Below are 55,394 nucleotides of genomic sequence, written 5' to 3' on the forward strand. Positions count from 1 at the left end.
CCATTATAGCAGAACCGATGGGAAATTTCAAAAAGCGGTATCTTCACTCAATAATCTATGCTATAATTAAGACATTCGATGAATCATTGTTAATCTGTTTAGGGGGTAATCACATGCCACTCGTCGGAACAAAAGAAATGTTTAAGAAAGCCTACGACGGCGGATATGCCATCGGCGCTTTCAACGTCAACAACATGGAGATTGTCCAGGGGATTACGGATGCCGCCGGAGAGTTAAAGTCTCCGCTGATTCTGCAGGTCTCCGCAGGTGCACGCAAGTATGCCCGTCATGAGTACCTTGTCCATCTCGTCAAGGCAGCACTCGAAATCAACGATATTCCCATTGCGCTTCACCTCGATCACGGCGCAGATTTTGACATCTGCAAGGCGTGCATCGATGGCGGTTTCACCTCCGTCATGATCGACGGCTCGCATCTCCCCTACACAGAAAACGTGGCACTTGCTAAGCGCGTTGCCGAGTATGCACATGCGCACGGCGTTGTTGTCGAGGCGGAGCTTGGTCAGCTGGCAGGGATCGAAGACGATGTCAACGTCTCGGCAGAAAATGCGTCCTACACGAAGCCGGAGGAAGTCCAGGACTTCGTCGAGAAGACGGGCGTTGACTCCCTCGCCATCGCGATCGGCACCTCGCACGGCGCATTTAAGTTCACGCCGGATCAGTGCACGCGCAATGCGGATGGCGTTCTTGTCCCGCCGCCGCTCCGTTTCGACATCCTTGCGGATATCGAGACGCGCATCCCCGGGTTCCCCATCGTGCTCCATGGTGCATCCTCTGTTATTCCGAAGTACGTCAAGATCATCAACGAGAACGGTGGCCACATGCCGGATGCGGTCGGCATTCCCGAGGATCAGCTCCGCCGTGCCGCAAAGTCGGCTGTCTGCAAGATCAACATCGATTCTGATCTGCGTCTTGCGATGACGGCAGGCATCCGCGAGCACTTCAAGAAGGAGCCGTCACACTTTGACCCGCGTCAGTACCTGTCCGATGGTCGTAACTACATCAAGGAGCTCGTTGCTCACAAGATCAAGGAAGTCCTCGGCTCGGATGGAAAGGCACCCGAAGTTCAGGCTCTCATCGACCAGAATAAGTAATTTCGCGACTTAAGCAGAAATAAATATCCACCCGCATAGCGGGTGGTTTTTCATTTTCGGGCATAGCCCTTATGTAATTGGCGGCGTACAAGTACGCCTTTTATTGGCCTGCCAGCCATGCACAGATTACTTGCCACCCATAAATGGGTCTCTTGGGTCAAACAAGCTCAGTTGATCCTGCTCCCGATCCTTCTTCAGCTGGTCAGCTATGTACTCCTTAATCGCCTTGGTGTTCTTTCCTACGGTATCGACATAATACCCTTTGCACCAAAATTCTCGATTTCTGTATGCAAACTTCATGTTTCCATACTTTGGGAATATCATTAAGCTACTCTTGCCCTTTAGGTATCCCATAAAGCTCGCTATGCTGATCTTCGGCGGGATACTTAACAGCAGGTGGATATGATCCGGACAGATCTCCCCTTCAATGATCTCTACCCCCTTCCACGCGCACAGCTTTCTTAGGATCTCCCGGATTTCCAGCCGTTTCCCTTCGTAGAATACTTTTCGCCGATACTTCGGTGCAAACACAACGTGATACTTACAATTCCACTTTGTGTGTGCTAAACTATGCGTATCGGCATTTTGTTGTTTCGACATAATGCTGTTTCCTCCCTAGTGCCTTCACTATTTTTAGGCTGGCAGGCTTACGCATAGTTTAGCACACTGGGGATTTTCTGTTCACCGCTTAAGCTCTTTCCAACCACGCGACTATCGCGTGGTTTTCTTTATACAACAAAATAGCTCATCCGTATGGATGAGCTATTTTTATGTTGTTTCATCAGGAATCACAGATGAATTATGTTCAAATCATCCGCGCACGGCTTTTACAACAACGGAAAGCAATTTATCCTCGGATGAAACTTCAGTAAATGACAGACCCGCAGCATCCTTTGGCATGGCTCGATCACGGCGATTGAACCAAACAGCACTCCAGCCTGCCTCTATCGCACCTTTCACATCCATCTCAAATGCATCGCCGACATAGAGAAGCCCTGCCTTGTCCAGATCCATGCGTTCCTCTATCAGTTGGAAAATACGAGGATCTGGTTTACGAAACTTGTAGTCACCTGATACGATCGTTGTCTCTTCCGGCATCCATTTTGACAGACCAAGAGAATCTATCTTTTTTCTCTGGTGTGCAGATTCGCCGTTGGTAATCACACCGAGTTTGGCTCGCGAACGGAGCTCGTTGAACATGCGAATCATCATTGGCGAGAGCCGAATCTGATATTGGAGCCCCATATAGACGCGCTGAAACGCCAACGCCTGCGCATCCGTCGTCTGAACGTCAGCTTCTTCCAACGTTTTTTGGATGCGATAAATATAGAATTGCTCCATACTGATTTTCCCTGTTTGCGACTCCTCAAACCGCTCATCGCTATGGCGGCGAAAGGATAGAAAGAGAGATGGCAAGTCGAACTCACTGCGCTCTCCATAGAGCCTTCGTAATGCAGCATAGAATGGCTGAGCCATATCATACAGCGTGTCATCAACGTCAAACACTACGCCCTGTATTCTCATAGCATCCTCATTTCATATAACTCTTATGACTCTTATTCCTATTATAAGGGAAAAAGGAATATCGCGCAATCTAGGAAAGCACGGATAAAACAAAAGATGTTCTCCAATGAAAGAGAACATCTTCTGCATGGATATTATTTTTCCGCCAGCGTGCGTGCCGCCTCGGCAATATGGTCTGCAGTCAGACCAAACTCCTTCAGGAGCTCGGCCGCAGGGCCAGAGTATCCGAACGCATCATTGACACCGACACGGCGGACAGGAACGGGGCATCCTTCCGCAAGCGTAGCGCAGACCGCTTCGCCAAGTCCGCCGATGATGTTATGCTCCTCTACCGTGACAATCTTCCCGCACTCACGCGCTGCACGGAGAACGATCTCTGTATCGAGTGGCTTGATCGTCGCCATATTGATCACACGCGTGCTGATGCCCTCGGCCGCAAGACGTTTTCCTGCCTCGATCGCCTCCGGCACGAGAATCCCCGTGGCAATGACCGCGACATCCGTGCCATCCTGCAGCACCTCTCCTTTGCCAATGACAAAAGGAAAATCCTCTGCATGGTAGACCGGCGTTGCTGCACGGCCGAAACGGATGTAGACAGGACCGTCCATCTCGTAGGCAGCATGCAGCATTTTGCGCGCCTCCACATCATCCGAAGGGCACATGACCGTCATGCCGGGGATCGTACGCATGAGAGCAAAGTCCTCACAGCACTGATGCGATGCACCGTCTTCACCGACGGAGATGCCGCCGTGCGTGGCACAGATCTTTACGTTCAGATGCGGGTATCCGATCGTATTGCGCACCTGCTCATAGGCACGCCCCGCCGCAAACATGGCAAACGTCGAGACAAACGGCACGAGTCCCATGGTCGACAGACCCGCGCCGACATCTACCAGATTGCACTCTGCAATACCGCAGTTGAAGTGACGGTCGGGGAATGCCTTCTTAAAGATAGCCGTCTTGGTTGCACCAGCAAGATCCGCATCCAGCACGACGACGTTATCGTGTTCTTTTCCTAATTCCACCAATCCGTTGCCGTAGCTCTCACGAGTTGCAATTTTCTTTACCTCTGCCATGCTCATGCCTCCTCGATGCTCTTCCGAACCGCAGCCAAGTCCTCCAGCCCCTGGGCAAGCTCGGCATCGTTTGGAGCTTTTCCATGCCAGCCCGCCTGATTCTCCATAAAGGAGACATCCTTGCCCTTGACTGTCTTCATCAGAATCACCGTCGGTTGCTTGCTGCCATGATTCGCATGGAAGGTGTGGAATGCCGACGCAAGAGCAGTGAAATCATGCCCGTCAATCCACTGAACGGCACAGCCGAATGCCTCGAATTTCTTGTCCACGGGGGCGCTGTTCATGACATCTGCTGTTTTGCCGTCGATCTGAAGCCCGTTGACGTCCACGGCGATGCAGAGATTGTCAAGCCCATAGTGCGCGGCGAACATCGTCGCCTCCCAGATCTGTCCTTCGGCAAGCTCGCCGTCGCCGAGCAGCGTGTAGACGTTGATATCCTTGCCAAGATACTTCGCGCCCTTGGCCATGCCCGCAGCCGTCGAAAGTCCCTGACCAAGAGAGCCTGTAGACATATCGATGCCGGGCGTGAGGTTCATATTCGGATGTCCCTGCAGGCGCGAGCCGATATGACGGAGGGTCAGCAGTTCCTCCACGGGGAAAAATCCACAGTTCGCCAGTGTCGCATAGAGCCCCGGTGCAACGTGTCCCTTGGAAAGAACGAAGCGGTCGCGGTTTGGATCATGCGGATTTTTCGGATCGACACGAATTTCCTTCTTGTAGAGATAGGTGAAATAATCCGCTGACGAAAGTGATCCACCCGGATGTCCACTTTTCGCCGCATGCGTGCCGCGCAGAATCCCCTCGCGCACCTTCACCGCAAAGAGCCGCAGCTCTTTCTGTTCAGCCGCCGTCATAAAACTCCTCCTCATCCACATCAAAAAGACGATAAACCACTATTATTCTATCTCATTTTGTGAACAACTGCAAGCTGCCAATACAGCAATATCATCAAAATATTAGGGTTCATTGTAAAATGAAATCGGACACATAAAAAAGTAGAACATACAGAATCAATCTGGTAAAATATCTTTGCACAAACACTACCAGGAGGTTCTGTATGTCCCACACTCATTCTACCACAAAACGCCGCACATTCAAGCACTTAAACGCCTATCAGCGCGGGCAGATCGAAGCGATGCTGCGTCTCGGTGTCCCCAAGGTGAAAATCGCCAAAGGCCTTGGCATCGCCCGCTCCACCTTGTACGAGGAAATAAAGCGCGGCACGGTAGCGCAGAAGCGTTCCGATTGGACGTACTATGAGCAGTATTTTGCACAGTCCGGTCAAATGCGCTATGAGCGCAATCGTGAGAACTCCGGAAAACCGTCCAAATTTAATGCTGCACAGGACTTCATCCGGTATGTAGAAAACGCCATTCTCAAAGACAAACACTCTCCTGATGCAATCTGCGGGCGTGCCAAGCGTATGAATCTGTTCGAGGTGTCTGTCTGCACAAAGACCATCTACAACTACATTGCGATGGGGCTGCTCAAGGTCAAAAACATCGACCTGCGACAGAAGGTACGCCGTCGTAAGCGCAAAGAGAAAAAGAACCATGACGACGGCAGGACGCTCGGTGAGAGTATTGACCGCCGTGACCCTCTTGTTGACGAACGCTCCACCTTTGGAAATTGGGAACTTGACACCATCGTCGGGAAAAAGGGAACGGATCCTGTTCTGCTTGCCGCAGATGAACGTAAGAAGCGAAAGAGACACCTTATAAAGATTCGTGCAAAGACCGCAGAGGCAGCTGCCGAGGGGATTGCCAAACTAAGAGAGCTCTATGGGGCACAATTTTCACAGGTATTTCGTACGATCACCTGCGACAATGGGAGCGAGTTCGCTCGTCTGCAAGAAGCTGTTCCAGAGGCGAAGGTGTACTATGCTCATCCTTACGCACCTTGGGAACGTGGAACGAACGAGAAGCAGAATGCCCTCGTTCGGTATTTCATTCCGAAGGGCATGGATATGACGAACTTGAGCGAGGAAGAAGTGCAGCGCGTAGAGGATTGGATCAATTCACTGCCACGTAAAATTCTAGGTTATGAGACGCCACAAGAGCGCTTCGATGCCGCGCTAAAAAATCTTCACCCATAATTTTTGATTCTGTTATGCTCTACTGTCCGATTTGATATTGCAATTTGGGAAAATATTAGCGAATGAAATCTCTATTACACACGATACCAATCACAGCTCAGACATGAGGGGGTGTTGAAAGAAATACGCAAATGGGGCCGTTATACGAAGTTCGCTTCTTCGCATAACGACCCCGTATAATAGATATTAAACATCCATAATGATCGGGAGGATCATCGGACGGCGGCGCGTCTTATCAAAGAGATAACGGCTGAGCGCATCGCGTACATTCGACTTGATCGCCGACCACTCACGCACATTCTCGTCCTCACAGCGGTCAAGCGCCTGCTGAACACGAGCTCGTGCCTCATCCATCAGGGCTTCCGACTCGCGTACGTAGACAAAGCCACGCGAGACGATGTCAGGCCCCGAAACAACACGATTGCTCTGACGGTTCATTGCCACAACAACGATGAGGATGCCATCCTGTGAGAGCTGACGGCGATCCCGCAGAACAATGTTGCCGACATCGCCGACGCCAAGGCCATCGACCATAACCATGCCAGACTGCACGCGCCCGACGACCTGGCCTTTCTCCTTCGTAAACTCGAGCACCTGCCCGTTCTCACTGATGAAGATATTTTCCTTCGGCATTCCGAGCTCGCGGGCAAGACCTGCATGCTGAACGAGATGATGATACTCACCGTGTACGGGCATGAAGAACTTCGGCCGTACGAGGTTGTGCATCAGCTTCAGTTCCTCACGGCTGCCATGCCCTGAGACATGGATCCCTTTATCGCGCCCATAGATGACGTTTGCACCGAGCTTCATCAGATTATCCACCGTCTTGGAGACCAGCTTCTCATTCCCCGGGATCGGCGTTGCCGAGATAATGACTGTATCGCCCGGTACAATCGTGATTTTACGATGATCGGATGCAGCCATGCGTGAGAGTGCAGACATCGGCTCACCCTGACTGCCCGTTGTCACGATGACGATCTGTTCCGGACGGTAGTTATTGACCTCATCGATACCGATGATCGTCCCCTCAGGAGCAGTCAGATAGCCAAGCTCAAGTGAGATACCGACGACGTTTTCCATACTGCGTCCGAGAACGGCAACGCGCCGCTTGTACTTGACCGCCGTATCAATGACCTGCTGAATGCGGTGCACATTCGAGGAAAATGTGGCGACAATAATACGCCCACGCACATTGTGGAACGCCTTATCAAACGCGGCTCCCACCGTACGTTCACTTGCCGTATGTCCCTCGCGCTCGGCGTTCGTACTGTCGGCGAGCAGAAGGAGTACACCCTTATTGCCAAGATCGGAGAAACGGCGGAAATCCGTCATCTGCCCATCCACCGGTGTATAGTCGAGCTTGAAGTCACCCGTATGGACAATCATCCCCACGGGCGTCTTGATGGAGAGTCCGACCGCATCGGGAATGGAGTGGTTCACGCGGATAAATCCGACGCTGAAACAGCCAATATTGATGATGTCCCCCGCCATGACGGAGTGCAGATTGGTCGAGTCTACCCCATTCTCCTTCAGGCGTCCCTCCAGTATGCCGAGCGTCAGACGTGTACCATACACGGGGCATGGGATCTGCTTCATCACATACGGGAGAGCACCAATATGATCCTCATGCCCATGCGTCAGCACGATCGCCTTGACCATGTCACGATTCTCAAGAAGGTAGGTAATATCGGGAATGACAAGATCAATCCCCAGCATATCTTCCTCCGGGAACATTAGCCCGGAATCCACCACGAGGATCTCATCATCCACGCGGATGGCCGTCATATTCTTTCCGATCTCACCCAATCCGCCCAACGGGATAACCTGTACCTTTTGTCCGCCTTTTCCATGGTTGCCATTACGATTGAACGACAAAAAAACACACCTCCATAAATCCTTCGGGAAAAATCCCCTTCCTATATTTTTCTCAGTCTTTCGATCATGAAATCAGAATTCATCCGCACGAAAACACAGCGACCACACGTCCTATACGCCTGTCGCTATACGGAAAAGAGCCATTTTCGATGTCATTGCCGTGAAAATACGTCCGCACAGCAAATACGAAAATCGCAAAAAAATAATCCGATCCAGTCACTTGGTGCTATTGTACCATCTGTACAGTGACAATGCAAATAAAATTTAAGGACTTGCTGATAAAAAACCAATCAGCAAGTCCTTCTCATTGAAATTACGACAATATATTCTGTTTTTCCGTCAGTACGGAGACGATGCTCTTCTCCTCCGTCATGAGGTTTTTCGCAGCCTCAAGCTGCATTTCTGCCTGCTCGTACGATGTACCGCCGTAAGAGTTGCGGCAGGAAACGCAAGTCTCAGGAGAAATGGCATCATAGATATCCTCCGCAAAGAGCGGTGAGAGCTGCTGATAGTCCGCGATCGGCAGATCCGCGAGATAGATCCCGCGTGCGATGCACTGTGCTACTGCCTGCCCCGCGACGGCGTGTGCCTTACGGAACGGCAATCCCTTGCGCACAAGGTAGTCCGCGAGATCCGTGGCATTCGAGTAGTCCGCTTCGACCGCATGACGCATGACGTCCTCACGCAGTTTCATGCCCCGTATCAACTGTGCATATACCGCAAGGCTGAATTTCATCGTGTCGATGGTGTCAAACAGCCCCTCCTTATCCTCCTGCAAGTCCTTGTTATAGGCAAGAGGAAGCCCCTTGACCGCCATGAGCATCGCCATGAGATGTCCGACAACGCGGCCGGTCTTTCCACGCACAAGCTCGGAGACATCAGGATTTTTCTTCTGCGGCATCATCGACGATCCCGTACAGTGCGCGTCGTCCAACTCGACAAACGAGAACTCTCGTGAGCACCAGAGGATGATCTCCTCTGAGAGGCGCGAGAGATGCACCATGAGAATTGATGCGGCAGAGAGGAACTCGATGATATAGTCACGGTCGCTGACAGCATCCAGACTATTTGTGTAGATGCGTTCGAAGTGCAGCCGCTGTGCCACGAACTGTCGATCGATCGGCAGTGTCGTCCCCGCAAGTGCTCCGGCACCGAGCGGCATGATATCCGTACGCGCATAGACGCCCTGAAACCGCTCAAAGTCGCGTGCGAGCATTCCAAAATACGCCATGAGATGGTGGGAAAAGAGGATGGGCTGCGCACGCTGGAGATGCGTATAGCCTGGCATAATCACATCCCGATACTGTGCGGCGGACTCCGTGAGGGCCTGCTGCAGCGCGCGAATATGTGCCATCACGTCCACGACAGCATGGCGTACAAAGAGATGCGTATCGAGTGCCACCTGATCGTTGCGGCTGCGTGCCGTGTGCAGGCGGCTGCCCGCATCGCCGATTGCGTCCGTGAGACGCTTTTCGATATTCATGTGAATATCTTCAAGTGCTACACTGAAATCAAAATCTCCGTGCTCGATCTGAGCAAGGATGTCCTTCAGCCCCTTCTCGATTGCCGCGTGATCCTCCTCTGAGAGAATGCCGACCTTGGCGAGCATGGCAGCATGGGCAAGAGATCCCGCAATATCCTCGCGGTACATACGGCGGTCAAATCCGATGGATGCCTGAAACTCATTGATCATCTCATCGGTCGTCTTGGAGAAGCGGCCGCCCCAGAGCTTTTCGCTCATTATTTCTGCCCCTCCTGCATGAGTGCACGCACCTTGAGCGGCAGGCCGAAGAGGTTGATAAAGCCCGTTGCATCCGCCTGATCGTAAACGTCATCATGTTCGAAGGTAACGAACTCCTGACTATAGAGGGAGTATGGAGACTTCGCACCGGCAGAGATGATGTTGCCCTTGTAGAGCTTCAGGCGTACCTCACCCGTCACGGTCTCCTGCGTGCTGTCCACGAAGGCGGCGAGTGCCTCGCGCAACTGACAGAACCACATGCCGTCATAGACCAGCTCACCATAATGGATGGCAAGTCCCTCCTTGTAGTGGAAGGTAAAGCGGTCGAGGCAGAGGTATTCCAGCTCACGATGCGCATAGTAGAGGATCGATCCCCCGGGTTCTCATAGACACCGCGCGACTTCATGCCGACGAGGCGGTTCTCGCAGATATCGACAATGCCGACACCATTGCGTGCACCGACCTCATTGAGTTTCGTCAGCAATTCGACTGCCCCCATCTTCTCACCGTTGACAGCGACGGGGATCCCTTTCTCAAAGGAAATGGAGACATACTCCGGCGCATCCGGTGCATCCTCAGGCGCACAGGAGATGAGGAACATGGAGTTCTTCGGTTCGTTCGCAGGATCCTCGAGGTCTGAGCCCTCATGCGAGAGATGCCAGATGTTGCGGTCCATGCTGTACGTCTTATTCTCCGTCGCGACAGGGATTCCGTGTTTCTTCGCATAGGCGATCTCTGCCGTACGCGAGTCAAGATCCCATTCACGCCACGGTGCAATGATCTGGAGATTGGGAGCAAGTGCCTTGACCGTCAGCTCAAAGCGCACCTGATCGTTGCCCTTGCCTGTCGCGCCGTGAGCAATGGCATCCGCCCCCTCGCGCTTCGCGATGTCAACGAGCGCCTTGGCAATCACAGGGCGGGCAAAGGAGGTGCCGAGCAGATACTTGCCCTCATAGACCGCACCTGCCTTCAGTGTTGGCCAGACATACTCCTCAAGGAACTCCTTCGTAAGATCGACGATGAACACCTTCGATGCACCAGAGGCAAGTGCTTTGTCGTGAACGACACTCAGCTCATCACCCTGTCCGACATCAGCACAGGCAGCGATAACCTCGCAGCCATCGTAGTGCTCTTTCAGCCAAGGAATGATCACCGACGTATCAAGACCGCCGGAATAGGCAAGAACGACTTTTTTGATCTGTTTAGCCATAATAAAACAACTCCTTAATTTCCCATGGTGAGTGCCATGATTGCCTTCTGAACATGGAGACGGTTCTCCGCCTCGTCAAAGATCACATCGGCAAATTCTTCAAAGACATCCTCCGCGATCTCCTCTCCTCGGTAGGCGGGCAGACAGTGCATGACGATGCAGCGCGCATCGCCCGACTCGGCAACGAGCTCCCAATTCACCTGATAGGGCCGGAAGACCGCTGTGCGTGCGTCGTGCTCCGCCTCCTGCCCCATGCTCGCCCACGTGTCCGTAACGATGACATCTGCGCCCACAACCGCTTCCATCGGATTGTGCGTGATCGTAACAGTCGCACCCGTCGCTGCCGCATCAGCCTTGGCGTTTGCCACAACTTCGGCATTCGGCTCATATCCCTCGGGGGTCGCTGCCGCGAAGTTCATGCCGACCTTTGCCGCCGCATACATAAGCGAGTGCGTCATATTATTGCCGTCGCCAACGTATGCCATCTTCAGCCCCGTGAGATTCTTGCCCTTATACTCACGGATCGTGAGGAGATCGGTAAGCGCCTGGCACGGATGCAGGAGGTCACTGAGCGCGTTGATCACGGGAACATCCGCCCACTCCGCAAGTTCCTCGATACGGTCATGTCCATACGTACGGATCATAATGCCGTCAAGGTAGCGTGAGAGCACGCGCGCCGTATCCTTGATCGGCTCACCGCGCCCGAGCTGCAGATCGCGGCTGCTGAGGAACAGTGCCTGGCCGCCAAGCTGATACATCCCCACCTCGAAGGACACGCGCGTCCGCGTTGAGGACTTCTCAAAGATCATGCCGAGCGACTTGCCCTCCAGAAGGCGGTGCGGTATCCCCGCCTTCTGCTTTTCCTTGAGCTCTTGTGCGAGGGACAGAATCTCCTCGACCTCATCTCGACTGAGTTCATGAATGGACAATAAGTCCTTCCCTTTCAGCATATAACCCCTCCCATTTCTGTATTATATCGTATTACAGCATCGCCGTAAAGAAAACAGCACATCACGCATAGTGCGAGATCACATCATCAAGAACGCTGACGACCTCGTCGATCTGCGGCTCGGTGATGATGAGCGGCGGCAGGAAACGCAGCACCTTCCCCACCGTACAATTGATAATGATTCTCTTTTCAAGACACACATTCACAATATCACGTCCATGTGCATCCGATGCGAGTTCCGCGCCAAGTATCAGCCCCGTGCCGCGCACGTCGACGATGAAAGCCGGATACTTCTTCTGCAGCTCTACGAGCTTCTGCTTGAAGTACGCGCCGAGTACCGCGACACGTGCCAAGAACTCCTTTTTCGGGACTGTATCGAGGACAACGTTCGCCGCCGCACAGGCAAGGGGGTTGCCGCCAAATGTCGTGCCGTGATCCCCTGCATGGAACGCAGCTGCGACTTCATTCGTGACAGCAAAGGCACCGATCGGCACGCCGCCGGCAAGACCTTTTGCAAGCGTCACAATATCGGGCTTTATGCCGTATTTCTCATAGGCGAAGAACGTCCCCGCGCGCCCGATGCCCGCCTGAATCTCATCGAGGATGAGGAGCGCACCATGCTGGTCGCAGAGGGCACGAACTTTTTTCAAATAGTTGTCCTCTGGCGGATAGACGCCACCCTCCCCCTGAATCGTCTCGAGCATGACCGCTGCCGTCTTATCGCTGATCTTCGTCTTGAGATCTGCAATATCATTGTAGCGGATATAGTCAAAGCCTGCCGGTAGTGGCCCAAGACCCTCGTGATACTTCGGCTGCCCCGTCGCGGTCAGCGTCGCAAGCGTACGCCCGTGAAAGCTATCCCACGCCGTAAGGATCTGCGATTTCTCCGGATGGATGCGGCAGGCGTACTTACGTGCAATTTTTATTGCTCCCTCGTTTGCCTCTGCGCCCGAGTTGCAGAAGAATACTTTGCCGAGCCCGCTAAGTGCTGCAAGTTTTGCCGCTGCGTCCGCCTGCGGCTTCGTGTAGTAAAGGTTCGAGGCATGGATGATCTTTGCCGCCTGCGATGCAATTGCCTCGACAAGCGGCGGATAATGATGCCCGAGAACATTGACAGCGATGCCGCCGAGAAAGTCAAGATACTTTCTGCCCGCAACATCCCAAACATAAACGCCCTCACCATGATCGAGCACGATTTTATAGCGATTGAATACGGGGAGATAGTCTTTCTCATCGGTGTCAAAAATTTTCTTCTCTGCTTCGCTCATATATACTCCCTATCGTACAACCTGTGTACCAACACCAGTCGACGTAAAAATCTCGAGGATAATGGCGTGCGGCAAACGTCCATCGATAATGTGCGTCTTTGCCGCGCCGCGCTCCAGTGCCGTCAGACACGCCTCTACCTTGGGAATCATCCCGCCCGAGATGATGCCGTCGCGGATGTAGTCGCGTGCCTCCTGCAGATGGATGGTCGAGAGAAACGAACTCTTGTCGTTAAAATCTTTATAGATGCCCTCGATGTCCGTCAGGAGAAGCAGTTTCTCCGCCGCAAGGGCCCCTGCGATCTCCGCCGCAACGTAGTCGGCGTTGATGTTGTAGCTCTCGCCGTCCATCCCTACGCCGATTGGCGCAATAACCGGCACATAGCCGTGATCCAGCAGATCTTCAATTACAGAGACGTCGATTGTTTCCACTGCGCCCACGAAGCCAATGTCCACCTCATGCGCCGCATCGTTCTCGTATACGGTCGCCATCTTCTTGCGCGCACGGATCAGCCCCGCATCCTTGCCTGAGAGACCAACGGCACGAACGCCGCGCTGGTTCAGGAGATTGACAATCTCCGAGTTGATCTTTCCGTCGAGCACCATCTCGGCGATCTCAACGGTCTCCTCATCCGTCACACGGAGCCCTGCGACGAAGGAGGACTCCTTGCCGACCTTTTTCAAAAAGCCCGTGATCTCCGGTCCTCCACCATGAACGATGACGGGACGGATGCCGACATACTTCATCAGCGCCACGTCGCGCATAACGTTTTCCTTCAGCACATCGCTTACCATCGCGTTGCCGCCGTACTTTATGACGACTGTCGTGCCCGAGAACTCCTGGATGTACGGGAGGGCATCAACCAAGATCTCCGCCTTGTCCTTATCGCTGTACATAGCCCTCACCTCAGGTATGATACTCACCATTGATCTTGACGTACTCATAGGAGAAATCGCAGGTCCAGACGGTTGCTTCCTGTGTGCCTATACCCATGTCGATGTCAACCACGATATCATGCTCCCCCATGACCTGCTTGAGTGCCGTCTCATCATAGTCCGCGCCGACACCGTGCACGTAGACGGGGATGCCTCCGAACTTCACAACAGTTGTCTCGGGATTCATCGGAACACCTGCATAGCCGACTGCACAGATCACGCGTCCCCAGTTCGGATCCTCCCCGAAGAATGCTGTCTTGACGAGCGGGCTCTTTGCCACGCTCATCGCAATCGTCTTGGCGTCGGCAAAGCTCTTCGTTCCCATCACGTGAACCGTCAGGAACTTCGTTGCACCTTCACCGTCGGAGGCGATGCGCTGCGAAAGCCCTGTACAGATCTCTGCGAGCGTTGCCTTGAACGTCTCGTAGTCCGCGCCCTCTGACGTGATCTTCGCATTTCCTGCCGCACCATTGGCAAGCACAACAGCCATATCGTTCGTGCTCATATCACCGTCAATCGAAATCATGTTGAACGAAATTTCAACGACCTCGGAGAGTGCCTTTTGGAGAAGCTTGCCGTCAATCGCTGCATCGGTTGTGATAAAGGCGAGCATCGTCGCCATATTTGGCTGAATCATTCCCGAGCCCTTTGCGATCGCACCAAACCGTACCTGCTTGCCGCCGAGCATCACCTCCGTGGCACACGACTTGGAGTAGGTATCCGTCGTGATAATGGCGTTGCCTGCGCTGACGCTGCCGTCTGTCGAGAGTGCGGCAACTGCGGCTTTCAGCCCTGCCTCCATCTTGTCCATCGGAAGATTTACGCCAATCACGCCGGTTGAGGCGACGAGAACATCCTCCGGCGTGCAGCCGAGTGCCGCCGCCGTGATCTCCTGCATTGCGCGCGCATCCTTTTCCCCTTGTGCACCGGTGCAGGCATTCGCACAGCCTGCATTTGCTGCAATCGCATGTGCTGTCCCCGTGGCAACGACCTTCTTCGAGGCGAAGACCGGTGCAGCGGCAACTGCATTCTGTGTAAAGACGCCTGCCGCAGCTGCCTCCCGCTCCGTATAGATCACGGCAACATCGAGATTGCCGCTCTTCTTGATGCCTGCCTTGACCCCTGCTGCCTTGAATCCCTGCGGGAAGGTAACCCCGGCTTTTGCATTCTGCTCGCTGAACATATCAATATCCTCCATTCCCATTTACGGATACATCGGCACAAGGTCGAGTCCTGTGCGCTCATCCAAATCAAGCGCGATGTTCATGTTCTGAATCGCCTGCCCTGCCGCGCCTTTGACGAGATTGTCAATCGCGGAAAAAACAATGACACGATGCGTGCGTGGATCAATATGCCATGAAATATCGCAGTAATTCGTTCCGCGCACATATTTCGTCGATGCATACGCTCCGCGCCCAAGCAGGCGGATGAAAAATTCATCTGCATACCGGGCAGTAAATGCCGCGTCCACATCCTCTCCCGTTACGCCGTCTGCGAGGCGCGCATAGCACGTGGCAAGAATACCGCGCGCAACGGGGGCAAGGTGCGGCGTAAAGTTGATCGTAACCGGCTCACCCGCCTGCTCTGAGAGCGCTTGCTCGATCTCCGGGGTGTGTCGATGACTGACTGCGCCATACGCCGTGAAGCTGTCGTAGAACTCCGGGAAATGCGTGCTCTCCTTCGGTGTACGCCCTGCACCGGAGACACCGGAAACCGCATCGACGAGAATCGAATCCATCTGTACGAGATGCTCCTGCACGAGCGGGGTCAGTGCGAGAATACCTGCCGTCGTATAGCAGCCTGCATTGCCGATGAGATGCGCCCCACGGATTGCATCGCGGTACAGCTCGGCAAGTCCATAGACCCGCTCTGCCTCCGGATCCGTGTGCGGGACATGATACCATGCCTCATAGACCGATGTGTCGGCAAAGCGATAGTCTGCCCCGAGATCAATGATATGCACCGGCAGATCAGCAATCGCCTTGACCAATTTCATTGCATGTCCATGCGGAAGTGCGATAAAGAGAACATCGCTGTCCACTGCCATACGGTGGACATCCTCCATCGAATCCAGTATATTGTCATAAATATGCGTTAAATGTGGATAAAGTTTCGATATTTTCTCGCCCGTATGGCGCTCCGATGTCAGATGTACAATCTCGGCATGCGGGTGGCCATGAAGAAGTCGGATGAGTTCTTCCCCTGCATAGCCAGATGCACCGATGATACTGACCTTCATGACTGTTCCTCCATCTCCCTAAAAAGATGTTTATGATTATACATCCTTTATGCATATTCTTGCAAGTATTTTTTTAAATATTATGCCCCCACTTCCTCTATTGCATGGAGTGGGGGCATATACTACGGGAATCACTGATAAATTCGGCACAATCATCTTGACGCATCTCTTTTGCCCGCACTTCGGCGGAAAATCCTTCACAGAGCACCACTCTGCATCCGGTTTTCCACCTCGTTCGGACGAAAAAATCTACGCCAATCCGGCAGACCTCATTTTATCAGTGATTCCTATGATTTTACATTCGCATTCCTGCGATGGAGGACACGCGCTCCCTTCGTATCGAGACGAAGCTGCAGGGGACGTGCTTCGATCTCGTGCGAACGGAATGCCTCGCGCATCGCATGGGCAACATCCTCGGTGCAGTTCCGTTTCTCCGGAACAAAGGAGATGAGACAGGGGCCCGCTCCGCTTAGCGCCGCGCCGCATGCCCCCGCCTTCTTTGCAGCGGCAAAGACATCGAACATCCCCGGGATGAGCGGCGCACGGTAGTTTTGATGCAGTGCATCCGCAAAGGCGTTGCACAGATGCTTCTCAGATCCGCGCGACAGAGCCGCCACAAGCATGGCCGCATGGCTGATGTTAAAGACAGCATCCTTCATCGGCACCTCGGCAGGGAGCACCTCACGCGCCGACTTCGTCGAGAGGTAAAAGTCCGGCACCATGACGACGAACCGCAGAAAGATACGCGGCAGGAAGGAAAAGCATTCCACCGTTCCATCCGTCACGGTATTTACCGTGAAGCCGCCATAGATCGCTGGTGCCACATTGTCTGGGTGCCCCTCAATGTCCGTCGCAAACTGCAGCAGCGCATGACGGTCAAACGGACTGCCAATGAGCGCATTTGCTGCTGTCAGTCCTGCGACAATCGCTGTCGCACTGCTGCCAAGCCCACGCGAGAGCGGAATACGGTTGCTCATGCGGATCTGTGCACCGCGAAATTCCTCCGCACGCCCCGCTTTCTCCAAGAGATAGCGGATGGACTTCCAGACGATATTGCGCTCGTCGCCCGGAATGTAGGCGGCGCCCTCACCGCGTGCCGCGATCAAAAGCCCCGGCTCACGCGTAAGCGTCAGGGTCATTTCGTTGTACAGCGTGCAGGCAAGGCCGAGCGCATCAAAGCCGGGACCGAGATTCGCGCTCGTCGCAGGGACACGTACGCGTACACTGCGCTCTGTCATAGTGTATCCTCCTGCCCGTCCGCCACACGGATCAGGCTGCGCACCTCGCGTACGACAGGAAGTGCCTGCAGTGATGCAGCAGCGGCAGAGGCAGCCGCATGTGTCACAACGTGTGTCACAGCAACGATCTCCGCATCTCCGCTCACCGTCGACCTTGCCTGAATGACCGACCGCAGACTGACCCCCGCGCGTCCAAATGTCGTTGCGATCTCACCGAGTACGCCCGGCTCATCGGCGACGACAAGGCGCAGATAATAAGAGGAGCGCGTCTTCTCCACAGGGCAGAGTTTTTTCTTCGCACCAATCCGATACTTCATGCGCCCCGTCGTCCCTGCAACAATATCGCGCGCAACCTCAATGACATCCGCGACCACAGCGGATGCCGTAGGAAGCGAGCCTGCACCGCGGCCGTAGAACATCGCCTCACCGATCACATTGCCGCGCACAAAGACCGCATTGAATACGCCGTTGATTGAGGCGAGCGGATGCGTCTTTGGGAGGAACACGGGATGCACACGCACATCGATTCCCTCCTCCGTATTGCGTCCCACTGCGAGGAGTTTGATGACGTAGCCAAGGTTCAGCCCGTACTCAATGTCATCTTCCGTAATATGTGAGATTCCCTCGACGGAGACATCCTCGAACTCGACGATGGTATCAAAGGCAAGTGACGCCAGAATCGCCGCCTTACGCGCGGCATCCAAGCCGTCTACATCCGCCGACGGATTTGCCTCAGCATAGCCCTTTTCCTGTGCACGGCGCAGTACAGCATCGTAGCTGATATGCTTCTCCGTCATCTTCGTCAGCATATAGTTCGTCGTTCCGTTGATGACGCCCATGACCTCGGAGATTTCGTTCGCCGTCAGACATTCCTTCAGCGGCTTGATGATCGGGATGCCGCCGCCGACACTGCCCTCATAGAGGAAATCGACGTGATGCTTATCCGCTATACCATAGAGCTCCCGCAAATGTTCGGCAATGACATCCTTGTTGGCGGTGACGACATGTTTGCCCGCACGCATGGCATGCAGCATGTAGTCCTTTGCCGGCATGAGCCCGCCCATCACCTCAACGACGATCGAGATCTCCGGGTCGTTCAGAATCTCATCAAAGTTGTCCGTGAGGGCAATCCCCTCTGCCTCCGGACGATATTTCTTCGCATCGCGGACGAGGATCTTCTTGATCTCGATACGTGCGCCGCAGCGCCCTGCAATCGTCTCTCCGTTCATAGACAGAGTGCGGACAACGCCGGAGCCGACCGTCCCCGCACCCAAAAGAGCTATCTTGACTGTATTCACAGAATCCCATCCTCCCTGACCACTGCTGCCGATGCACTATTTCAGTCCAAGTATATCATACCATACACGCCCAGTATCACAAAACAGTGCGTCAGATTTTATTTTCTGTTCCGTGCATCAGCCGTCCGATGTTCTCACGGTGACGGAGAATAACGAGGATCGCCGCCACAGCCGTAAAGAGAACGTACTCTGTCGGATACCCGTAAAGTGCCGCAAGGAACGGCGCAAGAAACGCCGCGACAACAGAGCCGAGGGAGACATAGCGTGACACATAGACGATCGTCAGCCAGATGACGAAGATAATAAACGTCACCTGCCCCATCAGCATCGTCAGAACGCCGAGTGAAGTCGCAACCCCCTTGCCGCCGTGAAAGCGAAGAAAGAGCGAAAAGCTGTGCCCGAGAATGGCGCACAATCCACCGACGACGGCAGCGAGCGGTGTACCGACAAGGAGCAGTCCAAGCATAACGCCCGCCTGCCCTTTCAGGCTGTCCGCAATGAATACGGCAATGCCCGCCGTCTTTCCGAGCGTGCGCCACGCATTCGTGGCGCCGATGTTGTGACTGCCATAGTCGCGCAGGTCCTTATGCCAGATCAGTTTTCCAAGAATCAGCCCGCTCGGAATCGATCCGATGAGATAGGCGGCGATGGCTGCAGCGAGATACATCATCATTCTTCCTCCTTGCGTGCACGCACTACGAGGCGGATCGGCGTTCCCTCGAAACCGAAGCTCTCGCGCAGACGATTTTCGATAAAGCGCAGATAGGAGAAGTGCATGAGTTCGGGGTCATTGACGAAAATAATGAACGTCGGCGGGACAATACTCACCTGCGTGACAAACAGAATCTTGAGCTGCTTGCCCTTCTTCGTCGGCGGCGGATTGACCGATACCGCATCGCGAATTAGCTCATTGAGTACACTCGTCTTGATGCGCATCGACTGCTGCTCCGCCACATATTTCACGAGCTCCGTCACACGCTCCACACGCTGTCCCGTCAAGGCCGACGTATAGAGGACAGGGGCATACTGGAGGAAGCCAAGCTTTTCGCGCAGATCATCTGTAAAGCGCAGCGTCGACTTGTCGTTCTTCTCTGGGAAAATATCCCATTTATTCACGACGATGATGACACCCTTGCCCGACTCGTGCACATAGCCCGCAATCTTCGTATCCTGTTCCAGAATCCCCTCGGCAGCGTTGATGACCATGAGGACAACCCCCGCACGGTCGATCGCGCGCAGGGAGCGCATCACGCTGTACCGCTCCACAGGCAGAGTGATCTTTCCCTTGCGCCGCATCCCTGCCGTATCAATGAGAAGATACTTTGCACCGTCTTTGGTAAAATGTGTGTCAATCGCATCGCGGGTCGTCCCCGGCACATCACTGACGATCACGCGCTCCTCACCGAGCAGACGATTCACGAGCGATGATTTGCCGACATTTGGACGACCGACGACGGCAATAGCGATCTCATCCGTCTCCTGTGACTCCGCCGGCTCTTCCGGGAACGCCGCGACGACGGCATCCAGCAGATCGCCGAGATTCATCGCATTGGAGGCAGAGATGGGAATCGGGGCACCGAGCCCAAGCGAATAGAAATCGTAGATCAGCGCCTCACGCTCAAAACTGTCGATCTTGTTGACCGCCAGAATCACGGGTTTTTTCGTCCGCCGCAGAAGACGTGCGACCTCCTCATCCGAAGTTGTCAGTCCTGCCCGCCCATCGACGAGAAAGAGGATAACATCTGCCTCCTCCATCGCCAGCTCTGCCTGAGAACGCATCGAACGCAGGATATGGTCGCTCTCATCGAACTCTATGCCGCCGGTGTCAATGATCGTAAACTCATGGTTCAGCCACTCCGCATCCAGATAGATGCGGTCACGCGTCACGCCCGGCATATCATCGACAATGGAGACACGCTTTTTGCCGATCTGATTGAACAGCGTTGACTTCCCGACATTGGGCCGCCCGACCACTGCCACAATAGGTTTGCTCATGATCCCTCACTCCTCTCCCTGCATCCTCAGCGATTTCCTGCCACAGGCTTTGTATAGCCCGCGTTGCTCTGCCATGTATAACCACCGCTCGCACGTGTGCGATGATAATGTGCCCAATCCGAAAGTGCCGCATAGTAGTCCGCGCCCGTCGCTACCGGCTCGATGCGCAGGGCAGGAAATTCCGTCCGTAGGGCATCAAGAGTCATATCATCCAGAAAGACATCCTCCCCCTCACGCAATGCCGATGCGGGAATGAGTACACCGTCAACGTCACGGGGCATCTTTCGCAGGGCCGCTGCAATATCTGCACCGATGAGGAGGCCCGACACATTGACCATCGCACCGAAATGACGATTTTCAACGGGCAAGACGAAAATATTCTGCTCCAGAGGATCAAGCTCCCGCGCCTTTGCCGCCAGAACGGGAGCAACCGCGGTTCCGCTCACGACGGCGAGGTGAGCGTCGCATGCGGCGCCGCGCTCCTTTGCCGCATCCCACTCCCCGATGAAGCTGCGCGTCAGCCCAATCCCATTGTCGAGCTGGGGAAAGCCATCGTACATTGCGGCAGGCGGAACCTCGCGCCCTGCCAGAAAGTAAAATTCATCGGCAAGGTAGATGAAGGTACGCCCTTCTTCTACACGCATTTTTTCCTGCCACGGCTCGACCTGGTCGATCACGCGCGATGCACCGTCCCGATCAAACTGAACGAGCGGGAACGGATCCGTTCGATGCTTTGTCAGTCCAACGGGTACGATGGCGAGCGAAAGTGCATGAGGACGCCGCGCCGTAATGTCACGAATCGTCCGCTCGAGTTCCTCTCCGTCATTCAGCCCGGCACAGAGCACCACCTGCGTATGATACTCCACGCCCGCCTCTTCGAGCCGCGCGAGCTGCCCAAGAATATCCCCTGCCCACGAACATCGCAGTATCTCCGCACGCAGGACGGGATTCGTACACTGCACCGATACGTAGAGAGGAGAGAGATGCAGCCGTGCAATACGCGCGTAATCCGCCTCCCCCATGTTGGTCAGTGTCACAAAATTACCATAGAGAAAGGACAGGCGGTAATCGTCATCCTTCACAGAAAGGCTGTGGCGCATGTGCGGGGCAATCATATTGACAAAGCAGAAATAGCAGTGATTCGCACATTCACGAATCCCGTCGAATACGGCGCTCTCAAACTCCACGCCGAGCTCCTCGTCATAGTCCTTGTCGAATGCAATGCACTCCTGCGTCCCATCGGCATGTTCAACGAGAAGCTCAATCTCCTCGTCCGCCATCGCAAAGCTGACGTCAATAATATCGCGCAGCGGCATATCGTTGATCGCAAGGATCTTATCCCCCGCCACAAGCCCCAGCTCATCGGCAAGGCTTCCCTCCGGCACGCGAAGAATTACTCCTGGATATGCCTTTGCCACATTCCCCTCCCCTTCTCGAAGCAGCTATTTCAAAGTACTGCCAGCATATCCTTCACGCCCTTCAGGTACGTATCCCGCGCAAAGTTCACGAGTTCACCGGATTGGCGGATCTTCACCTCAATCGTTCCATTTTCTATGGTCTTGGGTCCGATCGCAATGCGCACAGGATAACCGATGAGATCACAGTCGTTGAACTTCACGCCCGCACGCTCACGACGGTCATCGAGCAGTACATCGACACCTGCAGCACGCAGCTCCTCGTAAATCTCCTCAGCGTATGCGAGCTGTTCCTCCACCTTGGCGTTTACTGCCACGACGACGACTTCGTACGGTGCAATCGCACGCGGCCAAATGATGCCATGTGCATCGTGGTTCTGTTCGATTGCCGCCGCCATCGTGCGCCCGACACCGATACCATAGCAGCCCATCTGTAGGGGCTGCGTCTTCCCAGACTCATCGAGGAACGTCGCCCCCATTGCCTCACTGTACTTCGTGCCGAGCGCAAAGATCTGTCCTGCCTCAATGCCCCGTCCGATATGAAGATGTCCTACTCCGCAGGAAGGGCACAGATCGCCCTCTGCAACAAGGCGAATATCCGTCACGGTCACTGACCCAAAGTCGCGCTGCGGGTTGACGTTAATATAGTGAAAGTCCTGTTCATTGGCGCCAGAGACCGCATTGTGCATCCGCATGGCCGTCTCATCAACCACGATACACGTGCCCTCTTTGATGCCAATCGGGCTCATAAAGCCCGGGCACCCGCCAGCCGCGCGAATGGCCGCCTCATCCGCCATACGCAGCTCCTGTGCCCCAACGGCATTCGCAAGCTTCACTTCATTGACTTCGTGGTCGCCGCGCAGGAATGCGAGGACGAGTACATCCTCCTCGGTCTGATAGGCGACTGCCTTGATCGTCTTCTCGACAGGAATCCTGAGATACTCAGCAAGCATGGCAATCGTATGAGCATCGGGCGTTGCCACTTTTTCAAGCGGCAGTGCTTCCTCCGCAGCGGCATCGATGGGACGCAGTGCCGCCTTCTCGTCACTCGCAGCATAGCTGCACGCATCACAGCAGGCAATACGCGACTCCCCCTCAGGGGCAAGAACGGTAAACTCCTCCGAGTGCCCGCCGCCGATTGCACCGCTGTCGGCCTCCACCGCACGGAAGTTCAGTCCGCAGCGCGTGAAAATATTCGTATAGGCCACGGCCATCTTGCGATAGGACTCGTTCATCCCCGCGATATCCTTGTCAAAGGAATAGAGATCCTTCATGATGAACTCACGGCTGCGCATCACTCCAAAACGTGGGCGACGCTCATCACGGAACTTGTCCTGAATCTGATAGAGCATGAGCGGGAGCTGCTTGTACGAGCGCACCTCATCACGCACGAGCGCCGTAATCATCTCCTCATGCGTCGGTCCCATGCAGAACTCGCGGCCATGGCGATCCTTCACGCGAATCATCTCCGCGCCGTATGCTCCCCAGCGGCCGCTCTCCTCCCAGAGTTCGGACGGCTGCAGGATTGGCATCATGATCTCCTGTCCGCCTGCGGCATCCATCTCCTCACGGATGATCTGCTCAATCTTTCGGATGGTGCGCCACGCGAGCGGCAGATAGGTATACATCCCGCCGGCAGACTTGCGAATGAGACCAGCGCGGTACATGAGCTGATGGCTCGCAATCTCCGCCTCCGCAGGCGTATTTCTAAGGGTAGGCGCGTACAGATTCGTTGCTCTCATGACCGTTTCCGTTCCTCCAATATCGCATCAATCTCCCGAAAAAGTTCGGGCAGCAGTTCTTCTTCCTTTACCTTGCGAATGACCTCTCCCTTGCGGAAGATCAGCCCCTCGCCATTGCCGCCGGCAATACCGACATCCGCACCGCGTGCCTCACCGGGACCATTGACAACACAGCCCATCACAGCCACCTCGATGGGATCCTCCATGCCGCGCAGACGTTCCTCGACCTTCTCCGCGATGGAGGCGAGATCGATGCTCGTCCGCCCGCACGTAGGACAAGCGACGAGCGTTGGCCCATACTCCTTCAGACCGAGCGCCTTCAGAATCTCATTTGCCGTACGAACTTCGACGACGGGATCACCTGTCAGCGAGATGCGTATCGTATCACCAATTCCCTCGGCGAGGAGAGCCCCGACACCGACAGCAGACTTAATGATGCCCGTCCCCGCCGTGCCCGCTTCCGTGATACCGAGATGCAGCGGGTAGTCTGTGCGTTCACTCATCAGACGGTAGGCCGCAAGTGTCAGCGGGACATCATGTGCCTTGAGCGAAATCTTCATGTCATGAAAATCCAGCTCCTCCAGAATGCGCACGTGTTTCATGGCAGATTCAACCAAGGCCTCCGCCGTGACGCCACCATACTTCTTGAGCATTTTATGGTCAAGTGAGCCGGCATTCACGCCGATGCGGATGGGGATCCCCCCCTCACGTGCCGCCGCGACGACCTTTTTCACGCGCTCCGTCCCACCGATATTGCCGGGATTGATGCGCAGAGCCGCAATCCCCTGTGCCATCGCCTCAAGCGCAAGCTTGTAGTCAAAGTGGATATCGGCGACAAGCGGAGTTTTCACCTGGTGAATGATATTGCCGAGGTTCTTTGCCGCCGCCATATCTGGCACAGCGAGGCGTACGATATCACAGCCTGCCGTCGCGAGTTCGCGGATCTGCCTTACTGTAGCCTCCGTATCCGTCGTCTTCGTGTTGCACATGGACTGCACGGAGATCGGTGCACCACCCCCGATGGGGATATTCCCAATATGAATCTGCCGCGTGCGGCGGCGTTCAAATGTTGACATGACGCGGGTCAGCCTCCTGCAAAAATACGTACGACATCATTCTTCATCGCGAGCAGCATCAACAGAATAATCAGCCCCACACCCGCATTTTGGATATAGTGCATGACCTTCGGGCTCAGGGGCTTGCCACGCACCGCCTCAACACAGAGCGTCAGAAAGTGTCCGCCGTCCAGTGCCGGTACGGGCAGAAGATTGATGATCGCAAGATTGAGACTGAGGAGTGCGGCGAAATTGAGGAGCGGAACAATGCCCATCTCTGCGACTTCTCCCGCCATCTGTGCCACACCGATTGGCCCCGCAAGTTCCGAGCCGGAGAGCTCCAGAATGATCCGATAGAGCGCATCGAGCATCATCACGACAATCATCGCCGTCCGCTCAAATGCCATCGAGATGGACTGGAAGAAGCCAGGATAGGTGCTGGTATAGGCATTCACAATGCCGATGTATCCACGCTGCTGTGAGGCATCATAATGTGGGGTCACACTGACCGTCAGCTCCTGCTCATTGCGCTCCACCTGCATCGTCATCGGAACTGTTCCGTGGTTTGTGCGAATGGCGTCCACCATCTCCTGCCACGTCTCGATGGGCTTACCATCGATCGCAATGATGCGGTCATTCGCCATGAGCCCCGCCTGTGCAGCAGGATTATCGGCAAGCACCTTGCCAAGAACAGGCGCAGGATTCGGCGTCTGCACCCCGGCAAAGAAAAAGATCCCGAAAAAAAGAACGATCGGCAGGATAAAATTCATCGCCGATCCAGCAAGAATCACAATCATGCGGGAGAGAATCGGCTTGCGGCAATAGCCGCGATCACCGGCATCGTTGTCATCTGCTGCCATACCGGCAATATCATTGAATCCGCCCAGCGGAACTAGACGGATCGAATAGACTGTCTCTCCATAGCGAAAATGCACAAGACGCGGTCCAAAGCCGATGGCAAATTCATCCACGCGCATCCCAGTCAGTTTTGCCGTGATAAAATGCCCCAGCTCGTGCACAAAGACGAGCAGTCCGAAGACAAAGACTGTCGCAGTAATTTTCTCTAACATCCAAGCTCCTTTTGCCCCACTCAGCGCAGGACAATGTATACCGTATAGTAATAGACCAGCGGCGCCGTAAAGAGGACACTGTCAAAGCGATCCCATACACCGCCGTGCCCCGGGATAATCGCGCCCGAGTCCTTGATGCCCGTCTGTCGCTTCATCATGGACTCGACAAGATCACCAAGCGTACCGAGCACGGCAATCGCTGCGCCCAGTGCAGCCATCTGCGGCAGCGGCATTGCGAGAAGCCAGCCAAGCCCCACAATGACAGCAATCGTACCGATCAGGCCGCCAAAGAATCCCTCGATCGTCTTATTCGGGCTAATAGCAGGTGCCAGCTTGTGCGAGCCAAACGCACGCCCGGCAAAATAGGCGAAACTGTCACTCGCCCATGTCCCGATAAACATCACCCAGACCATCGCTGCTCCGCAGGAAAACGTCTCAATCGGCGTCGTATAGACAGGCCCCGTCATATTCCGCAGGAGAATAAGCAGTGCAAATGGCATGCCGATGTAGCAGATCCCCGCCACAGAAACAGTCGCATCGTGAACTGACACATCGCCGCGCAGGAGGACGCAGGTCATCAGGGCTAGCGTCGAGGATGCGATCAAGGCAAGCAAAATCACGCTCTCCTGCCCGATGAACGCGCCATACAGCATCCCCCCGATGCCAAGAATACCGGAGAATAAGGCAGGACTACCTCCACGGTGCGAAAATGCACGTGTATACTCAAACCACGCGAGAGCTGCGAGCACCGCTGCGGCAACCGTAAACGTTGTTCCGCCCGTCTGTATAACATATCCTGCAATACCAATGCCGATAATGCCGGAGATAATGCGTGTAATCAAAGACAGCCTCCATCTTTATTCTTCTGTAGTAAGCCCGCCAAAGCGCCGACTTCGTCCTGCAAAGTCCTCAATGGCACGCTTAAGTTCTTCCGGTGTGAAATCCGGCCAATGCGTCTCCGTAAAATATAGCTCTGCATAGGCAGACTGCCATAGGAGGAAGTTGCTCAGGCGAAGATCGCCGCTCGTACGGATGAAGAGATCCACGGGCGGATCGCCCGCCGTATCGAGTGCATTGGAAAAGAGAGCCTCGTCGATTTCCTCGGGGCGAAGCTCCCCTTCTGCGACACGCGTGGCCAACTTGCGAACAGCACGCACGATCTCATCCTGGCTGCCATAATTCGCCGCCAAATTAAAATGCACGCCGGTATTATGCGCCGTACGCTGCTCTGCATCCTCCATACGGGCAAGGAAACGATCAGAGAAGCGATCCCGCCGACCGATGAAGCTCATACGGACATTTTGCTCATGCATCTCCGTGATCTCCTTCTCCAGGAAAGAATCGAAGAGATTGAGCAGAAAATCGACTTCCCGATGAGGGCGCTTCCAATTCTCTGTTGAAAAGGCATAGACGGTCAACACCTCTATGCCTATATGCGAAGCGGCACGAACAATACGCTTCAAGGTACGCGCCCCCGCCTCATGGCCTGCCGAGCGTGATTTTCCTTTCCCTTCTGCCCATCTTCCATTGCCATCCATCACGATGGCAACATGACGTGGCAGACTGGCACGATCGAGTGCAAGATTGGAAAGGCTGTGATCGCTGTCGATGTCCGGCGTATCATTTTTTTTGCCGAATATTCTCTTCCACATATCAAATCTTTCCCCTTCTCCTATGCCTTTACTCTTCTACCAAAACACCCCTTCGGCGGATGCCGAAAGGGGTGTCGCGCATTCAGCGGAAATGTTCTTCGTAGGCGGCGACAGTCGGACTGCACAGCGGAAGTTCCGTGAGCGTGACCTGATGCACAGCCCCATTCTGGTGAACACGAATGACATAGGACTGCGTCTCATCGACGGGAAAAAAAGGACGTGATGCACGCGATACCGATATCGTGTAGGATGCGCCTTCGGCATCCAGCTCCCGTCGCACCTCATCCCATGGACGTGCCGAAAAGGAATCCTCCATCAGATCTCCATGACCTCTTTTTCCTTTGCTGCACGCATCTCGTCCATCTGCTTGACGAACTTATCGACGAGCTTTTGCACAGAGTCCTGACCGCGCTTGGACTCGTCCTCATTGATCTCCTTGTCCTTCTCGAGCTTTTTGATCGCCTCGTTTGCATCGCGTCGGATATTGCGCAGAGCGACCTTCGCCTCTTCCGTCTTCTTGCCGACCGTCTTGATCAGCTCCTTGCGGCGCTCCTGCGTCGGTTGAGGGATCGCAAGGCGAATCACATTCCCGTCAGAGTTCGGCGAAAGACCAAGATCAGACTTTGAGATGGCGATTTCGATCTCATGCAGAATAGACTTCTCCCACGGCGTAATGACGATCATGTGCGGCTCCGGCACCGTCACCTTGGCAAGCTGGTTGACCGAGGTCGGTGTCCCATAGTAGGGCACCATGATCTTATCCAAGAGATTCGGCGTTGCGCGTCCTGCGCGCAGCGAAGAGAACTCGCGGCGAAGCGCCTCGATCGCCTTACTCATACTCTCCTCATGCTTTGACAGAATATCCTTGATCATACTGCTTCGCCTCCTACTGTTGTGCCAATCGGCTCGCCAAATGCTGCCCGTGCAATATTTTCATGCACATCAATATTAAACACCACCATGGGGATGTTATTCTCCATGCAGAGACTAGTCGCCGTCGCGTCCATGACCGCGAGTCCCTTGTTCAGAATATCAATATATGCCAGTTTCTCAAAACGCTTGGCATTGGGGTTCTTATTCGGGTCGGAATCGTAGATGCCGTCCGTTCCCTTCTTCGCCATGAGAATAACGTCCGCCTCGATCTCCGCAGCGCGCAGAGCGGCCGTCGTATCCGTGGAAAAATAGGGATTCCCCGTACCTGCACCGAAGATCACCACGCGCCCCTTCTCCATGTGACGGATGGCACGGCGGCGAATATACGGTTCTGCCACCTGACGCATCTCAATGGCACTCTGGACGCGCGTGTCAACGTCCTGATTTTCGAGAGCATCCTGCAGGGCGAGTGCGTTCATCACAGTCGCCATCATCCCCATATAGTCTGCCGTCGTGCGGTCCATCCCCTTCGCACTGCCCGCGAGTCCGCGCCAGATATTTCCTCCGCCGACCACAATGGCGACATCGATACCGTGATCGCGTACCTTCTTAATCTGCGCGGCAATTGCCTCGACAACCTGTGGATTGATCCCGAATCCCTGATCTCCCGCGAGCGCTTCTCCGCTCAGCTTCAACACGACGCGACGATATTTCGTTTCCAAGACGACTCCTCCTGTCACGCACATTCTCTGCGCCATTATAGCACATTTTTCCAAAAAAATCCGCAGACCATCTGCAAAAAAGAGCTGCCGTCGGGCAGCTCTCCTCTCTTCATATCATCTTACTTCATCTGAGCAGCGACCTCTGCAGCGAAGTCCTCCTGCTTCTTCTCGATGCCTTCGCCCAGCTGATAGCGCGTAAACGCCTTGATCTCTACCGAGCCGAGCACATCTGCAATCTTCTTCTCCGGATCCTTGACGAATTTCTGCTCAAGCAGGCAGACTTCCTCATAGAACTTATTGATACGCCCTTCAACCATCTTCTCGATGATCTTCTCGGGCTTGCCCTCCTCAAGCGCCTGTTTACGGAGGACTTCCTTCTCATGCTCGATATGATCAGCCGTCACGCCTGCACGATCAATCGCGAGCGGCGCCGCTGCCGCAATCTGCATCGCAATATCCTTGCCGAGCTGCTCATCCCCACCGGAAAGCTCAACGAGGACGCCGATCTTACCGCCCATGTGGATGTACGTTGCCACACGGCCTGCATCCTCATAGCGGGCGAAGCGGCGAAGGGAAATCTTCTCCCCGATCGTTGCCGTTGCCTCGGTAATGAGGGAGGCAACATCCTTGCCATCCAGAGTGCTTGCATTCAGTGCATCGAGATCTGCCGGGTTCGTCTCTGCAATGTGCTTTGCGACCTTCGCACTGAGCTCACGGAACTGTTCATTGCTGGCAGCAAAGTCCGTCTCGCAGTTGATCTCGACAATGACACCGACCTTCGCGTTGGACGAGAGATATGCTGTCACCGCGCCCTCAGCAGCGATGCGTCCCGCCTTCTTCTCGGCCTTTGCAATCCCCTTCTCGCGCAGATAGTCGATTGCCTGCTGCATATCGCCGTTCGTCTCTGCGAGAGCCTTCTTGCAGTCCATCATACCTGCGCCCGTGCGCTCACGCAGTTCCTTTACCATCGCTGCACTAATTGCCATTATCGTTCCTCCTATGATCGTTCCATAAAAAAGGGGTAAGGGGATAATGCTCCCTTACCCCACTGTCTTTGATTACTCAGCCGCTTCCTGTGCGCCGCCCTGATTTCCCTCGAGCACAGCGTCTGCCATGCAGCCCGTGAGAAGCTTCACGGCACGGATCGCATCGTCGTTGCCCGGGATCACATAGTCGATCTCATCCGGGTCACAGTTCGTGTCGACAATCGCGACGATGGGAATGTTCAGCTTGCGTGCCTCGGCAACCGCAATACGCTCCTTGCGCGGGTCAACGACAAAGAGTGCACCCGGCAGACGGTTCATATCCTTAATACCGCCCAGATAACGCTCGAGCTTCTCCTTCTCGTGGCGCAGCCCCTGCACTTCCTTCTTCGTGAGAACCTCGAACGTGCCGTTCTCCTCCATCTCCTCAAGTGCCTTGAGACGATGAATACGACGCTGAATCGTCTGGAAGTTCGTCAGCATGCCGCCGAGCCAACGCTCGTTGACGTAGTACATATTCGCACGGAGCGCCTCCTCGCGGATGGCCTCCTGTGCCTGCTTCTTCGTGCCGATGAAGAGCACGGACTTCCCTTCCTGCGCAACGCTGCGAAGGAAATTGTACGCCTCATCCACCTTGCGCACCGTCTTCTGCAGATCAATGATGTAGATCCCATTGCGCTCCGTGAAGATGTAACGTGCCATCTTCGGGTTCCAGCGACGCGTCTGATGTCCGAAATGGACACCTGCCTCCAGAAGCTGCTTCATAGAAATGACTGCCATAAAATACCTCCTGTTGTTCTTCCGCGCTTCTCATCCGCTGTACCACCGCATAAATACGGCACAGAACAGCTATCGAAAACGCGTGTTTTTTACACTAGGGCGTATTATAGCATACCATAGGCGCTAAAACAACGCCCTGCAGAATTTTTTTACAAAAAAAGAGCTCCAGCACGAAGACGTTGGTCTTCGCGTAGAGCTCCTCTGCCTATCATTCAGTTGGTCTTCGTCGCTGCAAGTGGATCCGTCACATCAACACCCTTCGGTGCATAAAGTATGATCGTACTCGACACGACATGTGCCGTGCCATGCATCACATAGCAGGCACCATTCAGGAAGTCACAGACACGACGGCGTTCCGGCTCGCTCATGCAGTCAAAATTCACGGCGATCGCAATCCCCTGTTTCAGCTGGACCACCGCCGGGGCCGCATCATCGTAACGACGCGGACGATGAATCCGCACGCGCAGTTCCGATACCTTCGTCGTATGTACCGTCAGCGGCGTCGAACTCCCCTCCCCTGTCACAGGCGTACGCGGAGACTGAAAGGAACTGGTGCTGCCATAGGAAGGCGATGAGAATGACGACACCGTTCCCCCATTGGCAACGCGTCGCTGGGAAGCAAAACTCTGCTGTGCTGCCTGCGTCGTCTGAGCAGTCTGTGACGCCTGCTGTGCTCGAATCGCCTCTTCCTCTTCTTCGTCCTCAGCAATCGGTATAAATGAGTCCACAACGTGTGAAACCATATCTTTCACACGTGAAAACAAAGATTCCGCCCCCATATACCTCTTCCTTCCTTGATCTGTATCATCCGCCGAAAATTGGCGATAAACTCTCATCCTGCTAACGCAGACATACTATCATATTTCTTTCAGAAAAGCAAGTGCACCGACAAGAAAGTTGATGAAAAAACTTTTCGGTTCATTGTAAAATGAAATCGGACACATAAAAAAGTAGAACATACAGAATCAATCTGGTAAAATATCTTTGCACAAACACTACCAGGAGGTTCTGTATGTCCCACACTCATTCTACCACAAAACGCCGCACATTCAAGCACTTAAACGCCTATCAGCGCGGGCAGATCGAAGCGATGCTGCGTTTCGGTGTCCCCAAGGTGAAAATCGCCAAAGATCTTGGCATCGCCCGCTCCACCTTGTACGAGGAAATAAAGCGCGGCACGGCAGCGCAGAAGCGTTCCGATTGGACGTACTATGAGCAGTATTTTGCACAGTCCGGTCAAATGCGCTATGAGCGCAATCGTGAGAACTCCGGAAAACCGTCCAAATTTAATGCTGCACAGGACTTCATCCGGTATGTAGAAAACGCCATTCTCAAAGACAAACACTCTCCTGATGCAATCTGCGGGCGTGCCAAGCGTATGAATCTGTTCGAGGTGTCTGTCTGCACAAAGACCATCTACAACTACATTGCGATGGGGCTGCTCAAGGTCAAAAACATCGACCTGCGACAGAAGGTACGCCGTCGTAAGCGCAAAGAGAAAAAGAACCATGACGACGGCAGGACGCTCGGTGAGAGTATTGACCGCCGTGACCCTCTTGTTGATGAACGCTCCACCTTTGGAAATTGGGAACTTGACACCATCGTCGGGAAAAAGGGAACGGATCCTGTTCTGCTTGCCGCAGATGAACGTAAGAAGCGAAAGAGACACCTTATAAAGATTCGTGCAAAGACCGCAGAGGCAGTTGCCGAGGGGATTGCCAAACTAAGAGAGCTCTATGGGGCACAATTTTCACAGGTATTTCGTACGATCACCTGCGACAATGGGAGCGAGTTCGCTCGTCTGCAAGAAGCTGTTCCAGAGGCGAAGGTGTACTATGCTCATCCTTACGCACCTTGGGAACGTGGAACGAACGAGAAGCAGAATGCCCTCGTTCGGTATTTCATCCCGAAGGGCATGGATATGACGAACTTGAGCGAGGAAGAAGTGCAGCGCGTAGAGGATTGGATCAATTCACTGCCACGTAAAATTCTAGGTTATGAGACGCCACAAGAGCGCTTCGATGCCGCGCTAAAAAATCTTCACCCATAATTTTTGATTCTGTTATGCTCTACTGTCCGATTTGATATTGCAATTTAGGGAAAAAACTTTTCATCGTTACTTGCGCGCATTCTTCGCCGCACGGCCGCGCGCCGTACGATCGAGAATCGCCTTGCGCAGGCGAATATTCTCCGGCGTCACCTCGACGAGCTCATCATCATTGATATACTCCAGTGCCTGCTCCAGACTCAGAATACGCGGCGGTGTCAGGCGGATCGCCTCATCTGAGGCAGAGGTACGCATATTCGTGACATTCTTCTTCTTGCACGGATTGATGTCCATATCAATATCGCGTGAGTTCTCCCCGACAATCATCCCTTCGTAGACCTGCTGGCCCGGCGAGATAAACATCGTCCCGCGATCTTGCAGGGAGAAAATTCCGTACCCCGTCGTCTCACCCTGCTCAAACGCAACAAGCGACCCATGCGAACGGCCCGTCATATCCCCCTTGTACGGAACATAGCCGTGGAAGATATGATTCATAATCCCATTGCCCTTCGTACTCGTCAGGAGCTCCGAACGGAAGCCGATCAGCCCGCGCGCCGGGATAAAGAACTCCATGCGGATATAGCCCGACAGCTCCGTCATATTCGACAGCTCCGCCTTGCGCGTACCGAGCGCCTCCATCACGGCGCCCATATACTCCTGCGGAACCTCAACCGTCAGATTCTCCATCGGCTCGCACTTCTGTCCGTTGATCGTCTTGTAGACAACCTCGGGCTTTCCGACCTGCAGCTCATAGCCCTCACGGCGCATCTGCTCGATCAGGATGGAAAGATGCAGCTCACCACGTCCCGATACCTTGAACACATCGGCGGAATCCGTCTCCTCGACGTGCATGGCGACATTCGTCTCGATCTCCTTGAACAGGCGATCACGCAGATGGCGCGACGTAACGAACTGCCCCTCACGGCCTGCAAACGGACTCGTATTGACACCGAAGGTCATGGAGAGCGTCGGCTCATCAATATTGATCGTCGGCAGTGCCTCCGGATTCTCCGCGTCTGCCACAGTATAACCGATGCTCACATCGCCGAGCCCCGTCAGAGCGACGATCTCGCCCATCCCCGCTTCATCGACTTCGACGCGCTTGAGTCCCTGATACACATAGACCTTGCCGACCTTTGCCTTCGTCTCATGGTCGCCGCTGATCACAACCACATTTTGATTGGGGCGCACCGATCCACGAATCACGCGCCCAATGGCAACGCGACCAACATAGTCGTCTGCTTCGAGCGTCGTCACCATCATCTGCAGAGGCCCCTCCGCATCGCCCTGCGGCGCCGGAATCTCCTTCACGATGGTCTGCATCAACGGCTCGAGATTATCGTTCGTATTCTCCATGTTAAACTTGGCGATACCGTCGCGCGCCGCCGCATAGATCACGGGAAAATCGAGCTGGTCATCGTCCGCATCCAGCTCCATAAAGAGCTCCAAAACCTCATCGTACACATCGTCCACACGCTGATCCGGACGGTCGATCTTGTTGATGACAACAATCGGCTTCAACCCTTGTTCGAGTGCCTTGCGCAGAACATACTTCGTCTGCGGCATCGGGCCCTCAAACGCATCGACGAGCAGGAGAACACCGTCCACCATGTTGAGAACGCGCTCCACCTCACCACCGAAATCCGCATGACCGGGAGTATCCACGATATTGATCTTGATCCCATCATAGAGGATCGCCGTATTCTTCGAAAGAATCGTAATCCCACGCTCGCGCTCGATATCACCCGAGTCCATCACGCGCTCGTTCACCTGCTCGTTCGAGCGAAACACGTGGCTCTGCTTCAGCATCGCATCGACCAGCGTCGTCTTACCATGATCAACGTGAGCAATAATCGCGATATTGCGCAGTTTTTCATTGATCGCCATATATCATATTCCTCCCCATAGTTCCGTTCAAAAGATAGTGTGTCTATCTTAGTATAGCAAAGCATCTTTGTCAACAGGTATTATGAGCAGATGCTACATCTTCCCACGCAAAAGAAAAAAGCCGTGACACAAAGCCAATTAACTTCGTGCCACAGCCCCACTGTATGAAAGAGCTTACTTTCCTTTGCTCTGCGCCTCCACCGAACGCTGCCAATTCTTGTAGAACTGCTCAGAAAGCTTGGAGAACGTCGCCACCGTATTCCCATCTGACTTATTTGCACGCACCTCATACGTGTAGAGGAGCTCGTTCGTACCGGCACGGTAAACATCGAAGAAGAACACCGTACGGCTATTATTCGCAACGGTCAAAATGACATAGGCATTCGCATAGGAAGCAACATTATCCTTGAACGCCTTTGCTGCATCACGGCGCGGAAGAGCCTTCAGATCGATCCCCTTGCTCTGCTGGAGATCACTCGCAACCGTATCATAGCTGACCACATTGGCACGCGTCACATTGGACGCATCTGCCTCAATCTGCGTCAAAATATCAATGGAAGGAGCGGTATTCTCAACCTGCACATAAAGCGGAGCTCCGATCGCCAAACGATTGACATTTGTAAGCACCGCGCCCTCGGGCAGCGTAACCTTATCCGTAAAAGGGGAAGCACTCACCTGTACGGCAAGCAGCGTGAGACACAAGACAAGCGCCATTTGGACGAATTTCTTCATAGATCGATCTCCTCCTTAAATAGACAGCAAAAGCTCTTTGCTGTTCGTCATTCTACACTATAATGGAATGTTTGACAAGAAAAAGAAGATAAAAGAACAAAAAAACCGTATCAAATCGATACGGCTGAACCTCAATGGCAGGGGCAGTAAGACTTGAACTCACAACCTACGGTTTTGGAGACCGTTGCTCTACCAGTTGAGCTATACCCCTATGGGGCGACTTATGGGGATCGAACCCATGCATGCTGGAGCCACAATCCAGTGTGTTAACCGCTTCACCAAAGCCGCCATGTCATTCATAAATAGAACTCGTGAACACGTCATTCACGAGTTCTATCCTTTGCGGCAACTACCTACTCTCCCACGTCGTCTCCAACGAAGTACCCTCGGCCTGTGGACGCTTAACTGCTGTGTTCGGAATGGGAACAGGTGGAACCGTCCAGGCATCATCACCGCATCTTGTTGAATGAGTCTTGCTCACTCAAAACTTCACAGAAGAAACGTCAGCAAATTGTATTTGTAGGCTTGTACCTTTGAGTTACTGTCGACATTGACTGCGTCAACGTCGACTAAGCGACTCAATCGTCAGCGTCTGTCGCTTACGCTCCGACGCTTCCGTTTCGCTGCTTAAGTCAAGCCCTCGACCGATTAGTGCTGGTCAGCTCCACATATTGCTGTGCTTCCACAGCCAGCCTATCTACCTCGTCTTCTTCAAGGGGTCTTACTTCCTTTTAGGAATGAGATACTTCATCTCGGGACGGGCTTCACGCTTAGATGCTTTCAGCGTTTATCCCTTCCGGACGCAGCTACCCGGCCGTGCCCTTGGCAGGACAACCGGTACACCGTTGGTCCGTCCACTCCGGTCCTCTCGTACTAGGAGCAGCCTCCCTCATGTATCTTGCGCCCGCGATGGATATGGACCGAACTGTCTCACGACGTTCTGAACCCAGCTCACGTACCACTTTAATGGGCGAACAGCCCAACCCTTGGGACCTGCTTCAGCCCCAGGATGTGATGAGCCGACATCGAGGTGCCAAACCTCCCCGTCGATATGGACTCTTGGGAGAGATTAGCCTGTTATCCCCAGGGTAGCTTTTATCCGTTGAGCGATGGCAATTCCACTCTCTTTCCACCGGATCACTAAGCCCTACTTTCGTACCTGCTCGACCCGTCAGTCTCGCAGTCAAGCTCCCTTCTGCCTTTATGCTCTGCGCGCGATTTCTGTCCGCGCTGAGGGAACCTTTGGACGCCTCCGTTGCTCTTTCGGAGGCGACCGCCCCAGTCAAACTGCCCGCCTGGTACTGTCCTATACACTGTTAATGTACTAGTTAGATCCTTAGCATATAAAGGCCGGTATCCCAACGGTGACTCCATCACATCTAGCGATATGACTTCCCAGTCTCCCGGCTATCCTGTACGTTATATGCCAAAGACCAATGCCAAGCTGCAGTAAAGCTCCATGGGGTCTTTCTGTCCAGTCGCGGGTAACCTGCATCTTCACAGGTATTTCAATTTCACCGGGTCCCTCGTTGAGACAGTGCCCAAATCGTTACGCCTTTCGTGCGGGTCGGAACTTACCCGACAAGGAATTTCGCTACCTTAGGACCGTTATAGTTACGGCCGCCGTTTACAGGGGCTTCAGTTCGCTGCTTCATCTCAAGGACTAACAACTCTCCTTAACCTTCCTGCACCGGGCAGGCGTCAGCACCTATACTTCAGCTTGCGCTTTCGCAGGCACCTGTGTTTGTGGTAAACAGTCGCTTGGGCCTCTTTTCTGCCGCCACCAACAGCTCCAACAGTAAATGTCTTCACCATCAGCGGCCATCCTTTTCCCGAAGTTACGGATGCATTTTGCCGAGTTCCTTAACGAGGGTTTTCCCGCGCACCTTAGGATTCTCTCCCCGCCTACCTGTGTCGGTTTTGGTACGGGCGGACGACTTCTCGTTAGAAGCTTTTCTTGGCAGTGTAGTGCAGCTGAATTCAGATTGACCGTAGTCTTTCCTATCTATCGGTTCTCGGCCTTATGATACGGGGATTTGCCTCCGTATCAGCCTACCGCCTTCGACGCGCCCAACCATTCGCGCGCTCAGCTTCCTTCCTGCGTCACTCCATCCTCAAACGAAGTCGCCCGGTACTGGAATTTTCGCCAGTTGTCCATCGCCTATGCTTTTCGCCTCGGCTTAGGTCCCGACTTACCCCGGGACGACGAGCGTTGCCCGGGATTCCTTAGGCTTTCGGTGGACAGGATTCTCACCTGTCGTTTCGCTACTCATACCGGCATTCTCACTTCTTATCCGTCCAGCAGTCCTTCCGGTCTGCCTTCGTCCAGATAAGAACGCTCCCCTACCCAGTGTGTACCTTAGTACACCCTGCCGCGGCTTCGGTTCTGTGCTTGAGCCCCGGATATTTTCGGCGCAGGGCCTCTCGACCAGTGAGCTATTACGCACTCTTTTAATGGTGGCTGCTTCTGAGCCAACATCCTGGTTGTTTTCGAAGTCCTACATCCTTCTCCACTTAGCACAGCATTTGGGACCTTAGCCGGCGGTCTGGGCTGTTTCCCTCTTGAATACGGGTCTTATCACTCGCATTCTGACTCCCAGGCTGCCCATATGAGCCATTCGTAGTTTGACTGGGGTCGGTAGGCTTTACGCCCCCTTGCCCGATCAGTGCTCTACCGTCTCTATGGTGATTCGCCTGAGGCTAGCCCTAAAGCTATTTCGGGGAGAACCAGCTATCTCCACGTTCGATTGGCATTTCACCCCTATGCACACCTCATCCCAACGTTTTTCAACACGCACGGGTTCGGTCCTCCACTCATTTTTACCTGAGCTTCAACCTGGACATGCATAGATCACTGTGGTTTCGGGTCTAATCCATGCTACTTGCGCCCTCTTAAGACTCGCTTTCGCTTCGGCTCCGCGTCTCCCGCTTAACCTCGCAGCATAAATTAACTCGCCGGTTCATTCTTCAATAGGCACGCCGTCGCACATGTATCGTGCTCCGACTGTTTGTAGACATACGGTTTCAGGTTCTATTGCACTCCCCTCCCGGGGTTCTTTTCACCTTTCCCTCACGGTACTTTTCGCTATCGGTCGTTTCGATGTATTTAGCCTTGGATGGTGGTCCACCCTGCTTCCCACCGGGTTCCTCGTGCCCTGTGGTACTCTGGATTCCTGCCCGCTTTTCACTCTTTCGTGTACGAGGGTCTCACTCTCTTTGCCGCACCTTCCCAGATGCTTCCACTAGAATGTCCAGTTTGTTGCAGGTCCGCAACCCCTGAGAACCGAAGTCCTCAGGTTTGGGCTCTTCCCGTTTCGCTCGCCGCTACTCAGGGAATCTCTTTGATTTCTTTTCCTCCGACTACTTAGATGTTTCAGTTCATCGGGTGTTTTCTCTCTACCTCGAAGGTAGAGTGACAAGACGTTACTCTTGCCGGGTTGCCCCATTCGGAAATCCATGAGTCACAGCTTACTTGCAGCTCGTCATGGCTTATCGCAGCTTATCGCGTCCTTCTTCGTTTCGAAACGCCTAGGCATCCGCCGTATGCCCTTCTAAACTTGACTTAACTTTCCGCTTCGCACATCAGCGGCACTGCATATCCCGTCATCTGCTTTGTCAGCCTCATCGACATAGCGTACTATGTCTCTGTCGGCTTTCGCGCATCTAACGGAATCTTCAGCGCCGATCCAACACGGAATCGGAACTTGTCTCGTTCAGTAAGGTATTTTCGCTTTATCCTAATTTGCTTGGGAAAATCTATTCTGTTACTTTCTACCTTGCGGTAGAAGACCTCAGTGAGGAAAACTTTATGACATGAGTTCACAAAGTCTCCCTTTCTTAGATTTTCTTGTTTCTTCTGTGCAGTTTTCAGTGAACAATAAGGACTACCGCAGAGACTTTCATCTCTTCGATGCGCCCTCAAAACTAGACAATGCAAAACTAAGCCAAATGACCGACCTAAGATTGTGAACCGTAGTTCATCTTAATCCTTAGAAAGGAGGTGATCCAGCCGCACCTTCCGATACGGCTACCTTGTTACGACTTCACCCCAGTCACCTTCCCCACCTTAGACGGCTGCGCCGGCTTCGGGTGTGAATGACTTCCGTGGTGTGACGGGCGGTGTGTACAAGACCCGGGAACGTATTCACCGCAGTATGCTGACCTGCGATTACTAGCGATTCCGACTTCATGCAGGCGGGTTGCAGCCTGCAATCCGAACTGGGAAACGGTTTTTGAGGTTCGCTTGCCCTCGCGGGTTCGCTGCTCTCTGTCCGTTCCATTGTAGTACGTGTGTAGCCCAGGCCATAAGGGGCATGATGACTTGACGTCATCCCCGCCTTCCTCCGCGTTCTCCGCGGCAGTCTCCTTTGAGTGCCCAGCTTTACCTGATGGCAACAAAGAACAGGGGTTGCGCTCGTTGCGGGACTTAACCCAACATCTCACGACACGAGCTGACGACAGCCATGCACCACCTGTTTTCCTGTCTCCGAAGAGAGGGAGTTATCTCTAACTCTTTCAGTCAATGTCAAGGCCTGGTAAGGTTCTTCGCGTTGCTTCGAATTAAACCACATACTCCACCGCTTGTGCGGGTCCCCGTCAATTCCTTTGAGTTTCAGCCTTGCGGCCGTACTCCCCAGGCGGGATACTTATTGCGTTAACTCCGGCACGGTAGGGGTCGATACCTCCCACACCTAGTATCCATCGTTTACGGCCAGGACTACCGGGGTATCTAATCCCGTTCGCTCCCCTGGCTTTCGAGCCTCAGCGTCAGTTGCAGTCCAGAAAGCCGCCTTCGCCACTGGTGTTCTTCCCAATATCTACGCATTTCACCGCTACACTGGGAATTCCGCTTTCCTCTCCTGTACTCAAGACCGATAGTTTCTCTCCCATCACGGGGTTGAGCCCCGCACTTTTAAGTAAGACTTACCGGCCCGCCTGCGCTCCCTTTACGCCCAATGATTCCGGACAACGCTCGCCACCTACGTATTACCGCGGCTGCTGGCACGTAGTTAGCCGTGGCTTCCTCGACAGGTACCGTCATTACAAAGCGCTATTCGCACCCCGCACGTTCGTCCCCGTCAACAGAGCTTTACGATCCGAAGACCTTCTTCACTCACGCGGCGTTGCTCCGTCAGGCTTGCGCCCATTGCGGAAGATTCCCCACTGCTGCCTCCCGTAGGAGTCTGGGCCGTGTCTCAGTCCCAATGTGGCCGTTCATCCTCTCAGACCGGCTACTGATCGTCGCCTCGGTGAGCCGTTACCTCACCAACTAGCTAATCAGACGCAGACCCATCAACAGGTGATAGCATAAAAAGAGGCCATCTTTCATCAGAGAAGGATGCCCTCCTCTGACTTCATTCGGTATTAGCATTCCTTTCGGAATGTTGTCCCCATCCTGTCGGCAGGTTGTCTACGTGTTACTCACCCGTTTGCCACTAGATTCTCTAAAAGCAAGCTTTAAGATCATCCCGTTCGACTTGCATGTGTTAAGCACGCCGCCAGCGTTCGTCCTGAGCCAGGATCAAACTCTCCGTAAAAGAAGAGCCCGTTGGCTCATTACTTCATTCTGTAAAAGAATTGTGTTTCGTTGACTGACATCAACGATGTTGCATCTGGCTTGTTAGATCCTATAATCTAACTTGTTTTGCATTGTGTAGTTTTCAGGGTACATCCTGCGCCGCTCTAGTGTTCAGGCACGTTCCCACGTGCCCGCCGCCCTCATCGGCGCGACTGTCATAATATAACACACGCCACCACTCCCGTCAACCCCTCTTTTTCGTTTTTTTCGCTTTTCGTTGAAAAAGCCGTGTGATATAATCATATTCTATCATAAAACTCGACAAAAGGAACTATTGTCATGCATGAATACAAGCACAATCTCATCCTCCCAGCGCTCCACGCAGCGCTGCCATACCCGCCGTCACAGGAGATCATCTGTATCGGCGGAGGGCGGACACCGACAAAAGATTGGATGGCGCAGCTCGTGCAAAAATCCGAAAAGGGAGGTACCGACCGCTCCATCTGGGCCATTGATCGCGGAGTGAATATCTGCCATACTCTTTTACTCTCCCCGGCACATTTGATCGGCGATAGGGACAGCGCAGCGCATGATGCGTGGGCGTGGGCAGAGGAACACGGCGCACATGTGCATGCCTTCCCGCCCGCAAAGGATTTTACCGATACAGAGCTTGCGCTCAGGATCGCCGCAGAGCTCGTGCCCCGTGCGCTCGTTATCCTGACTGGCGCATTTGGCGGCAGGTTCGACCACCTCATGAGTGCTGCCACAGTCGCGGCACACGCCGCTCTCCCCTGTATCCTCGCTGATGAGCGTGAGTCACTGTTCTTCCTGCACGGCGACGAATCCTTAACCATCACATGTGACAGTCCTCCGCAGGCGATTTCCCTCCTCCCCTTCACCGAGGAGTGTACAGGCATCACAACAAATGGACTGCGATGGGAGCTGAACGGTGCACAGATACATTCGCACTCTTCCACGACAATCAGCAACGTCCTCGCCGAGAGCAACACAAAGCATCGCTTCTCCGTCACCCTCGGGAGCGGTATTCTCGGAGTCTATCTCTGTCATAAAGAATAAAGGAAGCACTCGATTCTATGAACATCAACATCCCGCAGACCTATTTCAGCAAGCTCATGCGTGCCGTCGTCGAGTTTGAACTCATCGACAACGGCGACCACATCCTCATCGGTGTCTCCGGCGGCAAGGACAGCATCTTTCTCACCTATGCACTCGCCATCCTGCGCGAACGACTGAAGAAAGACTTCACCATCGCCGCATTCACCGTCAACCCACAGTTCGACGATCCCTTTGACACCGATGCGATTGCGGCGTTCTGCAAAAGCCTCGGCGTTCCGTACGAGGTCGTTGACGTTGACATTGCTGGGGCAATCGCAGAGCAGGAGGAAAAAAGCCCCTGCTTTACCTGTGCCTTCTTCCGCCGCGGTGCGGTCAACCGCTACGCAAAGGAACATCACATGAACAAGGTCGCCTACGCCCACCATCATGATGATGCAGTGGAGACCTTTCTCATGAGTCTGTTCTACTCAGGACAGCTCAACACCTTCCGTCCCAAGACCTACCTCGACAAGACGGGCATCACCGTCATTCGCCCGCTCGTCTACTTCCGTGAGCAGGAGATCATCGATGCTATTCCCCTGCACGGCTTCACCCCCATCCCATCGCCCTGTCCGCACAACGGCAATACCACACGGCAGGCCGTCAAGGAACTCATCGCACACCTCAGTGCGGAGAATCCAAACCTCTACAACCACCTCGCCGCCGGGATGCGCGAGGGCGCCCTCGGCGAACTCTGGCCTGCAAGCAAAACCCGCAAAGAGATGGAGCACACCTACCGCGCCTTTATGGCAAAATAAGACTCAGCCGAAACACTTTTTCACCAGCTCCGCGAGTTTCCCCTCCTTTGCCGCCTGCGACGCATCTGCCTGAACAAAATTCTTCGTCTCAGACTTCATACTCTCATCAAACCCCAGAATGTAATTCGTCGCAATGAGATAGATAATGCGCGTTGGTGCCATCCCATAGACCTGATGCTGCAGAATATGCCGAATCCGCTCCGCGTCATTTGGGTATTCTGCTTTTATTTTGTCCGAGTGATAGAGCCGCTTCACAATCTCCGTGATATAGAGCCCCGACTTCATATAGAGATCCGCAAACGTATGCGTCGCATCGTCAAAGCAGCCGGGATTCTCGCACGCGAGTGCATCCACCATCTGCCGCACAACACGGCTCGGCGTAAAGATCTGATTCGTCTTCTGCGGCGGGATCGTAAGTTGTAAAATAAATTGACGCAAAAAGTTCCATTTGGCAAACGGTTCAGTTAAACTTTTAGTCACAACACAAAAAGAAACTGAAAGTGAGACTGCAAAATGGAACAGAATCATTGTACTACAAAAACAGGGAAATGGAAACAGCTGACGGAGCGGGATCGGTACAAAATTGAAGCCTATTTCCAGGCCGGGTTGAAGCCGCAGGAAATCGCCGCGTACATTGGCTGCTCCAAGCGTACGATTGAGAGGGAGCGGCGTCTTGGAATGACAGCACAGCTCAAACCTGCGACGAAGAATATCAAGACCTGCGGAGACCTGCAGGTGCAGTGGGTGTATCTTGCCGATGCAGCACAAAGGCGACACGAGGAAAACGCTGCTCGTAAAGGGCGGGGGCTGAAAATCGATAAAGACCACGCGCTTGCTCGACACATTGAACATAAGATCAAAACAGAAAAATGGTCTCCTGCGGCAGTTATCGGTGAGCTCTGTCAACGCGGCTGGAGCTATGATGTCCGCATTTGTGTCAAGACCCTGTATAACTATATCGATCAGCAGCTGTTTCTCGAACTCACAAACGACGACCTCCTCTACAAAAAGAATCGAGACAAACAGACAGAAAACAGCAGGCGCGGCGTTGCGTGGAATAACCGGGACGGGAAAAGCATCGACGAGCGCCCTGAGCCGGTGAATCGGAGAGAGGAGTTCGGACATTGGGAGATTGACTTGGTCGTCGGTCGCAAAGGGACAAAGCCGGTAATTTTAACATTGGTCGAACGACAGACGAGGAAATCACTCTATGTTCTGATAAAGAACAAGAGCCAAAAAGAAGTACTGCAAGCACTTCGTCGGTTGCAGCGGCGCGTCAAAGGAGACTTTACGCACGTATTCAAGAGTATCACGGCGAACAAGGGGTCAGAGTTTTTGGATGGCGAAGGAATGAAGCGTGCCGCCAAATGCGGCGAGGTATATTACGCGCATCCGTACAGCAGCTGGGAGCGTGGAAGCAACGAAAACGGAAATCGGATGCTGCGCAGGTTTCTTCCCAAGGGAACGGACTTCAGCAAATTGAAGCCGAAGGAACTGCAGCGGATCGAAGATTGGGTTAACGACTATCCGCGCAAGATTTTCGGATATAAGTCAGCAAATGATATGTATGCTGCGATGATATAACTCGCTAAAAGTTTAACGAGACCTTGCGACAATTAAACTTGCAATTTGCCGTAAAGCGTGCTATGGAGAAAATTTCTTGACATTCGCGTAAAAATTTTTTAGAATAGCGACGTGTGATATTTTCCATGTATCCATTAGCCCCGGAAGCGTGAGTGTATATCGCATCAACCAATATTGAAAACTCTTACTCTCTAGGGGGGAATTACGTGAAAACCACGGTTATGGCAAAAGCAGCCGATATTGAGCGCAAGTGGTATGTCGTAGATGCAGAGAACCAGACGGTCGGCCGTCTTGCAACGGAGATCGCAAAGGTCCTGCGCGGCAAGAACAAGCCCATCTACACGCCGCATGTTGATACCGGCGACTACGTCATCGTCATCAATGCTGAGAAGGTAAAGTTCACGGGAAAGAAGCTGACGGACAAGACCTACTTCCGTCACTCCGGCTATCAGGGCGGCACGACCTTCACAACGGCCGGCCAGATGCTCGATCGCTTCCCTGTCCGTGTCATTGAACACGCGGTCAAGGGCATGCTTCCGAAGAACAGTCTCGGCGCACAGATTTTCCGCAAGCTCAACGTCTACGCCGGTCCGGAGCATCCCCATGCAGCACAGAAGCCCGAACCGCTGAAGTTTGATATTCGCTGAGTTTTGTATAAGGAGGAATCTGTTCAATGGCACAAGTCACTTACTACGGAACGGGTCGCCGCAAGACCTCGGTTGCCCGTGTTCGCCTCGTTCCCGGCGACGGCAAGGTTACCATCAATGGCCGCGAGATGGCAGAGTATTTCGGCCTCAAGACGCTTGAGCTGATTGTTCGCCAGCCGCTAAACCTGACGGAAACCGTCGATAAATATGATGTCATCGCTAACGTAGCCGGCGGTGGTGCATCCGGTCAGGCAGGTGCGATCCGTCACGGCATTACACGCGCACTGATTGAGATGGATGCAGAGCTGCGCCCTGCACTCAAGAAGGCAGGCTTCGTCACGCGTGACCCGCGTGAGAAGGAACGTCGCAAGTACGGTCTCAAGAAAGCACGTAAGGCTTCCCAGTTCTCGAAGCGCTAAGATACGCATACGAAAATCCCCTCTTCCATTTGGATGAGGGGATTTTTATTTGACATTCGCTGCATATTAACATATTATATAGCTATAAAAAATATGTTTTTAGAAGGAAGCATTGATATGAAAATCTCAGCGAAGGGGCGCTATGGCATCGCATCCATGGTCTTTTTGGCACGCAGCTACGACACCTCCTCCCCCGTCACCATCATCAGTATCTCAGAGCATCTCGGCATCTCTAAGATCTACCTCGAACAAGTCTTTGCACTGCTCAAGCGGAGCAAACTCGTCAACTCGATCAAGGGTTCACAGGGCGGCTACCAGCTTGCTCGCCCCCACACGACATCACTGCCTATGACATTCTCTCTGCCATTGAGATCGCACTGATTGAAAAGACAGGCAGTTCCTGTGAGAAGATGGAAAAACTAGACCTCGTTCTCGCACGCGACCTCTTCGGCGTACTCGACCAAAACATTCACGATACACTCAATGCCGTAACACTTGAGGATCTCCTTACTGCGTGGAAACGCGAGGAGAACAGCGAGACACTGATGTATTTTATCTAAACATCTGTGCTCCGAGGAAGAGAAGCAGACCGATGCAGCCACCGACGAGCGAGCCGTTGACACGGATCCAGAGAAAGTCCTGCTCTACCTTGTCATAGACAAGACGATTTAGCTCCTCATCCGTGAGACGCATAAGTGCATCGGAGACAACGATACCGACCAATGCCTGTGCATGGAGAGCCGACCGTGCGATGAGATCATACATCAGGCGTGTCATGATTTGCTGCAGATCACTGTGCTCTGTGAGGAGCGTCAGCATCCGCTGATATTCTGCATGGAGTATGCTGCGCAACTGCTGATAAAAGGCCGGCATGTGCTCCTCCATCGGATCCACATCACGCTGCAGATCAGCCTGCACATGTGTCCGCAGGCCACTCAGAATGCGCTCAATCGACGCAGCGATTGGCAGCGTCTCTGCCAATCGCTTTTGCAGCTCACGCACGAGTGTGGTGAGTTCCTCATCCCGTTCGAGGTCAGAGAGCGCATCATGGATCAGATTTGCCGCATGATTTTGCAGCGGCGAGTTATCCCGTCCGAGCTCTTCGATGACATGACATGTGTGCTGCTGAATCAGTTCTGCCCCCTCATCCAGATTGATGGTATTCGTCGCGGTGAGAATACGCGATAGAAATCCGTCGCCGATCTTTTCCCGCTCCAGCTGCTCCAGTGCATTTCTTATGGAGGCATACGTCTCCTCCGTCGCCGCCTCCCTGACAAGTATCCGCGAGATACTTGTCAGGGCTTTTTTATCCCATCCCTTCTCGCGCAGGAGCTCGTCGAGTCGTTGCATCAGCACGGCAGGATCCTCCTTCAGGAGTAAATCCCTCAGGCACGACGAGAGATAGGAAACGATCTGCGAATTCCTCCGACGCAGAAAGGATGCACGAATAAAGTGCAGGATCATTCCGGTCAGCTGTTCCTCCGTTGTCGGACGGCGCAGATAGTTTTCTATCATTGGAAAGAGGTGCATCTGCTCCATGTGGTGGAAAATCTTGCGCTTGGAGAAGAACTCCTTCTGAACCATCGTGACAATCGCTTGAACAAAGCTGTCACGGCGACGCGGCAACAGCGCTGTATGATAGGGAAATCCGAGCGGCTTCCGAAAGATCGCAGTTACTGCAAACCAGTCCGCAACTCCACCGACCAGTGCCGCTTCGCTTACTGCGAGCAACGCACGCACCCAGAGAAAATCCGCAAATCTGATATGAAGGAAAAGGGCACACAGAAAGAGGACTGCCGAGAGCAGCAGTGCGGCCTCTGCTTTATTCCACGTACGCATTAAAGCCCCCACATCCTTTCCGTCATGCAGACGATGAGGGAAAGTGCCATACCAACGGCTGCGCCAACCACAGCACCGTTGATGCGGATCATCTGAAGATCGGTGCGCACCTTCCCTTCCACAAATGAAACGAGTTCATCGTCCGACTTTTGATTCAGGTACTCACGCACAAAGCGGGCAATCATTTCATGGTGTTTCTCGACCTCTCCCGCCGCGAGCGATTTCATCCATCGGTCAACACGACTTTGCCACGGGATAGAATGGGCGTATGCTTCGATTTTCTGATGCAGGAGCTCTCGCACATAGGGAATCCAAAACGGATGATTTCCCTTCATTCGGCTCTCGATAAAATCCGACAAAATGGACTCCATGTCAATGTCCTCAATCAGATGCTCCTTCGCTCGACGCATCGTCGTGCGAAAATCATCATGATCGCTGAGCGATGCAAAGAACGAAGAGAGTGCCTGCACGCCTTCGCGGTGACGCGGATTCTCCATCTCCAATGCCGCCAACAGAATCTCTTGCAACCGTTCTGTGATCCACGATGCAATCATCGTATCGTCTACGAATGAGAGAACGAGGGCACGGATCATCCCATCTCCCTCATATTTCTCACGAATAGAGGCTATATTGTCATGGAGGATCTCTTGAAAGAGCTGAGTCTGCACTAGCTGGATACCGACGCGGACAAGTACCTGAAAAATCCGCTCTGTATGATGCTGCTCCGTAAAGAGCGCCATCAAGTCTCCTGCGTGATCTTCAAGCGGCAGCTGATAGAGTGCCTGTTTCACGTATGGCGTCAGCTCATGTGAAATGCGCGTACTGTCAAGATCCGCTGCCACATAGCGGAGGACATCGATGGCAGTGTCCGTCAGGCGTTCCTCCCCACCGCGATGCAGCAAATAGTCTGCGAGCATTGCCCCCATATTCTCGCGCTCAATGACTGCCATAATATTCTTCTTGCTGAGGAGATCCTCCGAGGAGAACGCAACGATGGACTCCATAATCCGCCCACGATTCCGACGCAGAATATCAGTACGGTGCGAGATGCCGAGCGGTCGGCCGAAAATCGCCTTGATGGCGAACCAGTCTGCTAGTCCGCCGATCGTCGCCGCGATAAATCCATGATGAATCGTTGATAGGAGAAGACTGCTCCCCTGTCCTGCCGTCCCAACAGCACCGAAAACACTGAGCGCGAGAGCCAGATTTGCCTGATGTTCCTTCTGCAATCCAACCGCCTCACAGTGTTTCCGCTAACTGTTTGAGATACGCACGGAACGAGTCGCCAAGATCACTGCGACGCAGAGCAAACTCCACCGTCGCCTCCAAGAACCCGAGCTTATCTCCAAGGTCATAGCGACGTCCCTCAAAATTATAGGCATAGACCGTGTCCCGCTGGGCGAGTACCTTGAGTGCATCCGTCAGCTGAATCTCTCCCCCTTTGCCGGGCTCTGTATTCTGCAAGATAGAGAAAATCTCGGGGCGGATGATGTATCGACCGAGCACAGCCATATGGCTTGGTGCCTCAGCAAGTGCAGGTTTTTCGATCATATCGGAGACATGCATCAGGCGCTCATTCTGCATCGCTCCTGCAACGATACCATAGGAGGAAACCTGTGCATCAGCGACAATCTGACAGCCGAGAACAGAGCCCCCCGTCTCCTCATAGACATCGATCAGCTGACGCAGCGCAGGACGCTGCGGATGGTAAACGACATCATCGCCGAGGAGGACAGCGAACGGCTCATCGCCGACGAAGGTGCGGGCGCACAGAATCGCATCCCCCAGACCGCGCATATACTTCTGACGGACATAGTGAACATTGACATCCGTCGTCTCACGCAGGACGTTGAGAAGGTCCTGCCGCCCCTTGCGCATGAGCTCGTGCTCGAGTGTCGGCGCGGAGTCAAAATGATCCTCGATGGCGCGTTTCCCATGACCGCTGATAATCAGAATATCCTCGATACCGCTTGCAAGGGCTTCCTCCACAATATACTGGATGGTCGGCTTATCGACAATGGGCAGCATCTCCTTCGGTGTCGCTTTCGTCGCAGGAAGGAATCGTGTTCCATATCCTGCTGCCGGAATAACCGCTTTTCGTATTTGCTGTGCCATGACTATACACTCCATCCATATAAATAGAGCGGAGGGCGCTTGAACCCCCCGCATATTCTGTATGATTCAGCGTGCCAGAACATCGAGTACTGCATGTCCAATGTCTGATGTACGTGCCGTTCCGCCAAGATCCGGCGTCAGCGTCTTTTTCTCCACGAGCAGCGTCTCGATGGCACGGAGCACGCGCTCTGACCACTCTGTTTCACCAAGAAAGTCGAGCATCTGTGCAACTGACCAGATCGAGGCTAATGGATTCGCGATCCCCTGCCCTGCAATATCAGGAGCACTCCCGTGAATCGGCTCGAACATCGACGGATAGCGTCGCTCAGGGTTGAGATTCGCCCCGGCTGCGAGCCCCATCCCGCCCGCAATCGCCGCACCGAGATCGGTGAGAATATCGCCGAAGAGATTGCTCGTCACCACGACGCCGAACCGCTTCGGATCTTTGACGAAGAACATGCTTGCCGCATCGACAAGCAAGCCATGTGTCTCAACATCGGGATACTCCTTCCCAATCTCGGCAAAGATCTCATCCCAGAACACCATCGAGTATCGCAGTGCATTCCCCTTGGAAATCGAGGTAAGCGTGCGCTTCTCACGTCGCGCCAGCTCGTAGGCATAACGGATGACGCGCTCACATCCGTGCCGTGAGAATACCCCCGTCTGGAGTGCCGTCTCACGCGGTGTCCCGGGATAGAGCCGTGCACCAACATTCGCGTACTCCCCTTCACTGTTCTCGCGCACCACGATCATATCGATATCACGTGGAGAAATATCCGCAAGCGGGCACGGAGCACCGTGCAGGAGGCGTACAGGACGTAAATTGATGTATTCATCAAAACCACGGCGGATGCGAAGCAGGAGATCACCGAGAGACACATGGTCCGGTACACCTGGATAGCCCACAGCCCCCAGATAGATTGCATCGTAACCGCGCAGGAGATCGAGCCCGTTTTCCGGCATCATCTCGCCGGACTTCAGGTAGTACTCACATCCCCATGGAAAGTCCTCAAATGTGACAGAGAACGTCCCGTCCATCTGTGCAATTCCCGAAAATACCTTTTTCCCCTCAGCAATGACCTCAGGGCCGATCCCGTCTCCTGCAATCACCGCAATATGAAACTGTTTCATCTAGCTCCCCCACCGAATATCCCATAGAATAGGCGTATTAGAATGCCTCTGCAATCGTCTTGATGAGCAACGACTCCTGCTGACGCGGCAGACCGCTCTGATGCAGGGCTCGGCCAAAGCCAATGAGGAAGTCCACCTTCTGCATTCGCGTGAGTTTCGTGCTCTCACGCAGCGCACGCGTCAGGGCCTGCACCCCCGTGATGCTCGCATCGCGCTTCAGCTGTACCTGCATCGCGAGCTGTCCCGCAAGGATATGCCGGCGCACCTCATCCGAGATTCCATCCAGACTCTCTGCGGCAGGCGACACAGGTGCTGCCGACGAGAATGCGGGAACGCCGTCAGGACGCACCGTGTACTCGGGCGCGGGGGACATATCCTTTGTGATCGGCGGTGCAAGATGCGACTCCGTTTCTCCCACAGTGGAAAACTCCTGCGGCTGCTGTGGTACGGCGGGTGAGGTGGCGGGCGCATTCAGTGTGAACTCACGCGGCAACTGCTGATACCGAGGACGCTCGGGTCTTCCTTCAGCATCTGCTGGCTGCGGCATCGGAACGACACGCTCCTGAGGAGGTGGTGTCTGCATCGGTGCTTGCTGCGGCACGGGTGATGGTTCCTGATGCACTGCGACAGGCATCGGACCGCGCTTCAGATTCACATCACCGACAAGCTCCTGCGGTGGGCGGCCTTCCTTCGCGGCGAGCTTCTGCTCACGTTTGACATCTGCTGCTGTAATGATAACGGGCTGCGCCTTCTGCGCAGCGAGTGTGAACGAAGGCTGCTCCTTATTGCGCTCTGCGATCCCCTCATCCACTGTCTCCCAACGGAGGCGTGTCACCTGCGGTGGATTTTTGGCAGGCGCCGTGCCGAGGGGACGAACAGCAGGTTCCTTCTGATGCCGGGAGATCGATGCCTCATAGTGGTCGGCATCAGCACGTTCCTCCACTGCCGGTGCATTGGCACGATCCGTCACGAGTCGGTTCGCATGGAAGAGGTCCTGCGAGTCCACCGTTCCGGGGGTTGCTGCATAGGTCGTACCGGAGGTCAGTGCGACGAGCACCGCCGCCGTCAACATGGTGTTTTTGGATGACATCTTCATGAGTCTGTTCTCCTTCTTTCTCTCTCGGCCCACGTCACTTACTGCATGGTACGCGCGCCCGCCATAAACGTTGCTACGGACTTCGCACGGAGCGTCGGATTATCAATGAGCTCGAGCCCATACCGCTGTCCGTTTGCCCCACGGAAGAACATCACTGCTGTCTGATTGTCCGCCTTCGCCGTCGCGTCGACGACGCCATCGCCATTCTCGTCAATATCGACTTCCTTTGCCGTCATGGCAAAGATCGCCTTGTTTGTATCCGAGAGATTGATCAGCATGATCCCCTCGTATCCATTGCTGTGCTGAATACGTTCCAGCAGGTTCACTGCATCCTCTGGATTGATCGTGTTGAGATTCGGTACGGACGTATCGGAGAATGCATTGACAAAAACCGCCCACGCATACTTGATATTGTATTCCTCATTGTCAAAAATGAGAATCTCGCCCTCGCGGTTGTCATAGAGTGCCGACGCTGGAATCACTCCGACGGGTTTCTGCGGGCACATGATGCGGTAGCCGTATGTCTTACTCTCATAGGAGTATGTCAGCGCATCGGGGGCAATCGTCTGTGTTGCCGCCGGTGTCGCTGATTCTGTTCCCGCCGGCACATCAGCCGCGGCAGCATAGGAGCTGCCGCAGAGCAGCGCTGAGAGCGAAAGAGCAGCGACGAGTTTCTGATAGCGTTTCATTTATCCATCTCCCTAATCATCTCCTGCACCATGGCAAGAGCTTTATGGACGGCGGCACGCTTAATCTCAGCGCGCACGCCAGAAAATACATTTTTTTCCACCGAAGTTTTTCCCAGAGCAGATACAGCGATGTAGACCAGTCCGACCGGCTTTTCGGGAGACCCGCCGCCGGGACCGGCGATCCCCGTGATGCCGACGCCGATATCTGTCTGCATGAGGGTACGTACCCCCTCTGCCATTGCCCGCGCCGTCTCCGGAGAGACAGCACCGTGCGCGGAAAGTGTCTCCTCCGTCACGTGCAGGATGCGGGACTTCACGTCGTTTGAGTAGGAGACGACACTCCCCATGACGTACGCAGAACTGCCGGGCACGTCTGTGAGCGTACTCGTGAGCAGCCCGCCCGTGCAGGACTCCGCACAGGAGATTGTATAGCCTTTTGCACAGAGCATTTGCCCAACCCTATCCGGCAGCCGTTCTCTCTCCGGCATCACTGCACCCTCTCTCCGACAATATCGTATGTAAAGCCCTGAAGGAGACGTACGCGGACAATCTCGCCCGGCACACTCTCTGCATCGCCTTCGATATAGATCTGACCATCCACCTCAGGTGCTTCGCGGTAGGAACGCCCCACGGCAATCCCCGACTGCTCCGCATCATGTCCCTCGATGAGAACATCCAACTCCTGATGCTCCATCCCGATATTGATCTCCTCAGAGATCTTACTCTGGAGACTCATGAGGTCATGGTAACGCTCCTGCATCACCTCTTCGGAAACCTTCTTCCCCATTGGCGCCGCGGCAGTGTCCTCCTCCTCGGAGTAGGTAAAGATTCCCACCTTATCGAATCGCTGCTTCTCCACAAAGCGACGCAGCGTCTGGTACTGGGCGTCGGTCTCCCCAGGGAAGCCAACGATGAATGTCGAGCGAATTGCGACTCCCGGGATGCGTGCCCGCAGCTTTGCGATCAGCTCCTCCATCCCCGCCCGTGTATCGGGACGATTCATCGAACGCAGCACGGCATCATGCGCATGCTGCAGAGGCAGATCGACATACTTGACCACCTTTGGCTCAGTGGCAAAGACCTCGATCAGCTCATCGGTAAAATACTTTGGATAGCTGTATAGCACACGAATCCACGCAATTCCGTCGATGTTTGCAAGCTCGCGCAGAAGCGTCGGCAGCATCGGCTTTTGATAGCAATCCAGCCCATAGTTTGCGCTGTCCTGCGCGATGAGAACCAGCTCGCGAACACCGGCAGCGGCGAGCTCACGTCCCTCCGCTACGATATCCTCCATTGGACGGCTGCGGAAGCTCCCGCGTATGAGCGGAATCGCACAGAACGCACAGCGATGATCGCACCCCTCCGCAATCTTGACATACGCCGTATAGTTCGGAGTCGTCCGCAGGCGCGGTGTCTTGGCATCATAGATCGTATCATCCTTCCCCGCGATGAGCAGGCGGCGTCCCTTGAGCGTTTCCTCAATCACTTCCATAATACGGCCCCACGCCCCCGTCCCGATGATGGCATCCGCCTCCGGGATCTCATCGAGAAGCTGCTGCCCATACCGCTGCCCGAGACAGCCCGCTACGATGAGACTGCGGCAGTGCCCCGTCTCCTTGTAGTCCGCCATCCCGAGCACCGTCGTGATCGACTCCTCTTTTGCCGACTGAATAAAGGCACACGTATTGACAATCAGGATATCTGCCTCTGACGGATCATTGGTAATATCGATGCCATGCTCACGCATAATGCCGAGCATGACTTCTGTATCGACCAGATTCTTTGCACAGCCAAGGCTGATAAAACCTGCTTTCACTGGTTACATTCCCCCACAACTACTCTTCGTAGAACCGCACCTCTTTGACCCAGCGATCGAGAAGTATCTTCTTCTCCGCCGGGCTATAATACGGCTTACTCTTAAAAATATTGATATTCTTTCCCGCAAACATCCGATAGGACAGCGTCACAGGGTTGGTCGTCAAAAAATAGATATGCTGCCGTGCCAGTGCCAACTGCGCCTCATCCGTCAGCAGCCAGTCGGCAAAATCCTCTGCCGCCTGCACATCGTGCTCGCTCGCGCGCAATGCAACCCCTGTACCGTAAATCACCGCCGCCGTCCCGTCCGTCGGATAAAGCACACGGATGGGATAATCATCGTGAATATAGCGGAGCGTCTCACTGAGAACAGCAACCGAGACATCGACCTCCCCCATCCCCGCCTGCCGTACGGGCGTATGCAGATAGCGGGAATACTGCATGATCTGCGGCTGAATCCTGCGCCAAATAGCGAAGGTACGTTGTTCACCGTACTCAGCAATCATGCTGTAAAGAAGATTCGACGAGGCATCAGCCGCCATAAAATCCGTCGTACCGATGCGTATATCCTTCTGCTGCGCCAACAGTTGCCACGAGTCAGGAAGATCGAGATGCGTGCGTAGATAGTCTTGATTTATTGCAAAGACGATCGGATCATACCACACACCCGTCCAATACCCATCGGGCTGACGAAATTGATCGGCGACCTGATCGCTCCTCTCGGACTGATAGGGCACAAGGTACCCTGCCGCCGCCGCGCGGTCGAGCACCTCGCGGTCTGCGAGGACAAGCGCTGCCGGCGTACTCACGCCGCTCGCTGCCTGCTCCTCCAGTCGCTTCTGTATCTGCTCTGTGGATAGAGGAACGAAACTGACACGGATATTATACTCCTTCTCGTACGCCTCCGACAGTGCCGCGGCAGCCTCCGTCGGCAGCGTCGTATATGCCACAATCTCCTGCAGAGGGCGGCGTGCAAGTGCCGTACTCTGCCGTCCGACGGACAGATACGCCGCCCCCGTGGCAGCCACGAGAAACAGCGTCGCGATCACCAGAATAAAGAGCGGAAACCGCTTCATGAAAAAACCTCTCGAATAGAAGAAGATACACTGTTACTATTATAAACAATTCCCTTGGAATCTACAAGAGATATTACATC

Annotated in this window: 47 protein-coding genes, 2 tRNA genes, 3 rRNA genes and 2 pseudogenes; 9 read left to right on the forward strand and 45 right to left on the reverse strand. The window is 54.1% G+C overall.

What is annotated here, in order from left to right; all coding sequences use genetic code 11:
• Window positions 1-113 precede the first annotated feature (113 nt).
• Entirely contained in the window at window positions 114-1,112 is a 999-nt protein-coding gene (gene fba / locus AXE86_RS11435; protein WP_061946858.1) for a class II fructose-1,6-bisphosphate aldolase, read from the forward strand.
• A 126-nt stretch (window positions 1,113-1,238) separates the two neighbouring features.
• Here fba and tnpA read toward each other — a convergent pair whose 3' ends face one another.
• The 4 genes from tnpA to AXE86_RS11455 form a co-directional block, all read right to left on the reverse strand.
• A complete protein-coding gene (gene tnpA, locus AXE86_RS11440) occupies window positions 1,239-1,712 on the reverse strand; it encodes an IS200/IS605 family transposase (RefSeq protein ID WP_061945451.1) in 474 nt (157 codons plus the stop codon).
• A 210-nt stretch (window positions 1,713-1,922) separates the two neighbouring features.
• Window positions 1,923-2,636: an HAD family hydrolase gene (locus AXE86_RS11445; protein WP_061946859.1), complete on the reverse strand. Its 714-nt coding sequence runs from the start codon at window positions 2,634-2,636 to the stop codon at window positions 1,923-1,925.
• A 134-nt stretch (window positions 2,637-2,770) separates the two neighbouring features.
• Window positions 2,771-3,718 carry a transketolase family protein gene (locus AXE86_RS11450; RefSeq protein WP_198145271.1) on the reverse strand — a complete coding sequence of 316 codons (948 nt, stop codon included), beginning with the start codon at window positions 3,716-3,718 and terminating at the stop codon, window positions 2,771-2,773.
• The gene (locus tag AXE86_RS11455; protein WP_061946861.1) at window positions 3,715-4,566 is read right to left on the reverse strand and encodes a transketolase; all 852 of its coding nucleotides are present in this window, start codon (window positions 4,564-4,566) and stop codon (window positions 3,715-3,717) included. The genes AXE86_RS11450 and AXE86_RS11455 overlap by 4 nt, the downstream gene beginning before the upstream one ends.
• Before the next feature lie 203 nt (window positions 4,567-4,769).
• Between AXE86_RS11455 and AXE86_RS11460 the strand changes: the two genes are divergently transcribed.
• The gene (locus AXE86_RS11460; protein WP_061946862.1) at window positions 4,770-5,807 is read left to right on the forward strand and encodes an IS30 family transposase; all 1,038 of its coding nucleotides are present in this window, start codon (window positions 4,770-4,772) and stop codon (window positions 5,805-5,807) included.
• Between the two features lie 186 nt (window positions 5,808-5,993).
• Here AXE86_RS11460 and AXE86_RS11465 read toward each other — a convergent pair whose 3' ends face one another.
• The 24 genes and pseudogenes from AXE86_RS11465 to sepF form a co-directional block, all read right to left on the reverse strand.
• Entirely contained in the window at window positions 5,994-7,682 is a 1,689-nt protein-coding gene (locus tag AXE86_RS11465) for a ribonuclease J (protein ID WP_061946863.1), read from the reverse strand.
• A gap of 313 nt (window positions 7,683-7,995) precedes the next feature.
• Entirely contained in the window at window positions 7,996-9,423 is a 1,428-nt protein-coding gene (gene argH, locus AXE86_RS11470) for an argininosuccinate lyase (protein WP_061946864.1), read from the reverse strand.
• Window positions 9,423-10,633 (reverse strand): annotated as a pseudogene (locus AXE86_RS11475) (argininosuccinate synthase). The gene argH and the pseudogene AXE86_RS11475 overlap by 1 nt, the downstream one beginning before the upstream one ends.
• A 14-nt stretch (window positions 10,634-10,647) precedes the next feature.
• Window positions 10,648-11,583, reverse strand: coding sequence for an ornithine carbamoyltransferase (gene argF / locus AXE86_RS11480; protein WP_061946865.1), 936 nt, complete (start codon window positions 11,581-11,583; stop codon window positions 10,648-10,650).
• Window positions 11,584-11,644: 61 nt separating this feature from the next.
• Window positions 11,645-12,850, reverse strand: a complete 1,206-nt coding sequence (locus tag AXE86_RS11485) for an aspartate aminotransferase family protein (RefSeq protein ID WP_061946866.1) — start codon at window positions 12,848-12,850, stop codon at window positions 11,645-11,647.
• A 9-nt stretch (window positions 12,851-12,859) separates the two neighbouring features.
• Window positions 12,860-13,744 carry an acetylglutamate kinase gene (argB, locus tag AXE86_RS11490; protein ID WP_061946867.1) on the reverse strand — a complete coding sequence of 295 codons (885 nt, stop codon included), beginning with the start codon at window positions 13,742-13,744 and terminating at the stop codon, window positions 12,860-12,862.
• 10 nt (window positions 13,745-13,754) lie between these two features.
• Window positions 13,755-14,966 (reverse strand): bifunctional glutamate N-acetyltransferase/amino-acid acetyltransferase ArgJ, encoded by a 1,212-nt coding sequence (gene argJ / locus AXE86_RS11495; protein ID WP_061946868.1) that lies wholly within the window; start codon window positions 14,964-14,966, stop codon window positions 13,755-13,757.
• Window positions 14,967-14,987: 21 nt separating this feature from the next.
• Complete coding sequence (gene argC / locus AXE86_RS11500; protein ID WP_061946869.1) at window positions 14,988-16,022, reverse strand: N-acetyl-gamma-glutamyl-phosphate reductase; 1,035 nt, start codon at window positions 16,020-16,022, stop codon at window positions 14,988-14,990.
• 287 nt (window positions 16,023-16,309) lie between these two features.
• Entirely contained in the window at window positions 16,310-17,260 is a 951-nt protein-coding gene (gene thrB / locus AXE86_RS11505; protein ID WP_061946870.1) for a homoserine kinase, read from the reverse strand.
• A complete protein-coding gene (locus AXE86_RS11510) occupies window positions 17,257-18,558 on the reverse strand; it encodes a homoserine dehydrogenase (RefSeq protein WP_061946871.1) in 1,302 nt (433 codons plus the stop codon). Before AXE86_RS11510 ends, thrB begins: the two co-directional genes overlap by 4 nt.
• A 91-nt stretch (window positions 18,559-18,649) precedes the next feature.
• A complete protein-coding gene (gene plsY / locus AXE86_RS11515) occupies window positions 18,650-19,231 on the reverse strand; it encodes a glycerol-3-phosphate 1-O-acyltransferase PlsY (protein WP_061946872.1) in 582 nt (193 codons plus the stop codon).
• A complete protein-coding gene (gene der / locus AXE86_RS11520; protein ID WP_061946873.1) occupies window positions 19,228-20,553 on the reverse strand; it encodes a ribosome biogenesis GTPase Der in 1,326 nt (441 codons plus the stop codon). The genes plsY and der overlap by 4 nt, the downstream gene beginning before the upstream one ends.
• 26 nt (window positions 20,554-20,579) lie before the next feature.
• On the reverse strand, window positions 20,580-21,971 hold the full coding sequence (locus AXE86_RS11525) for a DUF512 domain-containing protein (RefSeq protein ID WP_061946874.1): 1,392 nt from the start codon (window positions 21,969-21,971) through the stop codon (window positions 20,580-20,582).
• Window positions 21,972-22,000: 29 nt separating this feature from the next.
• Window positions 22,001-23,710 (reverse strand): proline--tRNA ligase, encoded by a 1,710-nt coding sequence (locus tag AXE86_RS11530; RefSeq protein WP_061946875.1) that lies wholly within the window; start codon window positions 23,708-23,710, stop codon window positions 22,001-22,003.
• Window positions 23,707-24,786, reverse strand: coding sequence for a flavodoxin-dependent (E)-4-hydroxy-3-methylbut-2-enyl-diphosphate synthase (gene ispG, locus AXE86_RS11535; protein WP_061946876.1), 1,080 nt, complete (start codon window positions 24,784-24,786; stop codon window positions 23,707-23,709). The genes AXE86_RS11530 and ispG overlap by 4 nt, the downstream gene beginning before the upstream one ends.
• Before the next feature lie 8 nt (window positions 24,787-24,794).
• On the reverse strand, window positions 24,795-25,835 hold the full coding sequence (gene rseP, locus AXE86_RS11540) for an RIP metalloprotease RseP (RefSeq protein WP_061946877.1): 1,041 nt from the start codon (window positions 25,833-25,835) through the stop codon (window positions 24,795-24,797).
• A 20-nt stretch (window positions 25,836-25,855) separates the two neighbouring features.
• Window positions 25,856-26,677 (reverse strand): phosphatidate cytidylyltransferase, encoded by an 822-nt coding sequence (locus AXE86_RS11545; protein WP_061946878.1) that lies wholly within the window; start codon window positions 26,675-26,677, stop codon window positions 25,856-25,858.
• A gap of 15 nt (window positions 26,678-26,692) precedes the next feature.
• Window positions 26,693-27,487, reverse strand: coding sequence for an isoprenyl transferase (locus tag AXE86_RS11550; RefSeq protein ID WP_009442216.1), 795 nt, complete (start codon window positions 27,485-27,487; stop codon window positions 26,693-26,695).
• An 82-nt stretch (window positions 27,488-27,569) separates the two neighbouring features.
• Window positions 27,570-27,803 (reverse strand): hypothetical protein, encoded by a 234-nt coding sequence (locus AXE86_RS11555; RefSeq protein ID WP_009442217.1) that lies wholly within the window; start codon window positions 27,801-27,803, stop codon window positions 27,570-27,572.
• The gene (gene frr / locus AXE86_RS11560; RefSeq protein ID WP_009442218.1) at window positions 27,803-28,360 is read right to left on the reverse strand and encodes a ribosome recycling factor; all 558 of its coding nucleotides are present in this window, start codon (window positions 28,358-28,360) and stop codon (window positions 27,803-27,805) included. Before frr ends, AXE86_RS11555 begins: the two co-directional genes overlap by 1 nt.
• Window positions 28,357-29,082, reverse strand: coding sequence for a UMP kinase (gene pyrH / locus AXE86_RS11565; RefSeq protein WP_039980801.1), 726 nt, complete (start codon window positions 29,080-29,082; stop codon window positions 28,357-28,359). The genes frr and pyrH overlap by 4 nt, the downstream gene beginning before the upstream one ends.
• Window positions 29,083-29,201: 119 nt before the next feature.
• Window positions 29,202-30,068 carry a translation elongation factor Ts gene (gene tsf / locus AXE86_RS11570; RefSeq protein ID WP_061946879.1) on the reverse strand — a complete coding sequence of 289 codons (867 nt, stop codon included), beginning with the start codon at window positions 30,066-30,068 and terminating at the stop codon, window positions 29,202-29,204.
• Window positions 30,069-30,140: 72 nt separating this feature from the next.
• On the reverse strand, window positions 30,141-30,845 hold the full coding sequence (gene rpsB, locus AXE86_RS11575; protein ID WP_009442221.1) for a 30S ribosomal protein S2: 705 nt from the start codon (window positions 30,843-30,845) through the stop codon (window positions 30,141-30,143).
• 212 nt (window positions 30,846-31,057) lie between these two features.
• The gene (gene sepF / locus AXE86_RS11580; protein WP_039980803.1) at window positions 31,058-31,624 is read right to left on the reverse strand and encodes a cell division protein SepF; all 567 of its coding nucleotides are present in this window, start codon (window positions 31,622-31,624) and stop codon (window positions 31,058-31,060) included.
• Between the two features lie 233 nt (window positions 31,625-31,857).
• Here sepF and AXE86_RS11585 point away from each other — a divergent pair, with 233 nt between their 5' ends.
• Window positions 31,858-32,895, forward strand: a complete 1,038-nt coding sequence (locus AXE86_RS11585; RefSeq protein WP_061946880.1) for an IS30 family transposase — start codon at window positions 31,858-31,860, stop codon at window positions 32,893-32,895.
• A 66-nt stretch (window positions 32,896-32,961) separates the two neighbouring features.
• On the opposite strand, the gene typA is transcribed toward AXE86_RS11585, so the two are convergent.
• The 7 genes from typA to AXE86_RS11620 form a co-directional block, all read right to left on the reverse strand.
• Entirely contained in the window at window positions 32,962-34,779 is a 1,818-nt protein-coding gene (gene typA / locus AXE86_RS11590; RefSeq protein WP_061946881.1) for a translational GTPase TypA, read from the reverse strand.
• A 174-nt stretch (window positions 34,780-34,953) separates the two neighbouring features.
• On the reverse strand, window positions 34,954-35,511 hold the full coding sequence (locus tag AXE86_RS11595) for a hypothetical protein (RefSeq protein WP_009442225.1): 558 nt from the start codon (window positions 35,509-35,511) through the stop codon (window positions 34,954-34,956).
• Window positions 35,512-35,646: 135 nt separating this feature from the next.
• A tRNA-Trp gene (locus AXE86_RS11600) sits at window positions 35,647-35,722 on the reverse strand.
• Window position 35,723: 1 nt separating this feature from the next.
• Window positions 35,724-35,799, reverse strand: a tRNA-His gene (locus AXE86_RS11605).
• Between the two features lie 52 nt (window positions 35,800-35,851).
• Window positions 35,852-35,968: ribosomal RNA gene (gene rrf, locus AXE86_RS11610) — 5S ribosomal RNA — on the reverse strand.
• Between the two features lie 171 nt (window positions 35,969-36,139).
• Window positions 36,140-39,074, reverse strand: a 23S ribosomal RNA gene (locus tag AXE86_RS11615).
• Between the two features lie 430 nt (window positions 39,075-39,504).
• Window positions 39,505-41,048, reverse strand: a 16S ribosomal RNA gene (locus tag AXE86_RS11620).
• The 16S, 23S and 5S rRNA genes sit together here with 2 tRNA genes alongside, the layout of an rRNA operon.
• A gap of 320 nt (window positions 41,049-41,368) precedes the next feature.
• Here AXE86_RS11620 and AXE86_RS11625 point away from each other — a divergent pair.
• A complete protein-coding gene (locus AXE86_RS11625) occupies window positions 41,369-42,106 on the forward strand; it encodes a thiamine diphosphokinase (protein WP_061946882.1) in 738 nt (245 codons plus the stop codon).
• Window positions 42,107-42,123: 17 nt separating this feature from the next.
• Entirely contained in the window at window positions 42,124-42,903 is a 780-nt protein-coding gene (locus AXE86_RS11630) for a tRNA 2-thiocytidine biosynthesis TtcA family protein (RefSeq protein WP_061946883.1), read from the forward strand.
• 3 nt (window positions 42,904-42,906) lie between these two features.
• Here AXE86_RS11630 and AXE86_RS11635 read toward each other — a convergent pair whose 3' ends face one another.
• A complete protein-coding gene (locus tag AXE86_RS11635; protein WP_232294885.1) occupies window positions 42,907-43,341 on the reverse strand; it encodes a type II restriction endonuclease in 435 nt (144 codons plus the stop codon).
• 75 nt (window positions 43,342-43,416) lie between these two features.
• On the opposite strand from AXE86_RS11635, the gene AXE86_RS11640 reads away from it, so the two are divergent.
• The 4 genes and pseudogenes from AXE86_RS11640 to AXE86_RS11655 all read left to right on the forward strand — a co-directional run bounded on the left by AXE86_RS11640 (window position 43,417) and on the right by AXE86_RS11655 (window position 46,113).
• A complete protein-coding gene (locus tag AXE86_RS11640; protein WP_061946884.1) occupies window positions 43,417-44,487 on the forward strand; it encodes an IS30 family transposase in 1,071 nt (356 codons plus the stop codon).
• Between the two features lie 221 nt (window positions 44,488-44,708).
• Window positions 44,709-45,134 (forward strand): 50S ribosomal protein L13, encoded by a 426-nt coding sequence (gene rplM, locus AXE86_RS11645; protein ID WP_009442019.1) that lies wholly within the window; start codon window positions 44,709-44,711, stop codon window positions 45,132-45,134.
• Window positions 45,135-45,160: 26 nt separating this feature from the next.
• Complete coding sequence (rpsI, locus tag AXE86_RS11650; RefSeq protein ID WP_006689594.1) at window positions 45,161-45,553, forward strand: 30S ribosomal protein S9; 393 nt, start codon at window positions 45,161-45,163, stop codon at window positions 45,551-45,553.
• A gap of 117 nt (window positions 45,554-45,670) precedes the next feature.
• Window positions 45,671-46,113, forward strand: a pseudogene (locus AXE86_RS11655) (RrF2 family transcriptional regulator).
• Here AXE86_RS11655 and AXE86_RS11660 read toward each other — a convergent pair.
• The 9 genes from AXE86_RS11660 to AXE86_RS11700 form a co-directional block, all read right to left on the reverse strand.
• The gene (locus tag AXE86_RS11660; protein ID WP_061946885.1) at window positions 46,106-47,392 is read right to left on the reverse strand and encodes a DUF445 domain-containing protein; all 1,287 of its coding nucleotides are present in this window, start codon (window positions 47,390-47,392) and stop codon (window positions 46,106-46,108) included. The pseudogene AXE86_RS11655 and the gene AXE86_RS11660 sit on opposite strands and share 8 nt — an antisense overlap.
• A complete protein-coding gene (locus tag AXE86_RS11665) occupies window positions 47,392-48,621 on the reverse strand; it encodes a DUF445 domain-containing protein (RefSeq protein WP_061946886.1) in 1,230 nt (409 codons plus the stop codon). Before AXE86_RS11665 ends, AXE86_RS11660 begins: the two co-directional genes overlap by 1 nt.
• Before the next feature lie 10 nt (window positions 48,622-48,631).
• Window positions 48,632-49,507, reverse strand: coding sequence for a UTP--glucose-1-phosphate uridylyltransferase GalU (galU, locus tag AXE86_RS11670; protein ID WP_061946887.1), 876 nt, complete (start codon window positions 49,505-49,507; stop codon window positions 48,632-48,634).
• A gap of 66 nt (window positions 49,508-49,573) precedes the next feature.
• The gene (locus AXE86_RS11675; RefSeq protein ID WP_061946888.1) at window positions 49,574-50,638 is read right to left on the reverse strand and encodes a tartrate dehydrogenase; all 1,065 of its coding nucleotides are present in this window, start codon (window positions 50,636-50,638) and stop codon (window positions 49,574-49,576) included.
• A 37-nt stretch (window positions 50,639-50,675) separates the two neighbouring features.
• Entirely contained in the window at window positions 50,676-51,734 is a 1,059-nt protein-coding gene (locus AXE86_RS11680; RefSeq protein ID WP_061946889.1) for a hypothetical protein, read from the reverse strand.
• A gap of 38 nt (window positions 51,735-51,772) precedes the next feature.
• On the reverse strand, window positions 51,773-52,423 hold the full coding sequence (locus AXE86_RS11685; RefSeq protein WP_061946890.1) for a hypothetical protein: 651 nt from the start codon (window positions 52,421-52,423) through the stop codon (window positions 51,773-51,775).
• Window positions 52,420-52,911: a CinA family protein gene (locus AXE86_RS11690; RefSeq protein WP_061946891.1), complete on the reverse strand. Its 492-nt coding sequence runs from the start codon at window positions 52,909-52,911 to the stop codon at window positions 52,420-52,422. The genes AXE86_RS11685 and AXE86_RS11690 overlap by 4 nt, the downstream gene beginning before the upstream one ends.
• Window positions 52,911-54,239 carry a 30S ribosomal protein S12 methylthiotransferase RimO gene (gene rimO / locus AXE86_RS11695; protein WP_061946892.1) on the reverse strand — a complete coding sequence of 443 codons (1,329 nt, stop codon included), beginning with the start codon at window positions 54,237-54,239 and terminating at the stop codon, window positions 52,911-52,913. Before rimO ends, AXE86_RS11690 begins: the two co-directional genes overlap by 1 nt.
• Window positions 54,240-54,258: 19 nt before the next feature.
• On the reverse strand, window positions 54,259-55,314 hold the full coding sequence (locus AXE86_RS11700; RefSeq protein WP_061946893.1) for an ABC transporter substrate-binding protein: 1,056 nt from the start codon (window positions 55,312-55,314) through the stop codon (window positions 54,259-54,261).
• Window positions 55,315-55,394 lie beyond the last annotated feature (80 nt).

The organism is Selenomonas sp. oral taxon 136 (assembly GCF_001554015.1).
In the GTDB taxonomy this organism is placed as follows: Bacteria; Bacillota; Negativicutes; order Selenomonadales; family Selenomonadaceae; genus Centipeda; species Centipeda felix.

Bases quoted from the DNA above. Each gene is read 5' to 3' on its own strand.
- fba (WP_061946858.1), top strand. From the start codon at position 114: ATGCCACTCGTCGGAACAAAAGAAATGTTTAAGAAAGCCTACGACGGC.
- tnpA (WP_061945451.1), bottom strand. From the start codon at position 1,712: ATGTCGAAACAACAAAATGCCGATACGCATAGTTTAGCACACACAAAG.
- AXE86_RS11445 (WP_061946859.1), bottom strand. From the start codon at position 2,636: ATGAGAATACAGGGCGTAGTGTTTGACGTTGATGACACGCTGTATGAT.
- AXE86_RS11450 (WP_198145271.1), bottom strand. From the start codon at position 3,718: ATGAGCATGGCAGAGGTAAAGAAAATTGCAACTCGTGAGAGCTACGGC.
- AXE86_RS11455 (WP_061946861.1), bottom strand. From the start codon at position 4,566: ATGACGGCGGCTGAACAGAAAGAGCTGCGGCTCTTTGCGGTGAAGGTG.
- AXE86_RS11460 (WP_061946862.1), top strand. From the start codon at position 4,770: ATGTCCCACACTCATTCTACCACAAAACGCCGCACATTCAAGCACTTA.
- argH (WP_061946864.1), bottom strand. From the start codon at position 9,423: ATGAGCGAAAAGCTCTGGGGCGGCCGCTTCTCCAAGACGACCGATGAG.
- argF (WP_061946865.1), bottom strand. From the start codon at position 11,583: ATGCTGAAAGGGAAGGACTTATTGTCCATTCATGAACTCAGTCGAGAT.
- AXE86_RS11485 (WP_061946866.1), bottom strand. From the start codon at position 12,850: ATGAGCGAAGCAGAGAAGAAAATTTTTGACACCGATGAGAAAGACTAT.
- argB (WP_061946867.1), bottom strand. From the start codon at position 13,744: ATGTACAGCGATAAGGACAAGGCGGAGATCTTGGTTGATGCCCTCCCG.
- argJ (WP_061946868.1), bottom strand. From the start codon at position 14,966: ATGTTCAGCGAGCAGAATGCAAAAGCCGGGGTTACCTTCCCGCAGGGA.
- argC (WP_061946869.1), bottom strand. From the start codon at position 16,022: ATGAAGGTCAGTATCATCGGTGCATCTGGCTATGCAGGGGAAGAACTC.
- thrB (WP_061946870.1), bottom strand. From the start codon at position 17,260: ATGACAGAGCGCAGTGTACGCGTACGTGTCCCTGCGACGAGCGCGAAT.
- plsY (WP_061946872.1), bottom strand. From the start codon at position 19,231: ATGATGATGTATCTCGCTGCAGCCATCGCCGCCTATCTCATCGGATCG.
- der (WP_061946873.1), bottom strand. From the start codon at position 20,553: ATGAGCAAACCTATTGTGGCAGTGGTCGGGCGGCCCAATGTCGGGAAG.
- AXE86_RS11530 (WP_061946875.1), bottom strand. From the start codon at position 23,710: ATGAGAGCAACGAATCTGTACGCGCCTACCCTTAGAAATACGCCTGCG.
- ispG (WP_061946876.1), bottom strand. From the start codon at position 24,786: ATGTCAACATTTGAACGCCGCCGCACGCGGCAGATTCATATTGGGAAT.
- rseP (WP_061946877.1), bottom strand. From the start codon at position 25,835: ATGTTAGAGAAAATTACTGCGACAGTCTTTGTCTTCGGACTGCTCGTC.
- AXE86_RS11550 (WP_009442216.1), bottom strand. From the start codon at position 27,487: ATGTGGAAGAGAATATTCGGCAAAAAAAATGATACGCCGGACATCGAC.
- AXE86_RS11555 (WP_009442217.1), bottom strand. From the start codon at position 27,803: ATGGAGGATTCCTTTTCGGCACGTCCATGGGATGAGGTGCGACGGGAG.
- frr (WP_009442218.1), bottom strand. From the start codon at position 28,360: ATGATCAAGGATATTCTGTCAAAGCATGAGGAGAGTATGAGTAAGGCG.
- tsf (WP_061946879.1), bottom strand. From the start codon at position 30,068: ATGGCAATTAGTGCAGCGATGGTAAAGGAACTGCGTGAGCGCACGGGC.
- rpsB (WP_009442221.1), bottom strand. From the start codon at position 30,845: ATGGCAGTCATTTCTATGAAGCAGCTTCTGGAGGCAGGTGTCCATTTC.
- sepF (WP_039980803.1), bottom strand. From the start codon at position 31,624: ATGGGGGCGGAATCTTTGTTTTCACGTGTGAAAGATATGGTTTCACAC.
- AXE86_RS11585 (WP_061946880.1), top strand. From the start codon at position 31,858: ATGTCCCACACTCATTCTACCACAAAACGCCGCACATTCAAGCACTTA.
- typA (WP_061946881.1), bottom strand. From the start codon at position 34,779: ATGGCGATCAATGAAAAACTGCGCAATATCGCGATTATTGCTCACGTT.
- AXE86_RS11595 (WP_009442225.1), bottom strand. From the start codon at position 35,511: ATGAAGAAATTCGTCCAAATGGCGCTTGTCTTGTGTCTCACGCTGCTT.
- AXE86_RS11625 (WP_061946882.1), top strand. From the start codon at position 41,369: ATGCATGAATACAAGCACAATCTCATCCTCCCAGCGCTCCACGCAGCG.
- AXE86_RS11630 (WP_061946883.1), top strand. From the start codon at position 42,124: ATGAACATCAACATCCCGCAGACCTATTTCAGCAAGCTCATGCGTGCC.
- AXE86_RS11640 (WP_061946884.1), top strand. From the start codon at position 43,417: ATGGAACAGAATCATTGTACTACAAAAACAGGGAAATGGAAACAGCTG.
- rplM (WP_009442019.1), top strand. From the start codon at position 44,709: ATGGCAAAAGCAGCCGATATTGAGCGCAAGTGGTATGTCGTAGATGCA.
- rpsI (WP_006689594.1), top strand. From the start codon at position 45,161: ATGGCACAAGTCACTTACTACGGAACGGGTCGCCGCAAGACCTCGGTT.
- AXE86_RS11660 (WP_061946885.1), bottom strand. From the start codon at position 47,392: ATGCGTACGTGGAATAAAGCAGAGGCCGCACTGCTGCTCTCGGCAGTC.
- galU (WP_061946887.1), bottom strand. From the start codon at position 49,507: ATGGCACAGCAAATACGAAAAGCGGTTATTCCGGCAGCAGGATATGGA.
- AXE86_RS11675 (WP_061946888.1), bottom strand. From the start codon at position 50,638: ATGAAACAGTTTCATATTGCGGTGATTGCAGGAGACGGGATCGGCCCT.
- AXE86_RS11680 (WP_061946889.1), bottom strand. From the start codon at position 51,734: ATGAAGATGTCATCCAAAAACACCATGTTGACGGCGGCGGTGCTCGTC.
- AXE86_RS11685 (WP_061946890.1), bottom strand. From the start codon at position 52,423: ATGAAACGCTATCAGAAACTCGTCGCTGCTCTTTCGCTCTCAGCGCTG.
- AXE86_RS11690 (WP_061946891.1), bottom strand. From the start codon at position 52,911: ATGCCGGAGAGAGAACGGCTGCCGGATAGGGTTGGGCAAATGCTCTGT.
- AXE86_RS11700 (WP_061946893.1), bottom strand. From the start codon at position 55,314: ATGAAGCGGTTTCCGCTCTTTATTCTGGTGATCGCGACGCTGTTTCTC.